The organism is Azospirillaceae bacterium, from assembly GCA_028283825.1.
GTDB lineage: Bacteria > Pseudomonadota > Alphaproteobacteria > Azospirillales > Azospirillaceae > Nitrospirillum.
This window is the reverse complement of sequence record JAPWJW010000003.1, coordinates 1191265-1247604: the sequence shown is the minus strand read 5'-3', so window position 1 is coordinate 1247604 and position 56340 is coordinate 1191265. Positions and strand designations below refer to the sequence as shown.

Genomic DNA, 56340 nt, shown 5'->3' with positions numbered 1-56340 from the left:
GGCCGACAAGCTGCACGCGGTGGGGCGGTTCGACGTGGTGACGGGCGCCCAGGCCAAGGCCAAGGCGAACGCGCCGACATACACCCGCGTCTTCGCCGACAGCCTGATCAAGGAGGCCAAGGCCGACGACAAGGTGGTGGCGATCACGGCGGCGATGCCGTCGGGCACGGGTCTGGACCTGTTCGGCCAGGCGTTCCCGACGCGGACCTTCGACACGGGCATCGCGGAGCAGCACGCGGTGACGTTCGCGGCGGGCATGGCGACGGAAGGCTACAAGCCGTTCGTGGCGATCTATTCGACCTTCCTGCAACGCGGCTACGACCAGCTGGTGCACGACGTGGCCTTGCAGAACCTGCCGGTCCGCTTCGCCATGGACCGTGCCGGCCTGGTGGGGGCGGACGGCGCCACGCATGCCGGCGCCTTCGACCTGGCCTATCTCTGCTGCCTGCCCAACATGGTGGTGATGGCGGCGGCGGATGAGGCGGAACTGGTGCACATGGTGGCGACGTCGGTCGCCCATGACAGCGGCCCCATCGCGCTGCGCTACCCGCGTGGCGAGGGCGTGGGCATCGAAATGCCGGAGAAGGGCGAGGTCCTGCCCATCGGCAAGGGCCGCATCGTCCGCCAAGGCACCACGGTGGCGCTGCTGAGCCTGGGCACGCGCCTGGGTGAGGCCTTGAAGGCGGCGGAAGAGCTGGGGTCGCGCGGCCTGTCGACGACGGTGGCGGACGCGCGCTTCGCCAAGCCGATCGACCGGGAACTGGTTCGCCAGTTGGCGGTTGAGCATGATGTGCTGGTGACGATCGAGGAAGGGTCCGTGGGTGGCTTCGGCGCCCAGGTGATGCAGTACCTGGCGGAAGAGGGCCTGTTCGACGCCGGCCTGAAGTTCCGCCCCCTGGTCCTGCCCGACCGCTATCAGGAGCACGACAGCCCCGCCAAGCAGTATGACGAGGCCGGCCTGAACGCCAACGGCATCGTCGATACCGTGCTGAAGGCCTTGGGCACGAAGGCGGCGCTGCTGGCGCCCAAAGCCTGATGTCGGACGAATCCCCCAAAGCCAAGGCGGCCAAGCCAGGCAAGGTCCGTGTGGACCAGGCCTTGGTGGAACGCGGTCTGGTGGAAAGCCGGGCCCGCGCCCAGGCGCTGGTGCTGGCCGGCTTGGTCTATGCCGACACCCTGCGCATCGACAAGCCCGGCCAGACCATCCCCGCCGACAAGACCCTGAGCCTGAAGGGCCAGGACCATCCCTGGGTGTCGCGCGGCGGGTTGAAGCTGGTGCACGGCCTGGATCATTTCGGATTCGATCCGACGGGCGTGACCGCCATCGACGTGGGCGCCAGCACCGGCGGCTTCACCGACGTGCTGCTGACGCGCGGTGCCGCCAAGGTCTACGCGGTGGATGTGGGCCACGGCCAGTTCGCCTGGAAGCTGCGCACCGACCCGCGCGTGGTGGTGATGGAAAAGACCAACGCCCGCCACCTGACGGCCGAGATCATCCCCGACCCCATCGGCATGGTGGTGTGCGACGCCAGCTTCATCGGCCTGGCCACCGTGCTGCCGGCGGCATTGGACTTGGTTCAGCCCGGCGGCAAGCTGGTCGCCCTGATCAAGCCGCAGTTCGAGGTGGGCAAGGGCCGCGTCGGCAAGGGCGGCGTGGTGCGTGAGCCGGAACTGCACCAGGAAGTCTGCGACGCCACCGTCGCCTGGCTGTCGGCCCGCCCCGGGTGGATCGTCCGGGGCGTCGACCCCAGCCCCATCCTGGGGCCGGAGGGCAACCGCGAGTTCCTGATCGGCGCCGAGTTCAATCCGGCCTGAGTTGCGCCAGCGCCTCGGCCGTGGTGACCGTGGCCAGCACCGCGCCCTGGGCGTCCGTTATGGTCACCACCCCGCCGGGTGTGTCGCGCAGCCGTTGCAGCAGAGTGGCTGCGTCTGCCGTCGGTGCTGTGCGCTTGCGCCGGCCGATCTGGTTGGCGGCCTCGATCAGGATGGAGAAGCCGATGGCGGCGTAGAGATAGCCCTTGGGGATGTGCAGGCCCAGGCCTTCCGTCACCAGGCTGAAGCCCACCATCAGCAGGAAGCCCAGGCCCAGGATGATGACCGTGGGGTGGCGGGAGATGAAGGCCATCAAGGGCTTGGACGCCGCCAGCATCACGGCCATGGCGATGCAGACGGCGGCCACCATCACCGGCAGCTCATCCACCATTCCGACCGCCGTGATGACGCTGTCCAGCGAGAACACGGCATCCAGCACCACGATCTGCGCCACCGCGCGCCAGAAGATGTCGGCCCCCTTACCGCTGCCCTCGTGGCCCTTGTGCTGCCCGCCCTCCAGCCGTTCATGCAGTTCCATCGTGCCCTTGGCGATCAGGAAACCGCCGCCCAGGATCAGGATGAGGTCGCGGCCCGAGATGGAATAACCCGCCACGCTGAACAGCGGCTGGGTCAGCGCCATGATCCAGGAGATGGAGAACAGCAGGCCCAGGCGCATGAACAGCGCCAGCGAAAGACCCACCACCCGGGCCCGGTTGCGCTGTTCCGGCGGCAGCTTGTCCGCCACGATGGCCAGGAAGATCAAATTGTCGATACCGAGGACGATCTCAAGCGCGACGAGGGTCAGCAGCCCAAGCCAGATGCTCGGGTCGGCAAGGAAATCCATGGCAAGGGGGCCTGTGAGTGGTGGGTTCTTCTTAAGTTAGCGCATCAGATGGTGACAAATCGCCGCATATGCCAGGGTGCGCGCCCTTTTCGCGCAAAAGAAAACCCCCGGCCAGGGAAACCCTGGCCGGGGGTGGTGTTCCGGTTTGGATCGGATGCGCCTTAGTAGGCGGCGCTGTTGACGCTGAGATCCGGCATCATCAGCACCTGATCCTGCCGGCGGGCGGCGCGGACCACGGGTTGCAATACGTTCAGCAGCGGGCCGTAGTCGGCCATCACCTTGTCCGCCCCCCGCGCCTCGGCAGCGCTGGCCATCTGGACGGCGGCTTTGCCGTTCAGCAGGTCCAGCACCATCTCATAGGTGTTCTTGGGCTTGGGGAACTGCACGATGGTCAGGCTGGCCCCGGCCGGGATGTTGGCCACCTGCCGCACCTGTTGCAAGGCCACGTCATAGCCGCCGATGGCGTCCACCAGGCCCAGATCCTTGGCCTGGCGGCCGGTGTAGACGCGGCCCTTGGCGATGTCCTGCACCTTGGCGATATCCAGCTTGCGCCCCTTGGCGACACCGTTGGTGAACTGGGTGTAGATCGCGTCCAGCATGGCTTCCTGGCGCGCGTTCTCGCTGTCGGTATAGGGGCTGGCCGGGCTCCAGATCGTGGCGTTGGCGCCGCGGGTCACCTGGTCGATGCCCACGCCCAGCTTGTCGGCCAGGCCCTTGGCCACGAACTTGCCGCCCAGCACGCCGATGGACCCGGTCAGGGTGGCGGGCAGGGCCACGATGCGGTCGGCATCCATCGCCACCCAATAGCCGCCGGACCCCGCCACGTCGCCCATGGAGATGACCACCGGCTTGCCGGCGGCCCGCGCCCTGTCTACGGCATGGCGCACCACCTCCGACCCCACGGGGCTGCCGCCGGGGCTGTTCACCCGGAACAGGATGGCCTTGACGCTCGCCTGCTGGATGGCGGTGTCGAAGGCGTCGGCGACGCGGTTGGCGGCGAAGGCGGCCTGGTTGCCGAAGCCGCTGTCGTCCTTGCCGCCCCGCTCGATCTCACCCTCGCCCACGATCAGGGCGATGGTGGGGCCGGACTGGAAGGCGGAACCGGCGATCTTGCCATAGCTCAGCAGGCCCACCGTGTCGGCGTCGGCGGCCTTGCCGCCCGCCCGGTCCAGGGCCGCCTTTTCCACCTCATCGAAATAACCCAGCTTGTCCACCAGCTTGCCGGCCAGCGCCTCGCTGTCCAGCAGGGGGGCGTGGTCGATGGCGGTCTTCACCGCGTCGGGGCCCAAATGGCGCCCTTCCGCGATGCCCAGCACCATCTGGTCATAGATGTCGCCGGCCAGGCTTTCCGTCATTTCGCGGTTGGCGGGCGTCGCCTTCTTTTCCGCATACATCTCCGCCGCCGTCTTGTAATCGGCGCGTTTGCTGATCTCCGGCTGCACGCCGATGGTGTCCAAGGCACCCCGGAAGAAGGTCTGGGTGACGGCGATGCCGGTGATGCCCACCGTGCCCACCGGCTGCAGCCACACCTGGTCGAAGCCGCTGGCCAGGTAATAGGGGCCCATGCCGCTGCCGGCGTCGCCGAAGCTTTCGGCGTGGATGTAGGCGAAGCGGCCGGTGGCGCGGAAGCGGGCGATGGCGTCGCGCAGTTCCTGGGTGGTGGCGATGCCCTGGCTGGCGTTGCCCACCTTGGCGACGAAGCCCTTCACCCGTGGGTCGCGGCCGGCCTGTTCCAGGGCGTCCACCACCTCGCGCACGCTGCCGTGGCGGCTGGAGAAGACACCGGCCCATCCGTCCTCACCCGGCGCTTCCGCCAGGGGGCGTTCGAAGTCGAATTCCAGGACGATGGACTGGGGCAGGGTGGGCTGTTTGTCCTTGGTCTTGATCGCCAGCAGGATCAGGCCGGCGACAAGCAGAACGCCGAACAGGCCGATCAAGGCGAACAAGCGTACGATGAAACGCATCGAGGCGGTTTCCTGGGAGCCGTAAATTCCGACCGCCATACCACCACAGCGCGTGACCCTTGCCAAGGCGGCCGGGTGGCGGGGCATGCCTTACCTTCGGCTGGCGCCATTCGTAAGACACCCATTTCATAAGACACAAGGTTGCCGACCTTCGTCTGGCGGGGCCCCGGTCGACGGGGTAAGGTCCGCCCACCATGACGCGCCCCGCATCCATCACGGCAGTGCCGCTGTCCATCACCGATCCCGTGGCGCTGTACGCCCGGCTGGCGCACCTGTCGCGTCCCTTCCTGCTGGATGGCGCTGCCGCCGATCTGACCCGCGCCCGCTACAGCTACATCGGCGCCGATCCCCATGCCTGGGTGGAATGCGCCGGTGCCGCCGTCACGGTGAACGGCCAGGTGGTGGCGGGTGACGCGCTGACGGTGGTGGGCGACCTGCTGGCGGCTGGGCGGGTGCTGGTGGGCGATGGCCCCACGGCACCGGACCTGCCGCCTTTCCGCGGTGGAGCGGTGGGATTCCTGGGGTATGAGCTGGGCGGCCAACTGGAGGCGCTGCCGGCACCGCATGCCGCCGACCTGCCGCTGCCCGACATGGCGGTGGGCTTTTATAACCGCATCGTCGCCATCGACCATGCGACGGGGCGGGCCTGGATCCTGTCCGCCGGCCGGCCGGATGCCGACGCCCGCGCCCGGGAATGGCAGGCGCTGCTGGATGCCCCTGCCGGTGCGACGCCGGCAGGGCAGGGCCCCTTGCTGGACGGGGCCGGCTGGCGCGCCGCCTGGTCCAGGGACGATCATGAGGCGGCGGTGGCGCGCACGGTGGACTACATCGCCGCCGGCGACATCTACCAGGCCAACATCACCCAGCGTTTCCTGGCCCGCCTGGCGCCGGGCGCGACGCCGCTGGACCTGTACGCCCGGCTGCGGCCCCGCGCGGCGGCGCCGTTTTCGGCCTTGCTTGACTTGGGCCAGGGCCGCGCGGTGGTGTCGGTGTCGCCGGAACGCTTCCTGGCGCTGGACACCGCCGGCCGGGTGCAGACCCGGCCCATCAAGGGCACGCGGCCACGCGACCCCGACCCCGTTCGTGACCGGGCCCTGGCGGCCGACCTGTTGGCCTCGCCCAAGGATAGGGCGGAAAACCTGATGATCGTGGATCTGATGCGCAACGACCTGTCGCGGGTGGCGGAGGTGGGCAGTGTGGCGGTGCCCACCCTGTGCGGGCTGGAAAGCTATCGCACCGTGCATCACCTGGTCAGCGTGGTGGAGGCGACCCTCAAGCGCGGCCTGGGGCCGGTGGATCTGCTGCGCGCCACCTTCCCCGGCGGGTCCATCACCGGGGCGCCCAAGATCCGCGCCATGCAGATCATCCATGAGCTGGAGGGCGCCCGGCGTGGGCCCTATTGCGGGTCGGTGCTGTGGCTGGGCTGGGACGGGGCCATGGACAGTTCCATCATCATCCGCACCCTGGCGGTGGCCGAGGGCCGGGTGATGGTCCAGGCCGGCGGCGGCATCGTGGCCGACAGCGACCCGGCGGCGGAATATGAGGAAAGCCTGGTCAAGGCCAAGGCGCTGCTGACGGCGTTGGACCCCGACATGGCCTGGCCGCCGGTGGTGGCGGACAGTGGGCGATCCGGAAGCGAGGCGGCATGAACCTGGTCTGGCTGAACGGTACCTTGCGACCGGCGGCATCCGCCGGCATCGCGTTCAATGACCGGGGCTTCCTGCTGGGCGACGGCCTGTTTGAGACGCTGTGCTGGCGGGACGGCGCCGTTGTCCGCCTGGACGCCCATCTGGCGCGCCTGCGGGATGGGGCGGCGGTGCTGGGCCTGCCCCTGCCGCCCATGGCTGAATTGGCGGCGGCGCTGGCCGATACGGCGGCGGCCAACGATCTGGCGGATGGTGCCCTGCGCCTGACGGTCAGTGCCGGCCTCGGCCCCCGGGGCCTGCCGCGTCCGAACCCGCCCACACCCACCATCCTGGTGACGGCGGCCCCCGCCGGCGCGGTGTTGCCGCCGGCCCGGGTGGTGGTGGCGACGGTCACCCGCCGTAACGAGCATTCGCCCCTGTCGCGGGTGAAAAGCCTGAACTACCTGGACCAGATCCTCGCGCGGCGCCAGGCGGCGGCGGAGGGGGCGGACGACGCCGTGCTGCTGAACACCGCCGGCCGGGTGGCGGGCGCCACCGCCGCCACGCTGTTCGCGGTGCTGGACGGCGCCCTGGTGACCCCGCCGCTGGCGGACGGCGTGCTGCCCGGAACCCGGCGGGCGGCCGTAATGGATCAACTGGGCGGTGTGGAGCGATCCCTGCTGCCGGCCGACCTGGTCCGCGCCACGGAACTGTTCCTCACCTCCAGCCTCATGGTACGGCCGGTGGTGGCCATGGATGGCCGGCCGGTGGGCGATGGCCGGCCAGGTGCCCTGATGCTCGAGGCGCGGCGCCGAACCTGATTTTTGCACATCGCATGGGTTTGTTGCGAAATGCAGTTACGCCCTATCCCGAGGGCGTGATGCGTGATGCATTGGTTTTTCTAGTTCCAAGGATATATGCCGATCGGGTGGGGTGGGTTGAAGACGGGCCGCGTTCCTATCTGACTGATATCGCTAATATTTTCAGAGAATGCTCGCGGTGCGGCGAAAGTTGGCATGCCGGATGCTTAAGAACAGGCATGAACCAACCTGGGCAGCAAGCCCACCCGAACCGATAGGAATTCACGTCATGATCCGCCGCATCGCTGCCGCCGCCACTGCCGCCGTTGTCTTCGCCGCTTTCGCCGCCGCCCCGTCCTTCGCCGCCACCACCGGCACCTCGGGTACCGTGCAGCTGAACAGCACCGTGGCGCTGACCTGCACCGTGGCCGTCACCGACAGCAACGCCACGCTGAACATCCTGGCCGGCTCCAGCAACGTGCAGGTCGGTTCGGTGGTTGAGAACTGCAACGACGGTGCGGGCTACACCATCACCGTCGCCTCCGCCAACAACGGTTCGCTGAAGTCCTCGGCCACCGGCGCCCAGGCCATCAACTACACCACCACCTACGACGGCACCAACGGCTCCGGCTCCAGCTTCACGGTCACCCGGTCGGGCGCGCAGTTCGCCAAGACCGCCGCCATGTACGTGACGGTTCCGGCCAGCGCCCAGGCCATCGCCGGCAGCTACGCCGACACCCTGACGGTCACCATCGCCGGCAAGTAAGCCGCCGCATCGGTTCGGTTAAGTTCGCGAAGGGGCGGTCCCAGCCGGGGCCGCCCCTTTGTGCTGTTCGGACCATGGCTGAATGCATCTTGTAATGCATTGATTTCATTGAGCTTGTCATTTCGGCACTGTTGCGTATCGCCATGGCGGTGGACGCCTGTGCCGTGACGGCAAAGTCCATCTTACAGATAAGTGATGATTTTCAATCAGTTACAAAAATGGCCCGCTATGCCACCGAACCTGGCATCCGAATTGCTTATATCGGAAGCATTAAACAGCCGGGCAACAAGCCCACCGAACCGATAGGAATTTCGCCATGATCCGCCGCATCGCCGCCGCCGCCGTTTTCGCCGCCGCCCTGGTCGCCGCCCCCGCCTTCGCCGCCACCTCCGGCACCGTGCAGTTGAACGGCACCGTCGCCCAGACCTGCACCATCGCGGTCACCGACGCCGGCGCGCAGCTGAACATCCTGACGGGTTCGACCAACGTCACCGTCGGCACGGCGGTGGAGACCTGCAACGACGGCGCGGGCTACACCATCTCGGTCTCCTCGGCCAACGGCGCCAACCTGAAGTCCTCGGCCAATGGCGCCCAGCCCATCAGCTACACCCCCATTTACGACGGCCAGTCCAGCGGCAGCAGCGTCAACGTCAGCCGCTCCTCCGCCCAGTTCGCCAAGCAGGCCACCATCGCCGTGACCGTGCCCGCCAACGCCCAGGCCGTCGCTGGCAGCTACACCGACACCCTGACCATCACCATCCAGGGCCGCTGATCGGCCCTATCGGTTCGGCCAAAAGCAAAACGGCCCCGCCTGGTGATCAGGCGGGGCCGTTGCCGTTTCCAAGTCATAAGCGAAATCAACGGCGTTCACGCCGTTGTAGGCCACGACCGTGGCCGCCGGAGTTTTGCGGGGAACGGACTGGACTGCAAAACGAGGAAGCCAAGCCGGCGGATGCCGGCGCCCGGCGTCTGAGGGAATCTTATCTATAAGCCCTCAGCCGCAGCCAATGGTCGGCCAGTACGCAGGCCATCATGGCCTCGCCCACCGGCACGGCACGGATGCCGACGCAGGGGTCGTGACGACCCTTGGTCAGGATGTCCGTCTCTTGCCCGTGGATGTCCAGGGTGCGGCGGGGGGTCAGGATGCTGCTGGTGGGCTTCACGGCGAAGCGCACCACCACATCCTGGCCGGTGGACAGGCCGCCCAGGATGCCGCCGGCGTGGTTGCTGGTGAAGAGGGGCTTGCCGTCGGGGCCGGCCCGCATCTCGTCGGCGTTTTCCTCGCCGGTCAGTTCGGCGGCGGCGAAACCGGCGCCGATCTCCACGCCCTTGACGGCGTTGATGGTCATCATGGCGCGGGCGAGATCCCCGTCCAGCTTGTCGTAGATGGGCTCACCCAGGCCGGCGGGCACGCCCGACGCCACCACCTCGACCACGGCACCGACGGAGGAGCCGTTCTTGCGGATGCCGTCCAGATAGTGCGCCCATTCCTCGGCCATCACCGGGTCGGGGCAGAACAGCGGGTTCTGGTCCACCTGGTCCCAGTCCCAGCGCGACCGGTCCACCTTGTGCGGGCCCACCTGCACCAATGCTGCGCGGATGGTGACGCCACCCGGCACCGCCTCCAGCACCCGGCGCGCCACGGCACCGGCGGCCACGCGCGACGCGGTTTCCCGCGCCGACGACCGGCCGCCGCCGCGATAGTCGCGGATGCCGTAGCGTTCCCAATAGGTGTAATCGGCGTGGCCCGGCCTGAACTTGTCCTTGATGTCGCCGTAGTCCTTGGACCGCTGGTCCTCGTTCTCGATCATCAGGCAGACGGGCGTGCCGGTGGTCTTGCCCTCGAACACGCCGGACAGGATGCGCACCGTGTCCGGTTCGCGCCGCTGGGTGGTGAAGCGCGACTGGCCGGGCTTGCGCCGGTCCAGGAAACCCTGGACCCACGCCTCGTCCAGCTCCATCAACGGCGGCACGCCGTCGACCACGCAGCCCAGCGCCACCCCGTGGCTTTCGCCGAAGGTGGTGAAACGGAACTGGGTCCCGATGCCGTTCCCGGCCATGTCAGCTTACCCTTCCGACTTGACCAGGCTTTGCAGCAGGGCCGCGGTTTCCGCAGCACTGTCCACCGCCAGCATGCCGACGGTGTGATAGCCGCTGTCGACGTGGTGGACTTCGCCCGTGACGCCGCTGCCCAGGTCGCTCAGCAGGTACAGGGCGGAATTGCCGACCTCACCCGTGGTGACGTTGCGCTTCAGCGGGGCGTTCAGTTCATTCCACTTCAGGATGGCGCGGAAGTCGCCGATGCCGCTGGCGGCCAGGGTCTTGATCGGGCCGGCGGAAATGGCGTTGACGCGGATGTTCTGCCCGCCCAGGTCGGCCGCCAGGTAACGCACGCTGGCCTCCAGCGCGGCCTTGGCGACACCCATGACATTGTAGTGCGGCATCACCCGCTCGGCGCCATAATAGCTGAGGGTCAGCAGGCTGCCGCCGTTCGTCATCATCGGCACCGCCCGCTGGGCCACCGCCGTGAAGGAATAGCAGGAAACATCCATGGTCATCAGGAAGTTGGACCGTGAGGTGTTGAGATACAGCCCGTCCAACTCGTTCTTGTCGGAAAAGCCGATCGCATGCACCACGAAGTCAATGGTCCCCCACTTTTCCTTCAGGGTCGCGAACACCGCGTCGATGCTGGCCTCGTCATTGACGTCGCAGGGCAGCACCAGCGGCACGCCCAGCTGTTCGGCCAGCGGCTTCACCCGCTTGGCCAGCGCGTCGCCCAGATAGGTGAAGGCCAGTTCGGCACCCTGGGCCGCGACCGCCTTGGCGATGCCCCAGGCGATGGACCGATCGTTGGCGACACCCATGATCAGGCCGCGCTTGCCGGCCATCAGGGTGCCGGTCACGGGGCCCCCCGTCACGGGGGTGCCAGTCGAAGTGCTCATCGGTCTCTCTCCGGAAAATTAGGCGCGCATCCTACACGAACCGGTTTTACGGTCAAAGGCTGGGCACCCGACATAAGCGCACGGCTAGAATTCACAGGCGGCAGCCTTCGATCGGCAGGTTCTCATGACTGATACGTCAGCCCCCGTCCCTTACTGGCACCGCCTGATCGCGAACCTGCCGGATGCGGCCCGGCACGCCCTGCTGGCGGTGGTGGGTGTGGCCAGCTACGCCGTGCGCCGCTTCTACCGCGACAACTGCCTGCAGGCGGTGGGCTCGCTGACCTACACCAGTTTGCTGGCGGTGGTGCCGCTTTTCACCGTCGGTTTCGCCATTTTCCAGGCATTTCCTGCATTCCAAAAGCTGCGGGCTGATGCGGAAATGCTGTTATTGCAGAATCTGGTGCCCCAGGTGGGCGAGAACCTGAACGACCGCCTGCATGAGTTCGTCAGCAACGCCGGCACCATGACCGGCGTCGGCGTGATGGGCCTGGCCATCACCTCCATCCTGCTCTTCTTCTCCATCGAGGGGGCGTACAACGCCATCTGGCGCAGCCGGGAACGGCACTCCGTCCTGGTGCGCCTGCTGTCGTTCTGGGCGGTGCTGACCATGGCGCCCCTGCTGCTGGGGGTCAGCCTGTCGCTGTCCACGGTGGCGGTGGAGTACCTGGGCGGCCAGGGCTCGGTGGTGATCGCCCTGGTGCGCCGGGTGCTGCCCGGCCTGCTGGAGACGCTGTTCTTCGGGCTGACGTATCTCGCCATCCCCACCCGGCCGGTGCGCTGGCAGGACGCCATGGTGGGCGGGGTGGTGGCCGGTGCCGCCATGGAGGCCGCCAAGGTGGCCTTCGCGCTCTACATCGGCCAGGTCCACACCTACACCACCATCTACGGCGCCCTGTCGGTGCTGCCCACCGTGCTGCTGTGGCTGTACCTGGTGTGGTGCCTGATCCTGTTCGGGGCGGAGGTGACGGCGGCCCTGCCGGAATGGCGGGCGGGCCGCATCACCGAACTGGGGCCCGACGGCCTGTCGCCGGCCCAGCGCCTGGTCGTGGCGCTGGGCATCCTGCGCGAGCTGATGCTGGCGTCGCGCGACGGCCACGCCCTGAAGCGGGCGGATATCATCACCCGCGTGCCGGTGGGGGCGGTGGCCGTCGACGGCATGCTGGAACAGTTGCACGCGGCCAACTGGACCGTGCGCACCGCCGACGGCGCCTGGGTCGCCACCCGCGATCCGCACGACGCCAGCCTGAGCGATCTCTATTGGGCGCTGGACTTCGGCATGTGGGGCGACCTGCTGTCGGTCGGGCATCTGCAGGCCGACTGGCAGCGCAACGTCAAGACCATCTTCGACCAGGTGCGGCGCGACGCCGGCTCCCTCATGGGCATGCCCCTGTCGAAACTGCTGGCGCCGGAAACCCCGCTTATCCAACCCGCGACCGAAGATCGCACGGCGGTGGGCAGATAGGCGCCGGCCCTGTAACCAGGGGTGACAAACCGTTCACTCACTATTCGTTAGGATCATAATAATGGCCGAGAAGATCACCCTGCGGTCCGCGATCGACGGGTTCGAATTCACCGCCTTGCACGCCGCCGCCGAAGGTGCGCGCAAGGGCGGCGTCATCGTCATCCAGGAAATCTTCGGCCTGGATGACTACGTGCAGGCCGACGTCGCCCGCTGGTCCGCCCTGGGGTTCGAGGTCATCGCCCCCTCCATGTTCGACCGGCAGGAGAGGGGCTTCCTGGCCAAGCACGACCCCGCCGGCGTGGAAAAGGGCGTGGGCTACATGCAGGCCAACGGCATGGACAACCCGGTGGCCGACATCCAGGCCTGCGTCGACGCCCTGAAGGACAAGGGCCCCGTCTTCCTGGTGGGCTATTGCTACGGCGGCACCGTCGCCTGGCGCGCCGCGTCCAAGGCCACCGGCCTGGCGGCGGTGTCCGCCTATTACGGTGGCGGCATCCCCGGCATGGTGGACCTGCCCCTGAACTGCCCGGTGGTCTGCCATTTGGGCCGCAAGGACGCGCACATCCCGGCCGACACCGTCTCGGCCGCCATCACGGCGGCGCACCCCGAGGTGCCGGTGCACATCTATGAGAACTCCGGCCACGGCTTCAACAACGACGGCCGCCCGGATGCCGACCTGGATGATGCGAAGCTGGCGCGCCGGCGCACGCTGGAGCTGTTCGAAACTCACGGAGCGTAATACGGCCCCCTTCGAGTAAGCGCCGTCATAGCGGCGGGCGTTCCAGCGGCCTCTGATCGTCCCCCGGTCAGAGGCCGTCTGTTTTCCGGAAATGAAAGGGCAAGGACATGCTGACGCGACGCAAATTGGGCCGGCAGGGCCTGGAGGTCTCCTCGCTGGGCCTGGGCTGCATGGGCATGACCCATGCCTACGGCAGCCCGGATGACGCCGAATCCATCGCCACCCTGCACCGCGCCATCGAACTGGGCTGCACCTTCCTGGACACGGCAGAGGTCTACGGGCCCTACACCAATGAGGATCTGCTGGGCCGGGCGCTGGAAGGCCGGCGCGACCAGGTGCAGTTGGCCACCAAGTTCGGCTTCGTCATCGGCCAGGGTGGTGCCATGAGCGGCACCGACAGCCGGCCGGACCACATCCGCGAGGTGGTTGAGGCCTCGCTGAAGCGCCTGCGCACCGACCGCATCGACCTGCTGTACCAGCACCGCGTCGATCCGGCCGTGCCCATCGAGGACGTGGCCGGCACCGTCCGCGACCTGATCAAGGAGGGTAAGGTCCTCTATTTCGGCCTGTCGGAGGCCGGGTGCGACACCATCCGCCGGGCGCACGCGGTGCAGCCTGTGACGGCGGTGCAGAGCGAATATTCCCTGTGGGAACGCAACCTGGATCGCGATGTCCTGCCCCTGCTGGCGGAACTCGGTATCGGCCTGGTGCCGTTCAGCCCCTTGGGCCGCGGCTTCCTGACCGGCATCGCCAAGCGGGCGGAGGAGTATCCGGCGGGCGACTACCGCGCCACCAACGACCCGCGCCTGCAGGGCGCCAACTTCGACGCCAACCAGCGCATCGCCGACTTCGTGCGCGACATCGCCCAGGGTTACGGGGCCACGGCGGGGCAGGTGGCGCTGGCCTGGCTGCTGCAGAAGCGGCCGGACATCGTGCCCATCCCCGGCACCAAGCGCCGCAAGTACCTGGAGGAGAACCTGGGCGCTGACGCCCTGCGCCTGTCGGCGGCGGATGTCGCCCGGCTGGACGGCGCGCTGGAAACCTTCCAGGTGTCGGGCGACCGTTATGGCGCCGCCGCCCAGGCCATGGTGGATCGTTAACAGTGCCAGCCGCATGAGCCAAGGCTCATGCGGCTGTAGGCTGCGACCGCAGCCGCCGGAGGTTTTTGGGGAGCGTCAGCGGACTGAAAACCGAGGACAAGCCCAGCGGCCGGATGGCCGCGCCCGGCGTTTGAGGGACTAACTAAATGAGCCCCGCCTTGCGGCGGACGTCGTAGTCGTGGGTCTTGCCCCACTTCTCGATGAAGGTGGTCAGCTCCGCGTCCGGCCGGTCGGGCAGGACGACGGTCAGCTTCACGTACTGGTCGCCCTGGGTGCCGCGGTCGGCGTTGGCGACGCCCTTGCCCTTCAGGCGCAGGGTGGTGCCGGAATTGGCGGCCTTGGGCACCTTCACCTGCACGGCACCATCCAGGGTCGGCACCTTGATGGTGGCGCCCAGCAGGGCTTCTTGCAGGGTCACGGGCACATCCAGGTGGATGTCGTCCTCGCGCCGCACGAAATAGGGGTGGGGGGTGACGTGCACCTCCACGATGGCGTCGCCGGCACCCGCACCACCCAGGCCCGGCAGCCCCTGGCCCTTCAGGCGCAACTTCTGCTGGTCCTGCGTGCCGGGCGGCAGGGCGACATCGATGCTTTTGCCGGTGGACAGGTTCAGGCGCCGCTTGGTGCCCAGGCAGGCTTCCACGAAGGTCACGGTGACGGAATAGGCGACATCGCTGCCCCGCGCCTTCACCCCGTGGCCGCCCCGCTTGCGCGCGGCGCCGAAGATGTCGGCGAAGGGATCGTCGTCGAAGTCGAAATCGCCCGACCGGCCGGCGCCGGCATAGGCGCGGCGGAAGGAACGGTCCGGCCGCTCCGCCCCGGTGGCGTCGATCTCCCCCCGGTCGAAACGGGCGCGCTTGTCCGGATCCGCCAACAGGCTGTGGGCGCTGTTGGCTTCCTTGAACTTCTGCTCGATATCGGCCCGGCCCGGGTTCAGGTCGGGGTGGTACTGCTTGGCCAGGCGGCGATACGCCTGCTTGATGTCATCGGCGGTCGCGGTGCGGCTGATGCCAAGGATTTGGTAGGGATCGCGCATGGTCGCACTATCTATTGCCGGAATGCCCCACCATATGCGCAACCCGCGCATGGCTTCAAGCACGGCCCCCTGCAGGGCTGCAGACAATATGGGGCTGGCCGGTGTCCGGATAAAGCGAACCCCCGGCGCGCCGATGCGGGCCGGGGGTGGCATCAAGGTCACAAGGCCCGGGCGGCCGTCAGTCGTTGACGATCTTCCAGCTGCCGTCCGGCTGGCGGCAGGCGGTGCCGTAGCCCTGCTGCTTCTCCCCGGCGACGACGATGGTCTGCTGGAATTCGCGGCAGTATGAGCCGTCGTTGCGGGTGCCGTCGCGCACCGGCGTCACGACGACCTGGTGGTCGTTGTTGGGGTTGTTCCACACGATGGGCTGGCCCACCGGGGCGGTGTAGGCCATCTGCGTATTGCGTTCCATGGCGGCGCGATCGGCCTCGTCCATGCGCTTGCCGATGGAGCTGCCCGCCAGGCCGCCCAGCAGCACGCCCAGGCCGGTCATTGCCAGCTTGCCGCCGCCATGGCCGAACTGCGAACCGATCAGGCCGCCGGCGGCGGCACCGCCCAGCATGCCCACGGTCTGGTTCTTGCCGCCGGTGGTGTCGCACGCGCTCAACAGGACGCTCGACGCCATCAACGCGAGGATGACTTTCTTCATGATTGTTGGTCCTCTTCCCTCTCCTGGTGCCGCCGCCGAGCGTGCGGACTGGGTGAAACGCCTTACCTAATTACACGAGCCAGCCTCGGCCAACCTTCCGACAAATGATCTGGGCCAATTATTGGCGTCGGGATCATACGGCGGCGTGCGGGTCGACCATGCGGCATCCTTCGTGGACAAGGATGTAGTGTCGCGTATGGTTGGCGGCAATTCCGGCATATCTATGACACGGATTACCACCATGGATTTTGTTGTCGCACCCGACCCCTTCGCCCTTTTACCGCACCTGGCTGGAGGAGGCGTCGCGCACCGAACCCAACGATCCCAACGCCATGTCCCTGGCCACCATCGGTGACGACGGCATCCCCACGGCGCGCATCGTGCTGCTGAAGGGCCTGGATGACACCGGCTTCGTTTTCTACACCAACACATTGAGCCGCAAGGGCCGCGAACTGGTGGCCCATCCGGTGGCGGGCCTGTGCTTCCACTGGAAGACCCTGCGCCGCCAGGTGCGGGTGGACGGCCATGTCACGCCCGTCACCGCGGCCGAAGCGGATGAGTACTACGCCGTGCGCCCGCGCGGCAGCCAGATCGGCGCCTGGGCATCAAAGCAGTCGCAGCAACTCGACAGCCGCGCCACCCTGGAACGCCGCGTGGCGGAGGAGACGGCGCGTTTCGGCGAGGGCGACATCCCCCGCCCGCCGCACTGGTCGGGCTATCGCGTCACGCCCGTGCGCATGGAGTTCTGGCAGGATCGGGAGTTCCGCTTGCACGACCGCCTGGCGTATACTCGAGCAGCCGCCGATGGTGCTGCCTGGACGACGGAGCGCCTCTACCCGTAAAGAACGCCTGCGCATGATGACCTCGGGGACGACGAAGACAGAAGCGCCGCCCCCCGAGGACGGCGCCGACAAGGACGGGCGCTGGCGGCGCGGGGCGACCTACGCCAGCGTGACCGTGGCGCTTATCCTGATCGCCGCCAAGTTCACCGCCTACCTCGCCACCAATTCCGTCAGCATCCTGTCGTCCCTGATCGACAGCAGCGTGGACGCGCTGGCCTCCGTCATCACGCTGGTCAGCGTGGCGCGCGCGCTGAAGCCGCCGGACTTCGCCTTCCGCTTCGGCCATGGCAAGGCGGAACCGCTGGCGGCCCTGATCCAGTCGGCCTTCATCGTCGGCTCCGCCATGTTCCTCGGCTATGAGTCGCTGGGCCGGCTGTTCGAACCCCGGCCCGTGGGCGACATCGGCCTGGGCCTGTGGGTCATGGGGGGTGCCGTCATCCTCACCTTCTTCCTGGTGATGTTCCAGCGCTGGGTCATCCGCCGCACCCAGTCGCTGGCCATTGGCGCCGACAGCCTGCACTACAGCGGCGACCTGCTGCTGAACATCGCGGTCGCCATTTCCCTGCTGCTGGGCCGCTGGACGGGGCAGGGGTTCTGGGACCCGCTGTTCGGCCTGGGCATCGCCGTCTTCCTGGTGTGGGGTGCCATCGGCATCTCGCGCACCGCACTGGACGTGCTGATGGATCGGGAACTGCCGGACGAGGATCGCGCCCGCATCGTCGATCTGGTGAACGCCCACCCTGCCGCCCGCGGCCTGCACGATCTGCGCACCCGGTCCACCGGCATGGGCCAGCATGTGGAATTCCACCTGGAACTGGACAGCCACCTCAGCCTGGCTGAGGCGCACGACATCACCGATGAGATCGAATCGGGCCTGCGCGCCGCCTTTCCCAGCGCCGACTTCGCCATCCACCAGGAACCGGCCGGCCTGGATGATGAGCGCCTGGACCATCGCCTGCGGCCCCGCCGATCCTGATTTCCGGCGGTTTCCGGGGATTTCCCGCGAATTTTCAAGTCCCCATCCGCGTGGCGGCCGCTACCCCCTCGGGAGGAGTTGCGTGTTCGCCTGGCGAACATCACTTGACAAGTCCTGTGCACTTGTGCCCAAGCGCCTCGCCTTCCTGTGCGACACGTCACAGACCGTCGCAGGGACGAAGGTTAGCTTGGCCGTGATGGAAATCGGGGCTGCTGTTTATGGGTTTCACCGTTACCTTCTGGGGTGTCCGCGGGACTGTCCCCTGTCCGATGGCCAGTCATCTTGAGTATGGTGGCAACACCAGCTGCATTGAGGTGACGGCGGGTGATCGCACGCTTGTCCTGGATGCCGGCACCGGCCTGCGGTCCCTGGGCAAGAGCCTGCGGGCGCGCGGCGTCAACGACGTCACCCTGCTGCTGACCCACACCCATATCGACCACATCAACGGCTTCCCCTTTTTCGAGCCGTGCTACGCCCCCGACTTTTCCATGCGCGTGATGGCGGGTCACTGCCAGGGTGCCCACTGCATCCAGTCCGTCATGGAAAAACCCATGGATTCCTGCCTGTTCCCGGTGCCGCTGCAAAAGCTGCGCGCAGCCCTGGTGTTTGAGGATTTCCGGCCCGGCGCCACGCTGGACCTGGGCGACGGCATCACCGTGCGCACCGCCCCGTTGAACCATCCGGGCGGCGGCACCGGCTATCGCATCGAGTATGAGGGGCGCAGCTTCTGCTACGTCACCGATACCGAGCATGACCCCGACCGCATGGACGCCAACGTCCTGGGCCTGATCCAGGGCGCGGACCTGGTGGCCTACGACAGTTCCTACACGGATGAGGAATTCGCCGGCCGCCGGGGCTGGGGCCATTCCACCTGGCGTGAGGGTGTGCGCCTGGCGCGCGCCGCCGGGGTGGGGCGCCTGTGCCTGTTCCACCATGACCCCGACCATGACGACGTGCGCATGCACGCCATCGAGGGCGAGGCGCAACGCGAATGGCCGGCCAGCTTCGCCGCCCGTGAAGGCATGCAGGTGGACATGCTGGCCCAGGGCGCGTCCGGTAAAGAGGCCGCGGCCTAATCCCCCTGTCGCCGGCTGCATTGCGCCCGGTTCAGCATGTCATGCACGATCAGCGGCGTCGCGGCGACCGCGCCCGCCTGTAGGCCGTTCCCCGCTGTGCCCAGCGCCGCCCGGACGTCCTGGGCCGTCAGGCTGAACGGCTGCTGGCATGTGGCACCGCCCCCTGTGGCGATCATGACCCCGACAGTTTCGCCGACGCCGGCAAGGTAGGCCGTCAGCACTTGCCGCGCGATGCCGTTGGTCGGCGCCTGATCCAGCATCTGATTGACCTGCGCGACCGAGATCGCGCCGCCGGGCGTCGTGGGCTCTGCGCTGGCGGCGCCCGGCCCCATCGCGACAGCCACAAGCATTGACGCGTTGAACAGCCTTCCGGGAATGGGCATGGGGAGCCTCGTGGTTGCTGGATCAATACCAGCGGCACAAGATTTCGACTCGTGCCGCTGTAGGCTGCGACCGCAGCCGCCGGAGTTTTGCGGGGAATGAAGTGGACTGCAAAACGAGGAAGCCCAAGCCAGCGGATGCTGGCGCCCGGCGCCTGAGGGGGCATTTGATCGGCCAAGATCAAATGTCATGCGTATAAGATCGTAGCGTAGATATAAATTATTGTAAAACGATAATTAATGTGTTAGATCTTCCTGCAGCCAGGAGGAGACATGACCCAATCGTTGATCGTCGAACCGTCCTTTGCCGACCCTGACCGGTCCGCGCGCCAAATCCGCATATGCCGGGTCAGCAGATGGATGGCATGGGCCTGCGTCGCCGCCGCACCGCCGCTAGTCGTCGCCATGCTGGTCTACTGGTGGTGGACGCCGCCCGAGACCCTGTTCCATCACGCCGGGCTCATGACGGTACCGCCGGCCGGCATCGGGATGCCGGTCCGTCTGGGGCGGTTTCGCCTTGTCGATGGTGCCGTTGGGGGCCTTGATCTATGGCCTTCTGCGTGCCCGCCGCTCTTTTGAGATGTTCGCCCGGGGCCAGGCGTTTTCATCCGAAGCGATCCGTGGGCTGAGGTCTTTCGCGCTGGCCGTCGCGGCGTCGTCCTTGCTGAAGCCGGTCGTCGGCGCCGCCCTGGGCCTGCTGCTGGGCGCCACGAGCCCCGGCCATGTCCGCAGCCTTGTCGTGAATTTCGGGTCCGACACGCTGCTGGCGCTTCTGTTTGCCGCGATGGTCGCGGTCATCGCCTGGGTGTTGCTCGAAGCGGCCGACATCGCCGCTGAGAATCGTCAGTTCGTGTGAGGGCAGGTCGATGCCGATCCGGGTAAGGCTGGGCGTCATGCTCGCCGAGCGTAACGTCAAGTCCAAGGAACTGGCCGAGTTCGTCGGGATCACCGAGGCCAACCTGTCGCTGCTGAAACAAGGCAAGGTCAAGGGCATGCGGTTTGAGACGCTTGAGCGGATTTGCCGATATCTCGACTGCCAACCGGGGGACCTGCTGCGTTACGAGGCGTCGCCGACATCGGAAAGCGTGCCGGAATGACAAGGGCGCGCGTGGGGATCGGGTGCTTGCTGCTGGCCGGGGCCGTTGTGATCGGCCTCGGCGCCTGTTCCCCCCGGCAGCTTTATGCGACGGGTCAGGCCTGGCGGAAAAGCACCTGCCGCGATTACCCGCCGGCGGAACGGTCGCGGTGCGAGGCGGAGGCGGACAGGCCGTACGCCGACTATCGGCGCGAGACGGTGGAGGGGCGGGGGCAGTAGGGGGTGCCGCGGCGATTCCTCCTTGCTGAGCGGCCCTGCGCACGGTAGCGCTGGCGGCCATGACCGTGCTGATCCTCATCACCTTCGCCATCGTCTACCTGGGCATGGCCGTGGGCCAGTTGCCGCCGCTGAAGGTGGACCGCACCGGCATCGCCATGCTGGGCGCCATCGTCCTGATGGTGGCGGGGGCGATGACGGAGGGGGCGGCCGTCAAGGCCATCGATTTCCCCACCCTGTTCATCCTGCTGGGCCTGATGATCCTGTCGGCCCAGTTCGCCATGTCCGGCTTTTACGACTGGTGCGCCTGGCGGCTGGCCAACGTGCCCCTGAGGCCGGAGGTGCTGCTGGCGGCGGTGGTCGGCGTGGGCGGGGGGCTGTCGGCCCTGCTGGCCAACGACGTGGTGGTGTTCGCCATGACGCCGCTGCTGTGCGCCGGCCTGCGGGCGCGGGGGCTGGACGCCCGGCCCTACCTGATCGCGCTGGCGGGTGCCGCCAACGCCGGATCGGCCGCCACCGTCATCGGCAACCCGCAGAACATCCTGATCGGCCAGATCGGACACCTGGATTTCTGGCGCTTCCTGCTGGCCTGCGGCGTGCCGGCGCTGCTGTCCATGGGTGTGGTCTACCTGGTGGTGGCGCGGGTGTGGCGGGGACGCCTGACCAATGGATCGGCGCAGGCGCCCCAGGTGCCGCCGGAATCGCCCCGGGCCTGGCAATTGTCCAAGGGCCTGATCGGTACCGTGGCGCTGCTGGTGATCTTCACCACGCCCTTTCCCCGCGACGTGGCGGTGCTGGGGGTGGCCGGCTGCATGCTGGTCAGCCGCCGCTTCGCCAGCCGCGACATGCTGGGCCTGGTGGATTGGCACCTGCTGGCCCTGTTCGCCGGCCTGTTCATCCTGACCGGCGCCCTGGCCGCCACCGGCCTGCCGGCACAGCTGGTGGACCAATTGACGGCCGCCGGCCTGCCGCTGGACCGGCTGCCCTTCCTGGCCGGCTTCAGCGTGCTGGCCAGCAACACCATCGGCAACGTGCCGGCCGTGGTGCTGCTGATGAAGGTGTGGGCCCACCCGCCGGAGGGGGCGCTGTACGCGTTGGCCCTGTTCTCCACCCTGGCCGGCAACTTGGCTCTGCCCGGCAGCCTGGCCAACATCATCACGGTGGAGCGGGCGGCGGCATCCGGCGTCACCCTGGGGTTTCGCGAACACGCCCGCTGCGGCATCCCCATGACGCTGGTCTCGCTGGCCGTGGCCGCCTTGTGGCTGCTGGCTTTTGGCTACATCGGGGCGTTGTAGGCCCCGACCGGGGCCGCCGCAGCATTTCGGGGGGCATGAGCGGACTGAAATGCGAGGAAGCCCAAGCCAGCGGATGCTGGCGCCCGGCGTTTGAGGGGCGGCATTTGGGCGGTTACGCTCAAATGCCGCACGCATAAACAAACACCCTTCCCAAATGCGAATTGCCATCCGTTTGGCCGCCGCATAAAGTGCCGCCGCTGCCGACATGATGTCCGGTGCAGCCGTAAGCGTTTACGTCAATCAACGCGCAATCAGCCGACCCGACCCCCAACCCGGGGTGTGGTCGCCATTGCGTGGATGACGGAATGCCCAATTTTCTCAAACCTTTGTTGATGCCTGACCGCCGCCCGGCCCTGCTGGGCCTGGTGCTGTTCTTCTGCGCCAGCGTGGCGGAGGGGGCCATGGTGCCCTTCTTCCCCCTGTGGGCGCAGAATGAGGCCGGCATCGCCGTCGGCTATATCGGCCTGCTGTTCGGCTGTTACGCCGGCGGCGAACTGATCGCCACGCCCATCCTGGGCGGCATCGCCGACCGCGTGGGCCGCCGCCCGGTCCTGATCGTTTCCCTTATCGGCGTCGGCTGCGGTTTCCTGGGCCTGTTCTTCGCCCATGGCGTTGTCGCCGCCGCCGTGATCCTGGTCCTGACCGGCCTGTTCGAATGCGTGCTGCACCCGACCGTCTTCACGGTCATCGCCGACACGACACCGGAGGCGGAGCACCGGCGCGTGTTCAGCCTGGTGCGGGTCGGCGCCGGTGCCGGCCGCGTGGTGGGGCCGGCGCTGGGCGCCCTGCTGGCCCTGGTCTCGCTGCGCGCCGTCTTCCTGGCGGGGGCCGTCGTGCTGCTGCTGGGCGGCTTGCTGGTCCTGGTCCATTTGCCGGAAACACGGCCCCAGGATCAGCCGGGTGGGGATGATGAGGAGGAGGAAGAGGAAAGCCTGGCCGCCCTGCTGCCGGTGTTCCGCGACGGCCGGCTGGCCACCCTGTTGCTGTGGTTCATGCTGCTGGAGGTGTCGGGCAGCTGGGTGGAGGCAGTGATCCCCCTCTACGCCCGCGACGCCGGGACGCTGTCCCCCTCCGGCGTGGGCCTGCTGTTCACCTATGCCGCCGCCCTGGTGGTGGCGGCACAGATGGCGATCAGCCGCCTGGCCGCCCGCTGGTCGGCCCTGACCCTGGCGGTGGTGGCCGGGTGCGCGCTGGTGCTGGGTTTCGCGGTCTTGATGACCTCGGCCGCCGCCGGCGCGCTGGTGGGTGCTGTCAGCCTGGTGTCGCTGGCGCAGATGCTGACCGGCCCCCTGGTGCCCACCGCCATCAACCAGCTGGCCCCGCCCGGCCGCCGCGCCACCTATATGGCGGCGGCGTCGGTCGCCAACGATCTGCGTGATTCGCTGGGCCCGGCCAGCGGCACCGCCCTGTACGCCCTGGCGGCGCGCCTGCCCTGGGGCCTGGGCATCCCGCTGGCGTTGGTGGCGGCCGTGGGACTGGGCCTCACGCTGCGCCGGCACCAGCGGCCGGTGGGGGCGGCGGCTTGAATGTCACCGCCGCAGGCTGCGACGGGCCCTATTTTTGCCATTCAGGATCGATATCCCCTGCGGTGCCGGAAGGCGGCACCGCAGGGGGATTGGCCGAGGATGGGATACATGCGTTGGAGACGACTGGGTGTCGTCGCCCTTTGCCTGCCGCTGGCGGGGTGTTTCTACACGGGGGAACGGCAGTGGACTTATGGCGGTCCGGTGTCCCACGGCGTCGCCCGGATCCAGGCGGTTGCCGATGGCCAAGCAATGTTTCCCCAGCTTCTGCGGGCCTGCGTCGCCGCGAACGACCCCGGCCGCTTGGCCGATCTGGACGCCGGCAAGGAGTATCCGACGTCGGGCTGGTTCATCGACAATGATCGGCACGACGCGGTGTTGCGGTGCATGAGGGCGCAACGGTGGGATTTGCGGCCCACCACCCTGCTGATGCCTTGAGGGTTAGTCCTGTGGCCCCAGCGCCAGATTGTCGATCAGGCGGGTGCGGCCCAGGAAGGCGGCGACCAGGGCGCGGGCTGGGCGGTCCACCCGTTCCAGCGGCGCCAGGGTGTCGGCGTCCACCACGGCGACATAGTCGATGCGGGTGAAGCCGGCGGCGGTCAGCGCCTCGGTGGCTTGGGTGATGGCCGGGGCCACCGGCTGGCCGCCGTCGCCCAGCGTGTCGCGCAACTGCTTCAGGACGCGGCTGATGGTGACGGCCTGCTGCCGTTCCTCCGCCGACAGGTAACGGTTGCGGGACGACAGGGCCAGGCCGTCGGCCTCGCGCACCGTGGGCACGCCCTCGATGCGGACGGGGATGTCCAGGTCGGTGGCCAAGCGGCGGATGACGGCCAACTGCTGGTAATCCTTCTGCCCGAAACAGGCGACGTCGGGCAGGGCCTGCAGCAGCAGCTTGGTGACGACGGTGGCCACGCCCTGGAAGTGGCCGGGGCGGAAGTGGCCTTCCAGCGGCACCGCCACCGGGCCCACGTCCACGGACGTGCTGTGGCCCGGCGGGTAGATCGCCTCCACCGTCGGGGCGTACAGCAGGTCGCAGCCGGCGCCGGCCAGCAGGCGGGCGTCGCCCGCCTCGTCGCGCGGGTAGCGGCCGAAATCCTCATTGGGACCGAACTGGGTGGGGTTCACGAAGACGCTGGCGACCACCCGGTCGGCCAATTCCCGCGCCCGGGTCACCAGGCTCAGGTGCCCCTCATGCAGGGCGCCCATGGTGGGGACCAGACCCACCCGCAGCCCTTCCTTGCGCCAGGCGGCGACGCGGGCGCGCAGGTCGGCGGGGGTGCGGACGACGGGAAGGGGGGTGTCCGCGACGGCGGACGGGGGCGTATCGGTCGGGGCCATGGCGGCGGTCTCCGTGCTCATGGGCCGGCATTTAGCGGCGGGCACGGGTACCGGGCAAGGGCTTTTATCCCTACCCTTAATCCTTCCTGTCCCCCTCCGGCGCCGGCAGAACGGTGTCGCTGCCGGGGCCCGCCACCAGGGTGCCGCCGGGGGGCGTGCCCTCCAGCGCATAGGCGACGTCGTGTCCCCGGGCGCGGAAGGCCATCTTCAGCCAATGGCCGGACTCGTCGTACCAGAAGTCCAGATGGCTGGTGGCCGGCGGCGGGTTGGTGGTGAAGGTCAGGGTATAGCGGGTGGCGGACAGCTTGACGTCGCCGGCCTTGATCACCTCCGGCTCCTTGCGGTCCACCCGCGTGTCCATCACCACGCCGCGCACGGTGTCCAGCAGGCGGGGCGCGGTCAGCGTGGCGGGGTTCCAATAGCTGGTGGGGACGATGTCGGCCGGTGCGGTGACCTTGCCGCGGGAGCTTTCCACCGCGAAGCCGTCGGGCGTGGCATGGCCGCGCACCCAGTCGGTGTCGCCATTGTCGTTGGTGCTGGTCTCCAGCGCCAGCAGGCGGCCGCCGCGCCAGATCTCATGATCCACGTGGTGATAACGATAGGCCGTCAGCATCAGCACCTTGGCCTCGAAGCTGATGTCCACGTCCACCACGGTGTCGCCGTTGGCGGCCCGGGCCACCGTCACCTTGTGGTGGCCCAGCGGCGTGTCGTGGCCGTAATGGGCGAAGAAGTCCAGCGACTGCTCCACCGCCGTGTCGGGCGTGGTGGGCATCGGCGACGGGCCGGCGGTCAGGTCGGCATGGGCCGGGGTGGCCCCGGCATTGGGATGCGCCAGGTCCGGTGGGGTGGCGGCGGGGGCGGTGCCTCCCCATATCAGGGCCGTGGCCAGGATCATGGCGGGCAGGCGCATCCGGACAAGCCCGCTTCCCGGCGGATTTTTCGCGTCACGTGGCATTACGCATCCTTTATCCCTGGACGTTGGTGCCCCCCGGCACGGGATCCGTTCCGCATCCTGACCCCGGATGCTGACATATTGTAAAGATAGATCAACGGATGGCGTGGCATAGGACACAATGCCTTCCGTGGTATAGTTTGCCGCAACGGCAGTTCGCGAAAGGCTTGGAAACCATGTCGGTTGCCACCCAGACATCCCCCGATCAGGGTCACCCCCATGGGCACGCCCATACCCCTGCGCCGGGGCGCAGCCACGACCACAAGGCTTGCGTCGGCGACGCGCTCAGCCGCGCCCATGGCCTGTGTGAGGCGCGGGGCGCCCGCCTGACCACATTGCGGGAGCGCGTGCTGGAACTGGTGTGGTCCAGCCACAAGCCGCGCGGCGCTTACGCCATCCTGGAAGAGATGGCGGTGGACGGCAAACGCGTGGCGCCGCTGACCGTCTATCGCGCCCTGGACTTCCTGGTGGAACAGGGCCTGGTCCACCGCATCGAATCACTGAACGCCTATGTCGGCTGTCCGGAACCCGGGCAGAGCCATTCCGGCCAGTTCCTGGTGTGCGAACGCTGCGGCGACGCCACCGAACTGAACGACCCCGCCGTTTCCCACGCCATCACCGCCGGCGCCGCGGCCCAGGGTTTCCGTGCCCAGCGCCAGACGGTGGAGGTGCTGGGCCTGTGCGCCGCCTGCCAGAAGGCGGAAGGCGCCAGCGCCGCCTGAAGGGCCGCGCCATCCCCCATTCCCCGTATGCCTTGTCTTGAGGATCAGAGCCCGTGACCGCCGTATCCGCCGCCCGCCTGCCCATTTCCGTGCTGACCGGTTTCCTGGGCAGCGGCAAGACCACGCTGCTGTCCCGCATCATCCGCGACCCGCGCATGGCCCGCACCGCCGTCATCATCAATGAGTTCGGCGAGGTCGGGTTGGACCACCTGCTGGTGTCCAAGGCGGATGAGAACACGGTGCTGATGGATTCGGGCTGCATCTGCTGCACCATCCGCAGCGACCTGGCCGACACCCTGCGCGACCTCTACATGCGCCGCCTGCGCGATGAGGTGCCGGAGTTCGACCGCGTGGTGATCGAGACCACGGGCCTGGCCGATCCCGCCCCCATCCTGCACACCCTGATGACCGACCCGCTGGTGGCGGCCCGCTTCCGCCTGGATGGCGTGGTCACCACGGTGGACGCCGTCCACGGCATGGGCCAGCTGGACGGGCAGGAGGAAAGCCTGAAGCAGGCGGCGGTGGCCGACCGGCTGGTGCTGACCAAGACCGACATCGCGACGCCGGAGGCGGTGGACTACCTGAAGCACCGCCTGAATGAGCTGAACCCCGGCGCCATCATCGTCGACGCCCAGGGGCAAGAGGCGCTGCCCGTCCTGCTGTTCGACGCCGGCCTGTACAATCCGGAGACCAAGAGCCTGGACGTGCAGCGCTGGCTGCGGGCGGAGGCGTACGAGGAACCCCACGGGCACCATCATCATGATCACGACCACCACGATCATGACCATGCCGATTGCGACCACGACCACGGCCATTGCGAGCATGAAGGCCATGATCACGACCACGACCCCAACCGCCACGACCAGGCCATCGGCGCCTTCTGCCTGACCTTCGAACAGCCGCTGGTGTGGGACGAACTGGTGGGCTTCCTGGAAACGCTGGCCCGCATGCGGGGGCCCGACGTGCTGCGGGTGAAGGGCGTGCTGAACGTCCAGGAAAGCGACCTGCCCATCGTCATCCACGGCGTGCAACACCTGTTCCACCCGCCGGTGCAACTGGACGCCTGGCCCAGCGACGACCGCCGCAGCCGCATCGTCTTCATCACCCGCGACATCAGCCGCCAGGTGGTGGAAACGCTGTACGCCAGCTGCACGGGGAAAAGTGTGGGGTGAGGGCGGGGCGCCCCGGCACCGGTGATGAAAAAGCGACAGCGGCGGAAGGCATCCGCCGCTGTCGTCGTTTTGGGGTGTCGCGGGATCAGGCGGCCAGCGCCATGTCCGGGGCGCGGCGGTAGCTTTGCAGGAAGCCCCAGGACCAGGCGGCGAAGTAGCCGACGCTGAAGCCCGACACGCCGATGTCCAGGGCGATGGCGACGTCGTGCAGGTCGGGGCGCACGGCGGCCAGCACGTTCAGGATGTAGTGGGACAGCAGCAGGAACAGGTTGCGCACCAGCGGCAGCCAGCTGCCGGGCTGGCGCACCAGGCCGCGTTCGCGGTCCACCTCCACCCGGATGGCCATGCGGCTGGCCAGCACCAGGCCCACGGCGGCGCCAATGGCCCATTCCGCCAGGACGGGGCCCAGCGGGCCGGGCCGCGTCACCAGGCCGTACAGGCCCCAGATGATGAACACCCCCGGGATCAGCCAGACGCGGCCCGTCTGTTGCGTGTTGGTGCGCAGGCGCCGCACCCCCATGACGACCAGGAAGGCGAACAGGGCGAAGAACCAGAGGGGGGTGTGGCTGATGATTTCCATGATATAGGCTCCGGTGGGTCGGCGGCTGGCGGACCCCAAGTGGTTGATGGGCCTAGCCTTCGCCGATGGGGTGGGGGCCCGGCAACGCCGCCTTCGCGGGTTGCTTGACGGATTTCGTGAGCGGCTGGTAAAGGCGGTTCACGAAGCGTGAACGGATGAGGCGGCCCGTGACGGCGCAACGCGGAGGGGAACGGGGATCGGACGGGCGGCGGCCGGGGGGCGGCCTTGCCGGCATCGCCACCCTCACCATGCCTGCGTGGGCGCGCAGCTGGGGCGCCATCGTGGCCCTGGCCCTGGTGCTGACCATGTTCGGGCCCTACGGCACCTTCCTGTCCATGGATGGCGCCGCCCGCACTGTGTTCTGGTGCACCTCCGCCCTGGGCGTGGCGGCGATGTCCCGCCTGATCCATATGCTGTTGCGCCGCTGGCCGGTGGCCGCCGCCTGGCCCGCCTGGCGACGGCGCGGGGTGTCGTCCCTGATCGCCTCGCTGCCCGCCACGGTGATGATCGCCCAGCTGTTCGGGCTGCTGAGCAACGTCCCCGTCGGCCGGCTGGGCTTCTGGCACACCTGGCCGCAAGTGGCGGTCGCCAGCCTGGTGTTCGCCGTGATCCTGGGGCGCCGGGATGTGCCCGAGCCGCAGGCGCCGGTTCCCGCCACGCCCCCTTCAGTCCCCGTCAGCGATGCGGCACCCGACGCGGTCGTGGCCTTCCTGTCCCGCGCCTGCCCGCGTCTTGCCGGTGCGCGGCTGCTGGCGCTGGCGGCGGAGGACCATTATCTGCGCATCCACACCGACCAGGGGGATGAGCTGGTGCTGAAACGCCTGCGCGACGCCATCGCCGAGTTGGGCGAGGACCGGGGCGCGCAGGTCCATCGCTCCTTCTGGGTGGCGCGCGACGCCGTGGCGGCGGTGACGGTGCGGGGGCAGACGGCGCAGCTGCGCCTGGTGAATGATGAGATCGTGCCCGTCAGCCGCACGGCGTTGCCGCGCCTGCGGGCGGCCGGTTGGCTGACCGACGCATAATGACTCAAGGGAAGGAAACGGGAATGACCATGCGCATACTGGTCCTGGGCGCCGGCGCCACGGGCGGCTTCTACGGCGGCCACCTGATGCAGGCGGGCGAGAACGTCACCTTCCTGGTGCGGCCCAAGCGGCACGGGCAGTTGACGGAAAACGGCCTGGTGGTGATCAGCCCGGTGGGCAACATCATCACGCCGGTCCAGGCCGTCACCCGGTTCAACCGCCCGGCCGACCTGATCCTGCTGTCGTGCAAGGCCTACGACCTGGATGCGGCCATCGAGACCATCCGCCCGGCGGTGGGGCCGCAGACGCGCATCCTGCCGCTGCTGAACGGCCTCTGCCACCTGGACCGGCTGGACGCCGCCTTCGGGGTGGAGCGGGTGATGGGCGGCCTCTGCCACCTGACCATCACCATGGACGGCGACGGCACCATCCGCCATCTCTACCCCTTCAACCGCCTGACCTTCGGCGCCCGCCACCCGGACCAGGCCCCGGTGGCCGAGGCGCTGGCCGCCGCCTATGCCAAGACGCCGGCCACGGTGGGCAACAGCGCCGACATTCTGCAGGACATGTGGGGGAAGTTCTATTTCCTGGCGACGCTGGCGGGGGCCACCACCCTGATGCGGGCCCCCATCGGCACCATCGTGGGAACGCCGGACGGCCGGGCCTTCATCACCGGCCTGCTGGATGAATGCACCAGCATCGCCACGGCGGCCGGCCATCCCCCCAGCGCCGAGCGCGACGCCGAATCCCGCCACCTGCTGACCATGGAGGACTCCGCCCTGTCGGCCTCGATGATGCGCGACATCGAAAAGGGTGGCGCCACGGAAGGGGAGCATATCGTCGGCGACCTGCTGCGCCGCGGCCGCGAACTGGGCCTCACCCTGCCGCTGCTGACCGTGTGCGCCACCCACCTGCGCGCCTACGAGGCGCGGCGGAAGCCTTCGTAACCTTTCAGCCCCGGTGCACCCGGAGTGTAGCGCCAAGGACGCGACCGCGTCCGCCGCAGCATTCCGGGTAGCGTGAGCGGACTGGAATGCGAGGATAGCCAAGTCCCCGGATGGGGACGCCGGCGCTTGAGGGACAAGAAGGAAAAAAGGAAGCGTAGCGACAAGGACGCGACGGCGTCCGCCGCAGCATTCCGGGTAGCGTGAGCGGACTGGAATGCGAGGATAGCCAAGTCCCCGGATGGGGACGCCGGCGCTTGAGGGACAAGAAGGAAAAGGAAGCGTAGCGACAAGGACGCGACGGCGTCCGCCGCAGCATTCCGGGTAGCGTGAGCGGACTGGAATGCGAGGATAGCCAAGTCCCCGGATGGGGACGCCGGCGCTTGAGGAATTCAGGACCAAGGCAGTAAAAAGGGCCCCCAATCGGGGCCCTTTTTACTGCAGCATCGGCGTGCCGGTCTCGATTTCCACCAGGGCCGCCAGCATCGGGACCGCGATGTCCTTGCGCTGGGTGTCGCCGGTGGTGCTGCGCTCGGCCGCCGACAGGCCGGCGAGATAGGTGTTGCGCCAGCGTTGATCCTTGAACAGCAGTTTGTCGGCGCGGGCGCGCTGGGCCAGGATCAGGGGCTTGGGGTCGGTGCCGGCCGACAGCAGCTTGTCGATGCGGCCGGACAGCGCCTCCGCCTGCTTGCGGTCGCCGGTCTTCAGCGCGTCGGCCAGCAACTGCACGAAGGTCTCGGCCTTGATGTCGCTGTCCTGCACCTGCTCGGCATAGGTCGTGGCCAGCTGCATCTCGCCCCGGGCGCCCAGGCGGCCCAGCACGGCCGGGATGGTCCAGGGGCTTTCCTGCTGCACGGTGCGCAGCAGGCCCAGCGCCAGGTTGGGGTCGCCCAGGTCGCCGGCGGCCACGGCTAGTTCCGGGGCGCAGCAATTGCCTTTGCGGTCCTTGAAGCGCGAGAACTGCTCCTCCACCGTGTTCAGGAACATGGTGTGGGCGCGCGCTTCGTTGCCGGTCTTGTAGAAACCCTCGGCCACCAGGCCCAGTTCCCAGGCGCAGTTGTTGGCCTGGGCGTATTCCGCCGCCTCATCCACCAGCTTGCCGGCCTGGGCCTTGTCGCCCTTCCACATCAAGGCCTGGCTGATGTCGGTCAGGTTGTAGATGCGGGTGGAGCAATCGTTGATGCGCCGGGTGATGTCCAGCGCCATGTCCACCTCGCCCGTCAGCGACAGGGCGCGGCCCAGGAACAGGTCGCGGCCGGTGTCGGTCACCGGCGGGGCACGGCGGAAGGCGGCGATGAAGGGCGCGATGATCTGCTTGGTGCGGTCCTTGTCACCCAGGTGGTAATGGGCGACGGCCAGCGACAGCCAATCCCAGCGCGGGGCGGTGATGGGATAATCGACCGGCTGGATCAGCCCCTCGATGCGATAGAGGAAGCAGCCGGTGGACTGCGCCTCGTTGCAGGCCAGGCTGCGGATGCGCGACTTGAAGTCGTTGTAGTCGAAATCGCCCACGAACTGGTTGGTGGACAGCTGCACCGCCAGCGGGCTTTCCGGGCTTTGCACCAGGATGTTGGACAGCAGCTTGTCGGCCTGCTGCAACAGGCGGGTCTGTTCCGCCAGGTCATAGCTCTGGTCCGCCTTGCGGATGGCGTCCATGGCCTGCACGAACTGGCGGTTGGCCATGGCCTGGGCGTCGGGCAGCGTCTGGTTGCCGGCCAGGCCCGGAATGGGCTGTCCGGCCGCCGACGCCATCGGCGACGTCAGCAGCAGCAGGGCGATGACGGGCAGGACCAGGAAAGAAGAACGCACGGCAACACGCTCAACGACGGACATAATTCACAACCTGGCGGACGCGGGGCAATTCACGGGCATGCTGCAGCACGGCTTCCAGTTCCACCCCGCTGCGGGCGACGCCCATGATGTAGACCACCTGATTGACGGTTTCGATGCTGTAGTTGGTGGACCGGATGCTGCCATCCAGCAGCAGGGCGGCCCACAACTTGGTGCTGATCCAGGTGTCGGTGGCGCTGTCGGACAGGCTGCTCTCGTCCGCGATCTTGATTTCATTGATAACTTTGCGAACGCCATCCGCCTGCCAGGCCAGCCGCACCGCATCCACCCGCATATCAGGGTCGCGGGCGTTGCCGGTCAGCAGCACCTCGCCCCGGTTCACGGTGATGTTCAGCCGGCTGTTCAGTTCCGGGCTCTTATCCTTCCAAAGGCCATGGATTTGCTCATCAATCTGGCCATCGGGCACCGCCGGCACCTCGGCCGCCGCCTCGGCGCGCTGACGGGCCAGTTCCGGCGACTCCGGCCCCGGCGAGGCGCAGCCGGCCAGCGCCAGGCCCATCACCATCAGGCCCGCCGGCACCAGACCGGCCAGCAACAGGGACGCGCGGTCGGTGCGGCGATGCGGGCGGTTGGTGGCGACGGTCATGGGCTGAGCCTTGGTCCCTGTTTTTAAAAAGCGGGGCTTGGAACGGTGGTTGGTCAGGCGAAGGTGGGCGAGGCCAGCAGGGCCGCCAGTTCGCGCGCCAGGATGCCGGCGATGCGCTTGCGCTGGGCCGGGTCGCGCAGCAGCGCCTCGTCCTGGCGGTTGGACAGGAACCCCGTCTCCACCAGCACCGACGGGATGTCCGGCGCCTTCAGCACGACGAAGTTGGCGGAACGCATGGGGTTTTCCAGCAGGTGCAGATCGCGCCCCGCACCCCGCACCAGGCTCTGGCGCGCTTGCAGCGAAGCGGTCTTGGTGCGGCGGGTGGCCAGGTCCATCAGGATGTCGGCCACCGCCGGCTTGGTATGCTTCAGGTCCAGGCCCAGGCGGTCGGCATAGTTTTCCTTGTCCGCCAGCGCCTGGGAGAAGGCGTCCGACGCCTTTTCCGACAGGGTATACGCGGACAGGCCGCGGGCGCCGGCGTTGGGGGCGCTGTCGGCGTGGATGGACAGGAACAGGTCGGCCTGGGCCTGGCGGGCCACGTCCACCCGTTCGCCCAGTTCCAGGAAGTGGTCGTCCTCACGCGTCAGCGCGGCGTTCAGGCCCTGGGTCCGGCGCAGTTGCAGGGCCAATTCCTTGGCCAGGTCCAGGGTCACGTCCTTCTCATACGTGCCGTTGGCCGCACCGATGGCGCCGGGGTCCTTGCCGCCATGGCCGGGGTCCAGCATGACCAGGCGCGGCGGACGGGCCGCACCGGTGCGCGCGGCCGCCGGCTGCAACAGGGTTTCCGCCTGGCCCGGACGTACCAGGCCGTTCACGCCCAGGAAGGGTATCCCCACGGCAAGCCGGAGTATGGCCCTGCGATCCATGTATGAAGTCCGCCCGATGAACCCGCGATAAACGCCCCGGGGTGGCCCGAAGGCCCGACCTTTCCGGATGCGGTATGTTTGACCCGCTACACCCCGTATCGCAACAAAATCTTGGGGGGTGCGACCCAGAAACAACGCAGGTGTTGCGCGGTTATGACGCCGCCGCGAACCGCGCGCGCCCTCACGCATCTGGGCCGCGCCCCCAAGCCGGGGATGCACGCGCCATCGCGCGCATGCTAGAACCGGGCGTCCGGCGCCGTTTCCACGGTGCCTTGTCCACATGCTTTATTCCAACATTCGGGGAGCCTGAAAGCCATGCCGTCCTTCGACATCGTTTCCAAGACCGACAAGGCCGAGGTCGACAACGCCATCGCCGGCGTGGTGCGGGAACTGGGCCAGCGTTTCGACTTCAAGGGTGCCAAGTGCACGATCGAACACAAGGACAACGTCATCACCATCGTGGCCGATGACGCGCCCAAGCTGTCGCAGATGCAGGAGATGCTGAAGGTCCACCTGACCCGCCGCAAGCTGGAGGTGGGCTGCCTGGACTGGGGTACGGATGAGCGCGCCGCCGGCGACGCCCGCCGTCAGACCGTGACGGTGCGCCAGGGCATCGACAAGGAATTGGCCAAGACCATCGTCAAGGCCATCAAGGACAGCAAGATGAAGGTCCAGGCCGCCATCCAGGGCGAGGAGCTGCGGGTGACCGGCAAGAAGATCGACGACCTTCAGGACGCCATCCGCATGGTGAAGGGCCTCAAGATCGAGCAGCCGCTGCAATACGAGAACTTCCGGGACTGATCTCCGGGCTGCGTGCCGCCGGGGCGCCCTCCCCGGCGGTGCCGTTCTGCAATGCCTCCATCACCAGGCGCTGCAGGCGCGGCGGGGCGATGGGCTTGTGCACCACGATGATGCCGGCGGCCTTGGCCTGCTCCATCAGCTGTGGGTCGGTATCGCCGGTCACCAGCATGCCGCCGACATCCTGGCCGTAGCGCTTGCGGATCTCGGCGATGATGTCCATGCCGCGCCGGTTGCCGGGCAGGCGGTTGTCGGAAATCACCAGGCGGGGAACCGCGTCCGTGCCGTCCAGGCCGGCGAATAGCTCTTCCGGCGTGGGGGCGGCCAGTGGAATGCAGCCCCAATCCTCCACCATCGCCTCCAGCGCCGCCAGTTGCAGCGGGTCATCCTCCAGCAGGGCCACCAGCACGCCGGCGGCGGGTTCGCTGTCGGGCACGGCCGCCGCCACCGGCACCGGGGTGGGCGCCGGACGCGCTTCGGTCACCAGCACGGGCTTGGGCGCGGGTGCCCGCACCGGTTCGGCCAGCGGCAGGGTGATGATGAAACCCGACCCCCGGTTGGGGGTGGAGGTGGCGGTGACCGTCAGGCCTAGCAGGGTGGCTGTCTTCTTGACGATGGCCAGACCCAGGCCCAGGCCGTGCCCGGCACCCTGGGCGTCGCGCTTGTTCGGCGTCTTGGCTGCGGGCGGTTGGCTGGTGGCCACGGCCTCACCGCGATAGAACTCATCGAAAATGAAGGGCAACTGGTCGGCCGGGATGCCGCAGCCGGTGTCCCATACCTGCAACTGCACCGTGCCGCCCCGGCGGCGGCAGCCGATCAGGATGCTGCCCTGGCGGGTGTGGCGGACGGCGTTGACGATCAGGTTGCGCACCATGCGGTCGATCAGCACGGGGTCGCTGTCCACCTGCGCCTGGGTGGGCACATGGCGCAGCGTCACGCCGTTGGCGGCGGCCACCGGGCGGAATTCCCCCGCCAGCCGTTCCAGTAGCGACGACAGGGCGAAACGGGTAGGGGCGGGCGTGACGGTCGCGGATTCCAGTGCCGAGATCTGCACCAGGGTGTTCAGCAGCTCCTCAGTCGCGTCCAGCGATTCCGTCAGCTTGGTGGCCAGGTCGCGCTGCCCGTCATCGGTCAGCCGCACCTCCAGCAGGTGCAGGAACAGGCGCATGGCCTGGAAGGGCTGGCGCAGATCATGGCTGGCGGCGGCCAGGAAGCGGGACTTGGCGCGGTTGGCGCGTTCCGCCTCCGCCTTCACCGCCTGGGCCTCGGCCAGCGCCACGGCGCCGCGGCGCGCCGCCTCCACCGTGATGTCCAGGCCCAGGCCGACGATGCCGACAATGGCGCCGGCGGCGTCGCGGTTGGGTTCCAGCACCAGGTCGAACAGCCGGCTTTCCACCTCGCCCGGGATTTCCAGGCGGAACATGTGCCGTTCACCGCGACCCGTTTCCAGGATGCGGCCCTTGATGGCGTGCAGGGTGGTGAAGCCTTCCGCACTCTTGCCCCGGCCGTTGCGGATGTCCAGGTCGGTCAGGCCCAGCACGCCGGGACCGAAGGCGGCGACGGGCCCCTTGGCCCAGGTGTAGCGCAGGTCGGTGTCCTGCACGAAGGCCAGCAGGGGCGCGGGTGCGGCCAGGCGGTTCAGCAGCACGTTCTCCGCCTTCAGCGCGGCGTTTTCGGCCCGCAGACGGGCCAATTCCCCGCGCTGTTCAACCTGCTCGCGACCCAGGATACGATTCAGCATGGCCCCAACCGGACGTTTATCTTCAAGCCCATGAGTTAATCCCCTTTTAGGCCAAAAGCGAAGAGAGCCCTTGGGCGTAGGCCCCAGGGGGGAGGCGTTTCGGCCGAGGGGACGCCCAGCGGCCTAAAGGGGAGGGGCCTGTGGTATAAGCCCTTGGATTAGGACGCCCATCATCCCCATAAGGCGGGCGGGGGCGGGAAGGCCGTGGTGCCTTCGTATCGCAGGCCAGGCGCCCGGTCGCGGTCCAGCAGCAGGGGTCCGTCCAGATCGACGAAGGCGGCCCCCTGGGCCAGCAGGTGGGCGGGCGCCATGGACAGGGATGTCGCCACCATGCAGCCGACCATGACCTTCATGCCCGCCGCCGCGCACGCGGCCTTCAGGGCCAGGGCCTCGGTCAGGCCGCCGGTCTTGTCCAGCTTGATGTTCGCCACCTGGTAGCGGCCGGCCAGCATTTCCAAGCTGTCCAGCCCGTGCACCGATTCATCGGCGCCCAGCGGGATGGGGCAGGCATAGCCCGCCAGTGCCGCGTCCTGGCCGGCCGGCAGCGGCTGTTCCAGCAATTCCACGCCCAGGGCCGCCAGCGTCGGGGCGTAGCGGTCCAGCTGATCCAGCGTCCAGCCCTCGTTGGCATCGACGATCAGGCGGGCCCGGGGGGCGTTCTCCCGCACCGCCGCTACCCGCTCCAGGTCGCCCTCGCCGGTCAGCTTCAGTTTCAGCAGCGGGCAATGCGCGGCGGCAAGGGCGGCCCGGCCCATGTTCTCGGCCGTGTCCACCGACAGGGTGAAGCAGGTGTCCACCGGCCCCGGCGGTGTCACCAGGCCGGCCAGGCGCCAGGCGGGCACGCCGGTCCGCTTGGCCTCCAGATCCCACAGCGCGCAATCCAGCGCGTTGCGGGCGGCACCCGGCGGCAGGCGGGTTTGCAGGCTGGTGCGGTCCAGATCCACGACGGGTCCCAGCGCCCTCAGCGCCGCCACCACGCCGGCCACCGTCTCGCCATAGCGGGCGTAGGGCACGCATTCGCCCCGCCCCACCAGGCCGTCGTCCGTCCGCACCTCGGCCACCACCACCACGGCCTCGGTCTTGGCGCCGCGGGAAATGCGGAAGGTGCCGCGAATGGGGAAGGTTTCCGTCAGGACGGTCAGGGTGGCGGGCATGCGGTTTCCGGCGGAACAGGGATTAGCGCTTTGGGGGCGCGGCAACATAACGCTTAGCACCGGCGTGCGCGATCCGGCATTGTCGCCCTTGTGTGGGCCGGTGGGGCGGTCACGCGGGGACGGAGTCGAGGTACAGTGGTCATGGAGGATGTGCGGCGCAAGCCGATGATTTGGCACGAAGCCGTGGCCGCGTTCCGCGAGGTGCTGTCCGATCCCGGGCGGACCATGCGTTTCGCCGGCATGCCAGCGCTGGTCATGCTGACGCTTTACGTCATCATCGCCCTGACCCACCCCCGGCCGGTGGACCCGGCGCAGGAACAGGCGTGGGAGGACGATGTCCTGCCCTTCTACCTGCTGCCCCTGATCTTCCATTACTGGTTCTATGCCCGCATGCAGATCTGGTGGGCGCGCTGGGTGCTGCTGGCGGACGACGGCGTCGCCTTCCTCAGCCCCAGCCTGGGGGGGCGTGAACTGGCCTATCTCGGCTGGTCGCTGGCGGCGGCCGTCACCACCCTGCCGGTGCTGGCCCTGCTGTTCCCGTCGCTGGCGGCGCTCAACAGCGCCTTGGTGGCCTTAGGGATGGAGATGCCGGAATCCGTGGTGGACGGCCTGGCCGCCGTCGCCGCCCTGCCACCCTTGCTGATCATGGCCGGTGTCTACAGCCGGCTGATGGTGGGGGTGGTGCCGGTGGCGACGGGCGGCATCGCGTCCTTCCGCCAGGGCTGGATCGCCACCCGGGGCATGTCGGTGCGCCTGACGGCGCTCAGTCTGCTGACGGTGCTGCCGCTGCTGATCACCCTGGTGTTCAGCCGCCTGACCGACCCCATCGAGATCGCCGCCAGCTACGCCGTCAGCGTCGGCCTCTACGCCGTCGGCTGGGGCGCCAACGCCGTCATGCTGGCCCGCTTCTATGGCCTGACCCTGGGCCGCACCCGTCGTCAGGTGCTCACCCCGGGTTGATCACCACTTCAGCGGTGTCAAATCTCTGGGGGGCGGGCGATGCCATAGGCATGCGCCCTGGTAAACAAAGCAAAACGGGGAGATAGTTTGGGCCGCCCCTGTTCTTGCGCACCAATACGAAAGGGCGCCTTGGAATGACCCCGGCAGCCCTTAGCCCTTAGGCGAGCGTTCGATGTCATAATGGGTAAGATCTAGGGCGCGCTGCGTGCGAGCACGCGTTTCCCTGATCAGCTGTGCATCGGCTGGCCCAACGGTGAAGGAAAAATTGGTCATGATCCTGGTGGGCCCGGCCGTATATTCTGCGGACGGTCCATCCCGCCCTTCCCGAAGGGCAGCGGCAGCCAGTAAACGAAGGGAGTCAGACATCCTCACATTTCCTTACGGTTCAAGCGCCGGCGCCAAAGTCAGGCTATATGTCGCGAGCTTCTTTATAGCATCGACTTCGGCGAAGAGTTGATCAAGAGGCTGGACGCTGTCAATGGACACGACGCCAAGAGGTGGCGGTCGATTGTCTGGCACCGGATCTTCCCACGCGACGCCGTCGGCAAATATGGGCAAGCAAATCGCGGTTACAAGATTACCTCTTACCAAGGCATATTCGTACTTTGTCATATTCGGTGGGATCGAACTAGCGGAGAAGGTGGGCAAATCGAGAAGGGTAGGTGCGCGGCCGTGAAATGCTACAGGCGCTCCCTCCGATAGCCGGCTGAAAATCAACCGATCATCAGGGTCCTGATCCATATTGTAGGAAGCCTCAACACGGAACGAATTTGTTCCTGGAATAGGTCTGACAAGGGCAATTCTTATTTTACTGATCCCATTGAGTTTTGGGTTATTTCGTATCAATCCAATTGCGTTGTCATGAAAGGCTTTGAGTAGGGCAGTCCTATTGGCTGGAAAAAGTCGCACATTCCGGACGACGCTACGGGCGGCGTCGGTGTAGGCGTCCTGGTAGCCTTCCAGCGCTCGCTTGGTCGAAAAGCCGAATTCCGTCACGCGCAGGCGGATCGCCATCTGTACTGGCTGCAGGTCTGCGGCAAAGAGCCGGGCGACGGTCTGGCCGCCGAAGACGGCCGTGCGGATTGTCGAAACCCAATATGCGAAGCTGTTTTGGTTGAGTGGCGCAACCGTATCTTCTTCATCGTCGCGAAGCGAGAAGGCGAGGGTGGGCACTTTCCCGCATGGCAATGCCGACCTTTCGTAATTCAGCTTTTCCTCCGCGAACACCCAAATGGGCAGATTTGATACCAGGCCACCATCCGCATACAGCGCGTCAGGTCCATGCCGATACGATGGAATGCGGGCGGGCTTGAATACCCCGGGGATTGCTATCGAGGCCGCCACCGCTTCAGCTACCTCGACATCGCCGTGCTGGCGCATGTCCCCGAATACGATCATCCGCCGATTTGTGACATCGGTGACGATCACTTTCAGTGAACAGCATTCCGGAGCGACCGTGGGATCGATGTCGCGAAAGCGAACACGCTCCGGAACGACGATGTCCCGCCCGGCATTCGCGTGATGCATGCGCAGTTTTGTGTGCAGGAACTCATTGAGTGCGTGACGTACAGGTTCGGTATCGAAGAAACCGCCTGTCGATGCGATTTCCCTGGCGACTTTCACAGTGCCGGGACTTTTCAGCCACGCTGCCGCCATTCCACCCCGCATCGCCCATTTCGCTACAGTGGCAGCTTTGCGTTGAGACGTCTCGAACATGGCCCATTTCTCTGGCCCGCCCAATAGCGAGAGCGGACTGATGCTGTGCCGGTTCAGTAGATTGGTGCTGGGCGATTCCGGGTCGAAGATTTGATCGGCCTTGTAACCGACGGCAATTAAGGCTGCAATAAGGGCGCCGGCGGACGCGCCCGCCACACCGATGAATTCGAGATCGCTTCTTTCGGCGGCCTTAACACCGGCTATGTGGGCAATGCCTTTTGCTCCACCACCTTCGAAAATGCCATATACAGCTGTGACCATCGCAGCCGCCCAATCCCAAAGAGGTTGCTGTTGATGCGAGATTATGGTCCAGAATATCTCGTTTTTGGACTAATAATTTGTTATAATTCAACTAAAGTGCGTTGAAATGAATGCCGCCCGTGGGGCAAGGCGCTGGTCTCCTCCCCGTCATCAAGTGGGATGAGGCAAGCCTTTCGGCATTTAGCTTGAGGGTGTGCCTAACAGGATGCCTGATTCCCCTGGCTGGGGTGGTGCACCACCATCAGGCGGCAGAGGTCGGGCTGTTCCATCTTCAGGGTGGCGCCGTCGGGCCAGGTGATCTCCAGCAGGTCCACCACCGTCAATTCGCCCAGCCCGAAATGGGCCACCGGTTCGCGCTGATACGGGCCGCCGGAGCCGCTGGTGATGCTGCGCAGCTGGCGGCGCCCGCCCGCGGTCAGGCAGACGGTGGCGCCGCGCGCCGGCGCGCCGCCGGCGGTCAGGGGCAGGACGCGCAGCCAGTTGTTGCCGGTGGGCGACGCCAGGAACAGCGACAGCGGCTGGCCGGTGTCGCCGCCATGGCCGATCAGCAGTTCCAACTGGCCGTCGCCGTCGATGTCGGCCACCACGGCGGCGGTGCCCAGGCCGTCCGGTTCGGCGGCATCGCCCACGTCGATGGACACCCAGCGGTCCTCGCGCCAGGCGAACAGGCGGTTGGGCTGGCCATGCAGGTTGAAGAACAGTTCCTCATAACCGTCATTTGTCGAAATCGGCGGCGATGACGGCGCGCACGTCGCCGGCTTGCGCCATTTCCGGCGGCGCCACATCGACGAAGCCGCCGCCGGCGCGATGCTGGAACAGGCGGTGCGGGCCCTCCGCATTGCCCAGCAGCAGGTCGACCAGGCCGTCGCCGTCGGCGTCCAGGATGGTGGCCGCCCCCGCGTTGGTGAAGGGATCGTCCAGCCCGACCTCGTCCGCCACCTCCTCATACTGGCCGCCGCCCAGATTGCGGAACAGCAGGTTGGGGCCGTTGGCGCAGCCGACGAACAGGTCGGGCAGGGACCCGGTCAGGCAGGATCCCAGCAACAGGCGGGCGTCGGCCTCGATGTCCAGGCCGGCCTCCTCCGCCACCTCATGCAGGCGGCCGCGCCGGTCCAGTTCGAACAGTTGCAGGGGCACGCCCTCGCCGCCCACGACGATGCCGTAGCGGCCGGTGCCGTGGCGGTCGATACAGGCCAGGGCGGTGCCGGCGGCGCGGTTGGCGGCGGGGAAATTCTCCGGCAGGGCGGCCAGGTCGATCCAGCGGTTGCCGAAGCAGGCGAACAGCCGGTCGGGCGTGGGCACTGTTCCGGCGACGGGCTCATTCAATATGTAGAGTTCCTCGCGCCCGTCGCCGTCCATGTCGGCGAACAGGGCGGCGCGGGCGCAGGCCCGGCCATCGGCCAGCGGACCCGCCGGATGCTCCACCAGGGCACCGCCATCCCAACTCAGCACCCGGTTGGGGGCGTCGGCGCAGGTGATCACGAAGTCGAAGCGTCCATCACCATCTATGTCCCCCACCGCGATACCGGCACAACATGTAGGGGGGTTGGGGACGATAAGGTTAGAGCACGCGATGAACATCAGGCTGCCTCCAGGCTGTCGGGCGGCCCCCTTTCGGACAGGTCGGGCCGTCATTAACCATGGTCGGACCCCACCATACCGCAATCCATGCCGCAGGTTGCCTGGGCTTTTCGGGTCAATGGGAAAATAGCCGTCCGAGACGAAAAAATTCCGTCCGCGCGTTGTCATGATTTGGTAGGATCAGCGCTCGTTGCCGCAAGATGTGGTGTCCGGCCCTCGGTTATCCACAGCGCAATTCATACACAGCCTGGGGATAAGTCATGCGGGACGGAGACGTTTTCGGTCGGATTCAAGTCGCTAACCGTCCGGCGGTCGTTGTGGATCATTCTCGCGATGATCTGCTGACGGCGTTCGGCAAGGCCACCTTGACCGACCGCTACCTGATGCCCGGCGAAAGCTTCCAGGATCTGTTCGCCCGCGTGGCCAGCTACTACGCTGACGATTCCGCCCATGCCCAGCGGCTGTACGACTATATCTCGCGCCTGTGGTTCATGCCGGCGACGCCGGTGCTGTCCAACGGCGGCACCTCGCGCGGGCTGCCCATCAGCTGCTTCCTGAATGAGTGCAACGATAGCCTGAAGGGCATCGTCGACCTCTGGAACGAGAACGTCTGGCTGGCCTCGCGCGGCGGCGGCATCGGCAGCTATTGGGGCAACCTGCGCTCCATCGGCGAGAAGGTGGGCGGCAACGGCAAGACTTCCGGCGTCGTGCCCTTCATCCGCGTCATGGACAGCCTGACGCTGGCCATCAGCCAGGGCAGCTTGCGCCGTGGCTCCGCCGCCACGTACCTGCCGGTCTACCATCCCGAGATCGAGGAATTCATCGAGATGCGCCGCCCCACCGGTGGCGATCCGAACCGCAAGGCCTTGAACCTGCACCACGGCGTGGTCATCCCCGACGCCTTCATGCGCGCGGTGGAGAAGGATGAGGAATGGGCGCTGACCAGCCCCAAGGATGGCGCCGTCATCCGCCGCATCTCCGCCCGGTCCTTGTGGATCCGCATCCTGACCGCCCGCGTCGAGACGGGGGAGCCCTACCTGCTGTTCGTCGATCACGTGAACCGCGCCCTGCCGGAACACCAGAAGATGGCCGGCCTGTCGGTGAAGATGTCCAACCTGTGCAGCGAGATCACGCTGCCGACGGGCAAGGACCATCTGGGTGGCGACCGCACGGCCGTCTGCTGCCTGTCGTCGCTGAACCTGGAATATTTCCCCGAGTGGCAGGACCACCCGACCTTCATCGAGGACACGCTGCGTTTCCTCGACAACGTCATGAGCGACTTCATCGAAAAGGCGCCGGATGATATGGCGCGCGCCAAGTACTCCGCCGAACGTGAGCGTTCGGTGGGCCTGGGCGTCATGGGTTTCCACAGCTTCCTGCAAAGCCAGGGCCTGCCGCTGGAAGGCGTGATGGCCAAGGTGTGGAACAAGCGCATGTTCGCCCACATCAAGCGCCAGGCCGACGAGGCCTCGCTGAAGCTGGGGCGTGAGCGCGGCGCCTGCCCGGACGCCGCCGACTATGGCTCGGAGGAGCGTTTCTCCAACAAGATCGCCATCGCGCCGACGGCCAGCATCTCCATCATCTGCGGCGGCGCCTCGCCCGGCATCGAGCCGGCGGCGGCCAACGCCTTCAACCACAAGACTTTGTCGGGCTCGTTCTCGGTGCGTAACAAGTACCTGGAGCAGGTGCTGGCGACTTACGGTCGCAATGATGAGGACACTTGGTCGTCCATCACCCTGAACGGCGGTTCGGTCCAGCACCTGGACTTCCTGTCGGATATCGAGCGCGACGTGTTCAAGACCGCGTTCGAACTGGACCAGCGCTGGCTGATCGAGCATGCGGCCGACCGCACGCCCTTCATCTGCCAGTCGCAGAGCCTGAACATCTTCCTGCCGGCCGATGTGCATAAGCGCGACCTGCACCAGATCCACTTCCAGGCCTGGAAGAAGGGCGTGAAGAGCCTCTATTATCTCCGCTCCATGTCCATCCAGCGGGCCGAGGCCGACATCGGCGCCGTCGTGGCCAAAAAGGCCGAGGCGAAAGGCGCAGTTGCGCCAGCCGTGGAAGTGACTAATTACGAGGAATGCCTGGCCTGCCAGTGACCCCTTAAATCAGGGTCCGGGGTTGGGGCCTCGGACTTCTGGTCCATCCACGGCTGGCGGGGAAAAGCATGCGGGTTGTTAGGGGACTGGCCGGCACGGCCTTGGCGTTGTCCATGGCCCTTGGGCTTGCCGGTTGCGGCCATGGCCCGCCCGTGAATCCCTTCCTGCGGCTGGTGCCGGTCAGCCCCTCGGGCCAGATCCTGGGGCCGCCCGGCGACAGCGAGTTGCAGTACAAGACGGCGATGATGCTGTGGTTCAACGGTACGGACGCCAACCATGACGGCGTCCTGACCCGGGACGAGGTGCTGGCCGACACCGACCGCAGCTTCGACCTGTTCGACCGGGACCATGACGGCAGCGTCACCTCGGCCGAACTGGAAAAGTACCGCCTGGGCCAGCCTTTCCAGGCGCCGCCGCATGAGGCCACCACCCTGCTGGGCGCCCATGATCGTCCGGTGATGCCGGATTCGGTGGAGCCGGTGCCGGCGGAGCAGCAGTACCAGATGCGGTCCCGCGTGCGCCTGCAGGTGGGACTGGATCCGGTGATGTCGGCCGATACCGACAGCGACTTCCGGGTGACGCGGGCTGAGTTGCGCGCCCAGTCGATGCGCAAGTTCGACAGCTGGGACGCCGACCATGACGGCCGCGTGACCCGGGATGAATTCCTCAAGGCCATGATGGCGCCGTTGGAGGCGCTGAAACGGTCTTGATCCTTTTGATGTCTTGAGAAGAGAACGGATTTTCGACCGTGGCCAGCCAGCTTCTGACCCCCAATCCCGTCTACAAGCCCTTCCGTTATCCCTGGGCCTATGAGGCCTGGCTGACGCAGCAGCGCCTGCACTGGATGCCGGAAGAGGTGCCGTTGGCCGACGACGTGAAGGATTGGCGCCAGAAGCTGTCGGACGGCGAGCGCAACCTGCTGACCCAGATCTTCCGGTTCTTCACCCAGGCCGATGTCGAGGTGAACAACTGCTACATGAAGAAGTACGCGGCGGTGTTCCAGCCGACCGAGGTGCAGATGATGCTCTCGGCCTTCTCCAACATCGAGACCATCCACATCGCAGCCTACAGCCACCTGCTGGATACGATCGGCATGCCGGAGCTGGAGTACTCCGCCTTCCTCCACTACAAGGAGATGAAGGACAAGTACGACTACATGCAGGAATTCACGGTCGACAACCCGACCAACATCGCCAAGACGCTGGCGGTGTTCGGCGCCTTCACCGAAGGCCTGCAGCTGTTCGCCAGCTTCGCCATCCTCATGAACTTCCCGCGCTTCAACAAGATGAAGGGCATGGGGCAGATCGTGACCTGGTCGGTGCGGGACGAGACGCTGCACACCCAGTCGGCCATCCGCCTGTTCCGCACCTTCATCGCCGAAAACCCGGAGATCTGGAACGAGGATTTCCAGAAGGATCTCTACGTCGCCTGCTCCACCATCGTGGCGCATGAGGACGCCTTCATCGACCTGGCGTTCGAGATGGGCGGCGTGCAGGGCCTGACGGCCGAGGACGTGAAGCAGTACATCCGCTGGATCGCCGACCGCCGCCTGGTGCAGCTGGAACTGCAGCCCATCTACCGCGTGGAAAAGAACCCGCTGCCGTGGATGGACGTGATGCTGAACGGCGTGGAGCACGCCAACTTCTTCGAGAACCGCGCCACCGAGTACAGCAAGGCCGCCACCGGCGGCAGCTGGGACGAGGCGTTTGACTGATTGCTGTTCCTCAGGCGCCGGCATGGCTATCCGGCCATTTGGCTGTCCTCGCGTTTCAGTCCGCTGACGCTTCCCGAAACGCCGCGGCGGCCCCGGTCGGGGCCTACCCGCTGCGCTCGGTTGGCGCCTGGGCGGTGTGATTGGCCGGATGGCACATCAGGTGTTTTCAGACGGGGCGTCGATGGGTCACCATCGGCGCCTCGGCCGTTTTGGGCCGGTGCCATCTTTGGGGGCGGGGCGTGACGGAGCAGGACGGGGGGGAAAGCGGGACCGGGGCTGAAACGGCCCCCCTGGATGCCGTCGCCCTGTCCGACCTGGGCGTGGCGCTGATCCAGCAAGGCCGTCTGGAAGAGGCGGTGGCGACCCTGCGCCAGGCGCTGGCGGCGCAGGCGGATTCCATACCGGCGCTGGTCAATCTGGGCGTGGCCCTGCGCCGCCTGGGCCAGCTGGCGCCGGCGGCCGCGACCTACGCCCAGGCCCTGGCGCTGGCCCCCGGCAATGCCGTGCTGTACGTGAACCTGGGCAATGTCCTGGCCGACCTGGGCCAGGAGGAGGACGCGGCGGCGACCTTCCGCCGGGCGCTGGGCTTGCAGCCGGGGCTGCCGGCGGCGGAAGAAGGTCTGCGCCGGCTGGCCGAGGCGCGGCTGGCACGGGCGGCGGCGCTGAACGGCGAGGGCAACGCCCATTTCGCCGCCGGCCGCTGGGCCGAGGCCGCCGATTGTTACCGCCGGGCGCTGGACCAGGCGTCCGGCTATGCCGACGCCCATGCCAACCTGGGCAACGCGCTGCGCGGCCTGGGGCGGCTGGTGGAGGCCATGGCGGCCTATCGCCGGGCCATCGACCTCAGCCCCGGCAACGGTGGCTATTGGTGCAACCTGGGCATGGCCCACCAGGCGGATGGACAGCCGGCCGACGCCGTGGCGGCGCTGCGCCACGCGGTGACGCTGGATCCCACCCTGGCGGTGGCGGAGGCCAACCTGGCCATGGCGCTCCGCGCGGTGGGGGAGGAGGACGCGGCGCTGGACGCGGGCCGCCGCGCGCTGGCGCTGGACCCCGACATGGTCGATGTCTACACGGCGCTGATGGGGCCTTTGATCGACCGGGGGGAGGTGGAGGAGGCCGACGATCTGGCCCAGGCCATCATCGACCGGCGGCCGGATTCGGCGGACGCCCATGTCTGCCTCGCCAATGTGCGGCAGGCGCAACGGCGCCACGCGGCGGCGGTCACCATCTGCCGCGCGGCCCTGGCGCTGAAGCCCGATTGCGTGCCGGCGCGGCTGTGCCTGGCGGTGGCGCTGAAGGATTTGGCCCGGCTGGCGGAGGCGCTGGAAGCCTGCGACCGGGTGCTGGCGGTGGAGCCCCAGAGCACGGACGCCCGCAACCTGCGCGCCGCCGTCCACATCATCGCCGGCGATCTGCCGGCGGCGGTGGCCGCGGCGCAGGACGCGCTGGCGCTGAAGCCGGACATGGTGGACGCCCATGTCAACCTGGGCATCGCCCACCTGCTGGCCGGCCGCCTGACACCGGGCTGGCATCATTTCGACTGGCGGCTGCATGCCGGGCACAAGCCCAAGCCCTGGGACGTGTTTCCGGCGCCGCCGTGGCGGGGCGAGGATCTGGGCGGCCGCACCCTGATGGTGCATGCCGAGCAGGGCATGGGCGACCTGATCCAGTTCTGCCGCTATGTCGACCGGCGCCACTGGCCGGCGGGCCGGGCCCCGGCCCGCATCGTCATGACCGTGCCCCCGCCGCTGGCCCGGCTGTTCGCCGGCCTGGAGGGCCTGGACCGCATGATCGTGGGCGACGACCGGTTTGAGGCGGCGGACGCCCATGCCGCCCTGCTCAGCCTGCCCGGCCTGCTGGGCACGACGCTGGAGAACGTGCCGGCCGCCATCCCCTATCTGGCGCCGCCGCCGGACGCCCTGGCGGGCTGGTCGGCCCTGTTCGCGGACGCGCCGCCGGGCCCCCGGGTGGGCATCGTCTGGGCCGGCAACCCGGAACACAAGGGCGACAATTTCCGCTCGCTGGGCGGCATCGACACGCTGGCGCCGCTGTGGCGGGTGCCGGGGGTGCGCTGGTACAGCCTGCAGGTGGGGAAACGGGCCGGTGACGCGCACTATGTGCGCAACGGGCCGCCGGGCGGCATCAGCAACCTGTCCGGCCGCCTGGGGGATTATGCGGAGACGGCGGGGGCCATCGCCCAGCTGGACCTGGTCATCACCGTCGACACCTCCGTCGCCCACCTGGCCGGCGCCATGGGCAAGCCGGTCTGGATCCTGGTGTCGGCCACGCCCGACTGGCGCTGGATGCTGGGCCGCGCCGACAGCCCCTGGTACCCGACGGCGCGGCTGTTCCGGCAAAGCCGGCTGGGCGACTGGCGCGATCCGGTGGATGAGGTGGCCCAGGCGCTGGCGGCCCTGGTGAACAGCGAACCGGCGCCATCAAGTGCCTCATGACACCGTAGGCGCGCCGGCCCTTCAGGGGATCAAGAATAGGCCGCGCGTCTCGTCTGATCGGGTGTGTGACGGTCGGGTGGCGTGTCGTCGGCTATCCAGGCGCGGGTCTGATTAAGCAATTCGCCCGACAGGGCCGGATCATCGATCGCGCGGGCCAGCACCAGCGCGCCCACCATCGCGGAAAAGCTTCCGATCGCGGCGCGGCGGCGCTCGTCCGGCGTGTTGCCGGGCATGCCGGCGGCGAACCTGTCGATCTGTCCACCCAACTTCCGCGCCAGCGCCGCGCGCGCCTCCGGTGCTTGGTCACGCATGAGGCCCGCAAAGGCCGCGGTTGGGCAGCCGGCATCGGCACGGTCGCGATGGGCGGTCGAAAGATACTGATCGATGAAGGCACAAAGATCATCGACCTTGGACTCACCATAGCCCGAGGCGTTGGCGATGACCTGCGCGATAAGATCATCCTTGGACCTGAAATGGCCATAGAAGCCGCCGTGCGTCAGCCCTGCGGCCTTCATGACCTCGGCGACGCTTACCGCTGCGAAGCCCCGTTCCCGGAACAACCGCCCCGCCTCATCGAGGATGCGGGCGCGGTTGCGAGCCATCTGCTCCTTGGTGACCTTCATCTCAAACCGCTCCGGATGCCATTGACATTTTCATGATGATCATCATATGTGTTTTTATTGATGATAGATGTCATGAATATATGTTGAATCCATCGAAAGGGCAATGCCATGGGGTCAAAGCCAAGTGTTCTCGTCACCGGCGCCTCCACAGGCATCGGCGCGGGTTATGCGGAACGTTTCGCCCGGCGCGGGCATGACCTTCTGCTGGTCGCGCGTAACGTCGCGCGTCTTGAAGCTCTGGCCGCGCAGCTACGCAAGGAAGCGGGCGTTGCGGTCGAAATCGTTCCTGCCGACCTTGCTGATGCCGGGCAGCGGCTGGCGGTGGAGGCGCGGCTACGCGAGGACGAACGGATCGGCATCCTGGTCAACAATGCGGGCGCCAGCCTCGGCGGCGGCTTCATCGAGCAGGCGACGGACGATATCGATCGCCTTGTGACGCTCAACACGACAGCGCTCGTGCGACTGGCCAACGCGATCGCGCCGCGTTTGGCCAAGGCGGGTGAAGGCGCGATCGTTAATATCGGCTCAGTGGTCGGGCTGGCACCGGAGTTCGGCATGCCGGTCTATGGCGCGACCAAAGCCTTCGTCCTGCACTTGTCGCAGGCGCTGAGCCTCCAGCTCGGGCCGCTTGGCGTCTATGTGCAGGCAGTGCTGCCCGCCGCGACACGCACCGAGATCTGGGGGCATGCCGGGATCGACGTGAACGCTATGGAAGGCGTCATGGAGGTCACTGACCTCGTTGATGCGGCGCTCGTCGGTTTCGACCGGCGTGAGGGCGTGACCATCCCACCGCTTCAGGACGAGGCGCAATGGGCGGCATTCGAGGCGGCGCGTCAGGCGATGATCCCCGGATTCCGCCAGTCCCACCCTGCCCAACGCTATCTGGCGAAGGACTGACCTCGGTCAGCACCGTCCTTTTGATCCGACAGACAGGAACATCGATTCATGAGCGACACGACACTTTTCGACACCTATGAACTGGGCGGCATCACGCTCTCCAACCGCATCGTCATGGCGCCGCTGACCCGCAACCGCGCGGGCGCGGGTCTCGTCCCGGGCGAATTCGCGGCGGAATATTATTCGCAGCGCGCCAGCGCCGGCCTCATCATCACGGAGGCGACGCAGATCTCCAAGGATGCGCAGGGGTATCAGGACACGCCCGGCCTCTACACGTCCGGGCAGATCGCCGGCTGGCGCAGGGTGACCGACGCGGTCCATGCCAAAGGTGGGCGCATCTTCGTCCAACTCTGGCATGTCGGCCGCATCAGCCATGTCGATCTGCGAGACGGACAGGCCCCGGTCGCGCCGTCGGCGATCCGGGCGAAGACCAAGACCTTCGTCAACAACGGCTTCGCCGACGTGTCCGAGCCCCGCGCGCTGACGCTGGATGAGATCGCCGGCATCGTCGAGGATTTCCGCAAGGCGGCCGCCAATGCAATCGAGGCCGGCTTCGACGGCGTCGAGGTACATGGCGCGAACGGCTATCTGCTCGACCAATTCCTGCGCGAATCGTCGAACGTGCGCACCGACGCCTATGGCGGCTCGATCGAAAACCGGGCGCGCCTGCTGGTCGAGGTGGCGTCGGCCGTCGCCGGGCAGATTGGCGCGGACCGTACCGGCGTGCGCCTTTCGCCGGTCTCGCCCGCCAGCGGCACCGTGATCTCGGCTGATGAACAGCCGCTGTTCAATCATGTCGTCGAAAAGCTCGACGCCCTCGGCATCGCCTATATCCATGTCGTCGAAGGTGCGACCGGCGGACCGCGCGACGTGGCGCCGTTCGACTATGCCGCGCTGCGCCAACGCTTCAGCCGGACCTTCATCGCCAATAACGGCTTCGATCTGACGCTCGCGCAAGGGCAATTGGCGGCGGGTAAGGCCGATCTGTTCGCCTTCGGGCGCCGGTTCATCGCCAATCCGGATCTGGTCGAGCGGCTGAAAACCGGCGTTGCGCTGAACCCGCTCGATCCGACCACTCTCTATGGCGGTGGCGCCAAGGGCTACACCGACTATCCGACGCTGGCGGGCTGACATCACGCCATGGGGCGGGCCGGCGATGTCAGCCCGCTCCAACAGCCTCGACTGGCCATTTCGCTCGCGCTGATCGTTCGTCAGCCATGAGCCTGTTTCCAGACGCGCGGCGAGGACAGTCCAATCGAAGAAAGAAAATTATGAAGGCCTATGTCCTCGACCGCTACGGCAAGACGCAGATACTGCGCCTGGGTGGTCGGTCCGAACCCGTAATCGGCCCCGATGACGTGCTGGTCGATATTAAGGCCGCCGGCCTCAACTTGCTCGACGCGAAGCTCCGCAACGGTGAGTTCAAGCTGATCCTGCCCTACAAGCTCCCGCTGGTGTTGGGTCACGATCTGGCCGGCACCGTCGTCCAGGTCGGCGCAAACGTCCGACAGTTCAAACCAGGCGACGCTGTCTATGGGCGACCACGGGACGGGCAAATCGGCGCATTCGCGGAACGCGTCGCGGTCAAGGCCGCCGATCTGGCGTTCGCGCCCGCGAACCTTTCGTCCGCCGAGGCGGCGTCGGTGCCACTCGTCGCGCTCACCGCCTGGCAGGTGCTGGTTGAGGTTGCCGGGGTAAAGATCGGGCAGAAAGTGCTGATCCACGCCGGCTCGGGCGGTGTCGGCACGATTGCGATCCAACTCGCCAAACATCTCGGCGCGCACGTCGCCACCACGGCGAGCGCCGCCAATGCCGATCTCGTCCGTTCGCTCGGCGCGGATGTCGTGATCGACTACCGGACACAGGATTTTTCGTCGCTGCTGTCGGGCTACGACATCGTCCTGAACAGCCTCGACGCCACGACGCTGGAAAGGTCGCTCAAGGTGCTTAAGCCCGGCGGCAAGCTGATCTCGATCTCTGGGCCGCCCGACCCGGCTTTCGCAAAGGCGCGGGGGCTGAACCGGATGCTCCGCCTCGTCCTGCGGCTGCTGAGCGCCGGCATTCGGCGCAAGGCGAAGCGTGCCGGCGTCGATTACAGCTTTCTCTTTATGCATGCCGACGGCGCGCAACTCACCCGGATAGCCAGACTCATCGAAGACGGTACGATCCGCCCCGTCGTAGATCGGACCTATCCGTTCGAGCAACTCAACGAAGCGTTCGCTTACATCGAAACCGGCCGTGCCAAGGGCAAGGTGGTCGTTACGCTTGCGTGACGTTGCCGGGGGCATTTGAGCGGTCACGTTCAAATGCCCCGCGTATTAGATAGAACAAGATGGGATCATGAGTGATCCCATCTTGTTCTTAACCTGTTGATGATAGAGCGGAACGCGATCAGGTGATTCCACCTGATCGCGTTCCGCTCTAAAAACTCTGCGCGATCAGCACACCGTTCAGCACCAGGATGATGCCGGCCACGCCCCAGGCGGGGACCAGCAGCCAGCGGGGTGCAGCCAGCGGCCCCATCACCCGGCGGTCGCCGCAGAAGGCGACCAGGGGCACGACGGCGAAGGGCAACTGCAGGCTCAGCACCACCTGGGTGAAGATCAGCAGGCTGTTGGCCGCCCCCTCGCCGGCGATGGCCAGCACCGCCAGGGTGGGCACCAGGGCCAGCAGGCGGGTGATCAGCCGGCGCCACACCGGCCGCAGGCGCCATTTCAGGAAACCCTCCATCACCACCTGGCCCGCCAGCGTGGCGGTGACGGTGGAGTTCTGGCCCGCCGCCAGCAGGGCGATGGCGAACAGGATGCTGGCCAGCGGCGCGCCCAGGATGGGCGCCAGCAGGCGGTAGGCCTCCTCGATATCCTCCACCACCGCCTGGCCGTGGAAGGCGGACGCCGCCAGGATCAGGATGGCGGCGTTGATGAAGAAGGCGACGAACAGGGCCACGGTGCTGTCCACCGTGGCGAAGCGGATGGCCTCGCGCTGGCCCGCCTCATCGCGCACGAAGGCGCGGGTGCGCACGACCGAGGAATGGAGGTACAGGTTGTGGGGCATGACCGTGGCGCCCAGGATGCCCACGGCCACGTAGAGGCGCCCCGGGTCGGTCAGCAGGTCGCTGGTGGGGATGAAACCCGCCAACACCGCCACCACGCCCGGCCGGCTGAACGCCACCTCCGCCAGGAAGCAAAGGCCGATCAGGATGATCAGGCCCAGGATGAACGCCTCCAGCCGGCGCACGCCCCGGTTCTGCAAGGCCAGGATCAGCAGGCTGTCGAAGGCGGTGATCAGCGCGCCCACGATCAGCGGTATATGGAACAGCAGCTTCAGCGCGATGGCGGAGCCGATGACCTCCGCGATGTCGCAGGCGACGATGGCGACCTCGCACAGCGCCCATAGCGCCAGGGCGGTGCGGCGGCCGTAGCGGTCGCGGCACAGTTGCGCCAGGTCGCGGCCGCTGGCGATGCCCAGGCGCACCGACAGCGCCTGCAACAGCATGGCCATCAGGCTGGACAGCAGCACGACCGACAGCAGCGCGTAGCCGTAGCGGGAACCGCCGGCGATGTCCGTCGCCCAGTTGCCAGGGTCCATGTAACCCACGGCCACCAGATATCCCGGGCCGGAGAAGGCCAGCAGCTTGCGCCAGAATCCGCCGGAAACGGGCACGCTGGGCGGGTGGTCCACCGCCGGCGATCGCCATCTGCCCTTGCTCGCTTCCACTGCCGACTGCATGCACCGTCCTTGAAGGTCCCGTGCCGGCGGCAGGGACATGATCCGAAGGGCAAAAATGTTAACATACCGAAGTTTATTGGGAACGACGAGCGGCGCGCGGGCCCGTTGCGCGTTGCGCATCGGCCGCCCTTTCCAATCGGCATCCCTTGGCAATGCCAGCGGCTCGAGAGCCCGACTCGTGCCGCTGTAGGACGCGACCGCGTCCGCCGGAGGGAGCACCGCAGGGCGCAGCGAGGAAGCCCCAAGCCGACGGATGTCGGCGCCCGGCAATTGAGGGGGCCTTTGACCGGTCACGATCAAAGGCCACTGGTATAAAACCGCCGGATTGGTGTAGGGATCTGCGCCCTAGCCTTCCCCCTCGATAAAGGGATGAACCCAGGGATGAGCGCGACCACCGCCGCCAAACGCCTCAGTGTTCCGGATATCGCCGCCCGCAAGGGGGCCACGCCGGTCGTCTGCCTGACCGCCTACACCGCCCCCATGGCGCGGCTGCTCGACCCGCACTGCGACGTGCTGCTGGTGGGTGACAGCCTGGGCATGGTGCTGTACGGCCTGCCCAGCACCCTGGGCGTCACCGTCGACATGATGGTGGCCCACGGTGCGGCCGTGGTGCGCGGGTCGTCCCACGCGGCCGTGGTGGTGGACCTGCCCTTCGGCAGCTACCAGGAAAGCCCGGAACAGGCCTTCCGCGTCGCCGCCCGCATCCTGGCGGAAACCGGTGCCACCGCCGTGAAGCTGGAAGGGGGGGAGGAGATGGCCCCCACCATCGACTTCCTGGTGCGCCGGGGCATTCCCGTCATGGGCCATGTCGGTCTGACGCCGCAGGCCGTCAACGTCCTGGGCGGCTATCGCGCCCGTGGGCGGGGCGAGGCGGAGCAGGCCAAGATCCTGGGCGATGCCCGCGCCGTGGCCGAGGCCGGCGCCTTCTCCCTGGTGATCGAGGGCGTGGTGGAACCGTTGGCCCGCCAGGTGACGGAGCTGGTGCCCGTGGTCACCATCGGCATCGGCGCCAGTGCCGCCTGCGACGGCCAGGTGCTGGTGTCGGACGACATGCTGGGCCTATTCGCCGACTTCACGCCCAAGTTCGTCAAGCGCTACGCCGACCTGGCGGCCCAGGTGGACAGCGCCGTCCAGGCCTATGCCGACGACGTCCGCGCCCGCCGCTTCCCCGGGCCGGAACACACCTTCGCGGAAAAGCGGCCCAAGGCTTGAGCGGTTCCTTCATTCCGCTGCGGATGGTGGATTGACGGCCGTTTTCGTTCCTGCCTATATTTGTTCCCATATTGTTCTTGATCGGGCGGGGACGGAATGGCACGGACTTCCAAATCGCGCGGCCCCAAGGCTACGGCCGTGGTGGAACCGCGAAACCAGATGGATCTGTTCGGCGCGCCCGCCGTGTCCGCGCCCGCCGTGCTGGCTCCCACCCCCTTGCGTCCCCGTGAACCCGCACCGGCCGACCTGGATGATGCGGGCCTGCTGGCCCGGCTGCCGGATGCGCCCCTGCGCGCCGCGTGTGCGCTGATGGCGGAGGCGGGGCAACGCCGGCTGGCGGCGGCGGTGCCGCTGCTGGGGGCCCGGCTGCGGCGCCTGGCGGGCTATGGCCTCGCGGGCCGCGAACCGGTGGCGGTGCTGGACGCGCTGGCCGCCATCGGCGGGCCGCAGGCCAACGCCCTGGTGTTGAGCGTGCTGGCGGACAAGGCCCTGTCCGGCCCGGTGCTGACGGCGGCGCTGGCCGCCGCCGTGCGGCTGGAGGTGGCGCTGGACCGCAAGGTGCTGCTGCGCCTGCTGGGCAGCAGCGACGCCGCCGCGCGGGCGGCGGCCTGCGGCTGTGTGCGGCAGGCGGAATTCCCGGTGATCGACACGTTGGAAAAGCTGCGCGCCGATCCGGACCGGGCGGTGGCGGCGGGCGCCGTCATCGCCCTGGGGCGGCTGGGCCGGCCCACGGTACGGGGGGATCTGGCGCAACTGGTGACGGCGGCGCCGACGCGCGAGACGGTGGCGGCGCTGGCCTCCGTCATGGACCATGTCGGCGTCGACGGCGACGGCCTGGTGGCCCTGCGCCGCGCCGCCCGCCACGCGGGCCTGCGCGACCTGGTGCTGGAGGCGCTGGACGGTTTCGACGATGCCCAGGCCACGGCGATGGCCGCCAAGCTGCGCCAGCAGGCGGTGCAGGCGGACGCCGCCTGAAACGACGAAGGCCGGCCCCGATAGGACCGGCCCTTGCCTAAAGGACTGAAAACCAGCGGCACGAGCTTTTGCCTCGTGCCGCTATAGGACGCGACCGCGTCCGCCGGAGCTTCCTGGGGAGCCGTAGGCGGACTGGGAAGCGAGGATCGCCAAGCCAGCGGATGCTGGCGCCCGGCGACTGAGGGAACGCCTGAACTAAGCGCTCGCGACCTTGGCCGGCGCCGCTCCGGATCGGGGCGTGCCCTTGGCCGGCGCCGGCAGTTCCACGTTGACCTCCAGCATGGAACAGCCGCTGGCCCGGTCCAGCTTCACCGCCACCTTGTCGTCGTCGATCGAGACGTACTTCTTGATGACGTCCAGCAGCTCTTTCTGCAGCTGGGGCAGGAAGTCCGGGCTGTCGCGGCCGGCCCGCTCATGGGCCAGCACGATTTGCAGGCGTTCCTTGGCCTGGTCGGCCCCGGACGCCTTCTTGGGCGCGCGGAATAGGCTGAAAATGCTCATGCGGTCCTCCGCAGTAGCCGGTCGAAGAAGCCCTTCTTCTCCACCTTGACGAAGCGCTGCTCGATCTTCTCGCCCAGGAAGCGGCCGACGGCGTCGGCGTAGGCCTGGCCGGCGTTGGACTTGTCGTCCAGCACCACGGGCATGCCGACGTTGCTGGCGCGCAGCACGGCGGGGCTTTCCGGGATGATGCCCAGCAGCGGGATGGCCAGGATGTCCAGCACGTCCTCGACCTTCAGCATCTCGCCCTTTTCCACCCGCTCCGCATCATAGCGGGTGACCAGCAGGTGCTCCTGCACCGGGTCCTCGCCCTTCTCGGCGCGGCGCGACTTGGCCTGGATGACACCCAGGATGCGGTCGCTGTCGCGGACGGAGGAGACCTCCGGGTTGGTGACGATGATGGCGTGGTCGGCGAAGTACAGCGCCATCAGGGCGCCGCGCTCGATGCCGGCCGGGCTGTCGCAGATGATGTAGTCGAACTCTTTCTTGAGTTCGTTCAGGATCTTCTCGACGCCTTCCGGCGTCAGGGCGTCCTTGTCGCGGGTCTGCGAGGTGGGGAGGATGTACAGGTTCTCCACCCGCTTGTCCTTGATCAACGCCTGGTTCAGACGGGCTTCGCCGTTGATGACGTTGATGAAGTCGAACACGACGCGGCGTTCGCACCCCATGATCAGGTCCAGGTTGCGCAGGCCCACGTCGAAATCGATGATGCAGGTCTTGAAACCCCGCAAGGCCAGGCCGGTGCCG

Annotated in this window: 56 protein-coding genes (2 of these 56 cut by a window edge); 34 read left to right on the top strand and 22 right to left on the bottom strand. The window is 67.6% G+C overall.

Annotated features, from left to right (window positions below):
- Both dxs and PW843_17625 read left to right on the top strand, forming a co-directional pair.
- Positions 1–1036, top strand: partial view of a 1-deoxy-D-xylulose-5-phosphate synthase gene (gene dxs, locus PW843_17630; protein ID MDE1148411.1) — the 3' portion only. Its footprint begins 881 nt before the window's first position; only the last 1036 of its 1917 coding nucleotides appear in the window; its start codon lies off the left edge, out of view; its stop codon occupies positions 1034–1036.
- Positions 1036–1815 (top strand): TlyA family RNA methyltransferase, encoded by a 780-nt coding sequence (locus tag PW843_17625; GenBank protein ID MDE1148410.1) that lies wholly within the window; start codon positions 1036–1038, stop codon positions 1813–1815. Before dxs ends, PW843_17625 begins: the two co-directional genes overlap by 1 nt.
- Here PW843_17625 and PW843_17620 read toward each other — a convergent pair.
- Complete coding sequence (locus PW843_17620) at positions 1802–2656, bottom strand: TerC family protein (GenBank protein ID MDE1148409.1); 855 nt, start codon at positions 2654–2656, stop codon at positions 1802–1804. The genes PW843_17625 and PW843_17620 overlap by 14 nt on opposite strands.
- 161 nt (positions 2657–2817) lie before the next feature.
- Complete coding sequence (gene sppA / locus PW843_17615) at positions 2818–4620, bottom strand: signal peptide peptidase SppA (protein ID MDE1148408.1); 1803 nt, start codon at positions 4618–4620, stop codon at positions 2818–2820.
- Between the two features lie 194 nt (positions 4621–4814).
- Here sppA and pabB point away from each other — a divergent pair, with 194 nt between their 5' ends.
- The 5 genes from pabB to PW843_17590 all read left to right on the top strand — a co-directional run bounded on the left by pabB (position 4815) and on the right by PW843_17590 (position 8583).
- The gene (pabB, locus tag PW843_17610) at positions 4815–6269 is read left to right on the top strand and encodes an aminodeoxychorismate synthase component I (GenBank protein MDE1148407.1); all 1455 of its coding nucleotides are present in this window, start codon (positions 4815–4817) and stop codon (positions 6267–6269) included.
- Positions 6266–7066, top strand: coding sequence for an aminotransferase class IV (locus PW843_17605; GenBank protein MDE1148406.1), 801 nt, complete (start codon positions 6266–6268; stop codon positions 7064–7066). The genes pabB and PW843_17605 overlap by 4 nt, the downstream gene beginning before the upstream one ends.
- 268 nt (positions 7067–7334) lie before the next feature.
- Positions 7335–7811: a hypothetical protein gene (locus PW843_17600; GenBank protein MDE1148405.1), complete on the top strand. Its 477-nt coding sequence runs from the start codon at positions 7335–7337 to the stop codon at positions 7809–7811.
- Between the two features lie 143 nt (positions 7812–7954).
- Positions 7955–8131, top strand: coding sequence for a hypothetical protein (locus tag PW843_17595; GenBank protein MDE1148404.1), 177 nt, complete (start codon positions 7955–7957; stop codon positions 8129–8131).
- A complete protein-coding gene (locus tag PW843_17590; GenBank protein MDE1148403.1) occupies positions 8128–8583 on the top strand; it encodes a hypothetical protein in 456 nt (151 codons plus the stop codon). The genes PW843_17595 and PW843_17590 overlap by 4 nt, the downstream gene beginning before the upstream one ends.
- Positions 8584–8791: 208 nt before the next feature.
- Here PW843_17590 and aroC read toward each other — a convergent pair whose 3' ends face one another.
- Positions 8792–9871 carry a chorismate synthase gene (aroC, locus tag PW843_17585; protein ID MDE1148402.1) on the bottom strand — a complete coding sequence of 360 codons (1080 nt, stop codon included), beginning with the start codon at positions 9869–9871 and terminating at the stop codon, positions 8792–8794.
- A gap of 6 nt (positions 9872–9877) precedes the next feature.
- Positions 9878–10753, bottom strand: a complete 876-nt coding sequence (fabI, locus tag PW843_17580) for an enoyl-ACP reductase FabI (protein MDE1148401.1) — start codon at positions 10751–10753, stop codon at positions 9878–9880.
- 124 nt (positions 10754–10877) lie between these two features.
- On the opposite strand from fabI, the gene PW843_17575 reads away from it, so the two are divergent.
- The 3 genes from PW843_17575 (at position 10878) to PW843_17565 (ending at position 14054) form a co-directional block, all read left to right on the top strand.
- Positions 10878–12215 carry a YihY family inner membrane protein gene (locus PW843_17575; GenBank protein MDE1148400.1) on the top strand — a complete coding sequence of 446 codons (1338 nt, stop codon included), beginning with the start codon at positions 10878–10880 and terminating at the stop codon, positions 12213–12215.
- A 61-nt stretch (positions 12216–12276) separates the two neighbouring features.
- On the top strand, positions 12277–12954 hold the full coding sequence (locus tag PW843_17570; GenBank protein ID MDE1148399.1) for a dienelactone hydrolase family protein: 678 nt from the start codon (positions 12277–12279) through the stop codon (positions 12952–12954).
- Positions 12955–13064: 110 nt separating this feature from the next.
- The gene (locus tag PW843_17565) at positions 13065–14054 is read left to right on the top strand and encodes an aldo/keto reductase (GenBank protein MDE1148398.1); all 990 of its coding nucleotides are present in this window, start codon (positions 13065–13067) and stop codon (positions 14052–14054) included.
- Between the two features lie 142 nt (positions 14055–14196).
- Here the strand turns inward: PW843_17565 and PW843_17560 are convergent, their stop codons facing one another.
- The gene (locus PW843_17560) at positions 14197–15090 is read right to left on the bottom strand and encodes a DnaJ C-terminal domain-containing protein (GenBank protein ID MDE1148397.1); all 894 of its coding nucleotides are present in this window, start codon (positions 15088–15090) and stop codon (positions 14197–14199) included.
- Between the two features lie 178 nt (positions 15091–15268).
- A complete protein-coding gene (locus tag PW843_17555) occupies positions 15269–15739 on the bottom strand; it encodes an RT0821/Lpp0805 family surface protein (protein ID MDE1148396.1) in 471 nt (156 codons plus the stop codon).
- A gap of 251 nt (positions 15740–15990) precedes the next feature.
- Here PW843_17555 and pdxH point away from each other — a divergent pair, with 251 nt between their 5' ends.
- The 3 genes from pdxH to PW843_17540 all read left to right on the top strand — a co-directional run bounded on the left by pdxH (position 15991) and on the right by PW843_17540 (position 18633).
- The gene (pdxH, locus tag PW843_17550) at positions 15991–16581 is read left to right on the top strand and encodes a pyridoxamine 5'-phosphate oxidase (protein MDE1148395.1); all 591 of its coding nucleotides are present in this window, start codon (positions 15991–15993) and stop codon (positions 16579–16581) included.
- 13 nt (positions 16582–16594) lie between these two features.
- A complete protein-coding gene (locus tag PW843_17545; protein ID MDE1148394.1) occupies positions 16595–17557 on the top strand; it encodes a cation diffusion facilitator family transporter in 963 nt (320 codons plus the stop codon).
- Between the two features lie 218 nt (positions 17558–17775).
- Positions 17776–18633: an MBL fold metallo-hydrolase gene (locus PW843_17540; protein MDE1148393.1), complete on the top strand. Its 858-nt coding sequence runs from the start codon at positions 17776–17778 to the stop codon at positions 18631–18633.
- Here the strand turns inward: PW843_17540 and PW843_17535 are convergent.
- Positions 18630–19016, bottom strand: a complete 387-nt coding sequence (locus tag PW843_17535; GenBank protein MDE1148392.1) for a hypothetical protein — start codon at positions 19014–19016, stop codon at positions 18630–18632. The genes PW843_17540 and PW843_17535 overlap by 4 nt on opposite strands.
- A 514-nt stretch (positions 19017–19530) precedes the next feature.
- Between PW843_17535 and PW843_17530 the strand changes: the two genes are divergently transcribed.
- The 6 genes from PW843_17530 (at position 19531) to PW843_17505 (ending at position 23581) form a co-directional block, all read left to right on the top strand.
- A complete protein-coding gene (locus PW843_17530; GenBank protein MDE1148391.1) occupies positions 19531–19869 on the top strand; it encodes a DUF2975 domain-containing protein in 339 nt (112 codons plus the stop codon).
- Positions 19870–19879: 10 nt separating this feature from the next.
- Positions 19880–20110: a helix-turn-helix transcriptional regulator gene (locus PW843_17525; GenBank protein MDE1148390.1), complete on the top strand. Its 231-nt coding sequence runs from the start codon at positions 19880–19882 to the stop codon at positions 20108–20110.
- A gap of 11 nt (positions 20111–20121) precedes the next feature.
- Positions 20122–20328 (top strand): hypothetical protein, encoded by a 207-nt coding sequence (locus PW843_17520; GenBank protein MDE1148389.1) that lies wholly within the window; start codon positions 20122–20124, stop codon positions 20326–20328.
- A gap of 59 nt (positions 20329–20387) precedes the next feature.
- A complete protein-coding gene (locus PW843_17515) occupies positions 20388–21620 on the top strand; it encodes an SLC13 family permease (GenBank protein ID MDE1148388.1) in 1233 nt (410 codons plus the stop codon).
- Positions 21621–21952: 332 nt separating this feature from the next.
- Positions 21953–23146, top strand: a complete 1194-nt coding sequence (locus tag PW843_17510) for an MFS transporter (GenBank protein ID MDE1148387.1) — start codon at positions 21953–21955, stop codon at positions 23144–23146.
- Positions 23147–23254: 108 nt separating this feature from the next.
- Positions 23255–23581, top strand: coding sequence for a hypothetical protein (locus PW843_17505; protein MDE1148386.1), 327 nt, complete (start codon positions 23255–23257; stop codon positions 23579–23581).
- A 3-nt stretch (positions 23582–23584) separates the two neighbouring features.
- On the opposite strand, the gene panC is transcribed toward PW843_17505, so the two are convergent.
- Positions 23585–24502 carry a pantoate--beta-alanine ligase gene (gene panC / locus PW843_17500; protein ID MDE1148385.1) on the bottom strand — a complete coding sequence of 306 codons (918 nt, stop codon included), beginning with the start codon at positions 24500–24502 and terminating at the stop codon, positions 23585–23587.
- Between the two features lie 55 nt (positions 24503–24557).
- Positions 24558–25391, bottom strand: coding sequence for a DUF6134 family protein (locus tag PW843_17495; protein ID MDE1148384.1), 834 nt, complete (start codon positions 25389–25391; stop codon positions 24558–24560).
- 218 nt (positions 25392–25609) lie between these two features.
- Between PW843_17495 and PW843_17490 the strand changes: the two genes are divergently transcribed.
- Both PW843_17490 and PW843_17485 read left to right on the top strand, forming a co-directional pair.
- Positions 25610–26155, top strand: coding sequence for a Fur family transcriptional regulator (locus PW843_17490; protein ID MDE1148383.1), 546 nt, complete (start codon positions 25610–25612; stop codon positions 26153–26155).
- A 53-nt stretch (positions 26156–26208) separates the two neighbouring features.
- Complete coding sequence (locus PW843_17485) at positions 26209–27327, top strand: GTP-binding protein (GenBank protein MDE1148382.1); 1119 nt, start codon at positions 26209–26211, stop codon at positions 27325–27327.
- An 85-nt stretch (positions 27328–27412) separates the two neighbouring features.
- Here the strand turns inward: PW843_17485 and PW843_17480 are convergent, their stop codons facing one another.
- The gene (locus PW843_17480) at positions 27413–27907 is read right to left on the bottom strand and encodes a hypothetical protein (GenBank protein ID MDE1148381.1); all 495 of its coding nucleotides are present in this window, start codon (positions 27905–27907) and stop codon (positions 27413–27415) included.
- Between the two features lie 167 nt (positions 27908–28074).
- Between PW843_17480 and PW843_17475 the strand changes: the two genes are divergently transcribed.
- Together PW843_17475 and panE are read left to right on the top strand one after the other, a co-directional pair.
- Positions 28075–28929 (top strand): LytTR family DNA-binding domain-containing protein, encoded by an 855-nt coding sequence (locus tag PW843_17475; protein ID MDE1148380.1) that lies wholly within the window; start codon positions 28075–28077, stop codon positions 28927–28929.
- Between the two features lie 23 nt (positions 28930–28952).
- Positions 28953–29876, top strand: coding sequence for a 2-dehydropantoate 2-reductase (gene panE, locus PW843_17470; protein ID MDE1148379.1), 924 nt, complete (start codon positions 28953–28955; stop codon positions 29874–29876).
- A 432-nt stretch (positions 29877–30308) separates the two neighbouring features.
- Here panE and PW843_17465 read toward each other — a convergent pair whose 3' ends face one another.
- Genes PW843_17465 through PW843_17455 form a run of 3 tightly spaced genes read right to left on the bottom strand, consistent with a single transcriptional unit; the run spans position 30309 to position 33176 of the window.
- Positions 30309–31706 carry a hypothetical protein gene (locus tag PW843_17465; protein ID MDE1148378.1) on the bottom strand — a complete coding sequence of 466 codons (1398 nt, stop codon included), beginning with the start codon at positions 31704–31706 and terminating at the stop codon, positions 30309–30311.
- The gene (locus PW843_17460) at positions 31693–32310 is read right to left on the bottom strand and encodes a BON domain-containing protein (protein ID MDE1148377.1); all 618 of its coding nucleotides are present in this window, start codon (positions 32308–32310) and stop codon (positions 31693–31695) included. The genes PW843_17465 and PW843_17460 overlap by 14 nt, the downstream gene beginning before the upstream one ends.
- 53 nt (positions 32311–32363) lie before the next feature.
- Positions 32364–33176 (bottom strand): N-acetylmuramoyl-L-alanine amidase, encoded by an 813-nt coding sequence (locus PW843_17455; GenBank protein ID MDE1148376.1) that lies wholly within the window; start codon positions 33174–33176, stop codon positions 32364–32366.
- Positions 33177–33491: 315 nt separating this feature from the next.
- Here PW843_17455 and PW843_17450 point away from each other — a divergent pair, with 315 nt between their 5' ends.
- Complete coding sequence (locus PW843_17450; protein MDE1148375.1) at positions 33492–33977, top strand: YajQ family cyclic di-GMP-binding protein; 486 nt, start codon at positions 33492–33494, stop codon at positions 33975–33977.
- Here PW843_17450 and PW843_17445 read toward each other — a convergent pair.
- Both PW843_17445 and PW843_17440 read right to left on the bottom strand, forming a co-directional pair.
- The gene (locus PW843_17445; protein ID MDE1148374.1) at positions 33934–35715 is read right to left on the bottom strand and encodes a hybrid sensor histidine kinase/response regulator; all 1782 of its coding nucleotides are present in this window, start codon (positions 35713–35715) and stop codon (positions 33934–33936) included. The two genes, PW843_17450 and PW843_17445, sit on opposite strands and share 44 nt — an antisense overlap.
- Before the next feature lie 170 nt (positions 35716–35885).
- Positions 35886–36869 (bottom strand): dipeptide epimerase, encoded by a 984-nt coding sequence (locus tag PW843_17440; protein MDE1148373.1) that lies wholly within the window; start codon positions 36867–36869, stop codon positions 35886–35888.
- 165 nt (positions 36870–37034) lie between these two features.
- Here PW843_17440 and PW843_17435 point away from each other — a divergent pair, with 165 nt between their 5' ends.
- Entirely contained in the window at positions 37035–37829 is a 795-nt protein-coding gene (locus PW843_17435) for a hypothetical protein (GenBank protein MDE1148372.1), read from the top strand.
- A 378-nt stretch (positions 37830–38207) separates the two neighbouring features.
- Here PW843_17435 and PW843_17430 read toward each other — a convergent pair whose 3' ends face one another.
- The 3 genes from PW843_17430 to PW843_17420 form a co-directional block, all read right to left on the bottom strand.
- Complete coding sequence (locus PW843_17430) at positions 38208–39806, bottom strand: patatin-like phospholipase family protein (GenBank protein MDE1148371.1); 1599 nt, start codon at positions 39804–39806, stop codon at positions 38208–38210.
- Between the two features lie 197 nt (positions 39807–40003).
- Positions 40004–40591 carry a CRTAC1 family protein gene (locus PW843_17425; GenBank protein ID MDE1148370.1) on the bottom strand — a complete coding sequence of 196 codons (588 nt, stop codon included), beginning with the start codon at positions 40589–40591 and terminating at the stop codon, positions 40004–40006.
- On the bottom strand, positions 40521–41288 hold the full coding sequence (locus PW843_17420; protein ID MDE1148369.1) for a VCBS repeat-containing protein: 768 nt from the start codon (positions 41286–41288) through the stop codon (positions 40521–40523). The genes PW843_17425 and PW843_17420 overlap by 71 nt, the downstream gene beginning before the upstream one ends.
- A gap of 359 nt (positions 41289–41647) precedes the next feature.
- On the opposite strand from PW843_17420, the gene PW843_17415 reads away from it, so the two are divergent.
- The 4 genes from PW843_17415 (at position 41648) to PW843_17400 (ending at position 47659) form a co-directional block, all read left to right on the top strand.
- The gene (locus PW843_17415; protein MDE1148368.1) at positions 41648–43489 is read left to right on the top strand and encodes a ribonucleoside-diphosphate reductase subunit alpha; all 1842 of its coding nucleotides are present in this window, start codon (positions 41648–41650) and stop codon (positions 43487–43489) included.
- A 68-nt stretch (positions 43490–43557) separates the two neighbouring features.
- Entirely contained in the window at positions 43558–44199 is a 642-nt protein-coding gene (locus PW843_17410; protein ID MDE1148367.1) for a hypothetical protein, read from the top strand.
- Positions 44200–44237: 38 nt separating this feature from the next.
- Positions 44238–45203, top strand: coding sequence for a ribonucleotide-diphosphate reductase subunit beta (locus PW843_17405; protein MDE1148366.1), 966 nt, complete (start codon positions 44238–44240; stop codon positions 45201–45203).
- Between the two features lie 239 nt (positions 45204–45442).
- Positions 45443–47659 (top strand): tetratricopeptide repeat protein, encoded by a 2217-nt coding sequence (locus PW843_17400; protein MDE1148365.1) that lies wholly within the window; start codon positions 45443–45445, stop codon positions 47657–47659.
- 29 nt (positions 47660–47688) lie between these two features.
- Here PW843_17400 and PW843_17395 read toward each other — a convergent pair whose 3' ends face one another.
- The gene (locus PW843_17395) at positions 47689–48282 is read right to left on the bottom strand and encodes a TetR family transcriptional regulator (GenBank protein ID MDE1148364.1); all 594 of its coding nucleotides are present in this window, start codon (positions 48280–48282) and stop codon (positions 47689–47691) included.
- A 108-nt stretch (positions 48283–48390) separates the two neighbouring features.
- Between PW843_17395 and PW843_17390 the strand changes: the two genes are divergently transcribed.
- The 3 genes from PW843_17390 to PW843_17380 all read left to right on the top strand — a co-directional run bounded on the left by PW843_17390 (position 48391) and on the right by PW843_17380 (position 51452).
- Entirely contained in the window at positions 48391–49179 is a 789-nt protein-coding gene (locus PW843_17390; GenBank protein MDE1148363.1) for an SDR family oxidoreductase, read from the top strand.
- Positions 49180–49227: 48 nt separating this feature from the next.
- Positions 49228–50310: an alkene reductase gene (locus PW843_17385; protein ID MDE1148362.1), complete on the top strand. Its 1083-nt coding sequence runs from the start codon at positions 49228–49230 to the stop codon at positions 50308–50310.
- 140 nt (positions 50311–50450) lie between these two features.
- The gene (locus PW843_17380; GenBank protein MDE1148361.1) at positions 50451–51452 is read left to right on the top strand and encodes an NADP-dependent oxidoreductase; all 1002 of its coding nucleotides are present in this window, start codon (positions 50451–50453) and stop codon (positions 51450–51452) included.
- A gap of 148 nt (positions 51453–51600) precedes the next feature.
- On the opposite strand, the gene PW843_17375 is transcribed toward PW843_17380, so the two are convergent.
- Positions 51601–52908 (bottom strand): Nramp family divalent metal transporter, encoded by a 1308-nt coding sequence (locus PW843_17375; protein ID MDE1148360.1) that lies wholly within the window; start codon positions 52906–52908, stop codon positions 51601–51603.
- Between the two features lie 381 nt (positions 52909–53289).
- Here PW843_17375 and panB point away from each other — a divergent pair, with 381 nt between their 5' ends.
- Positions 53290–54120 carry a 3-methyl-2-oxobutanoate hydroxymethyltransferase gene (gene panB / locus PW843_17370; GenBank protein MDE1148359.1) on the top strand — a complete coding sequence of 277 codons (831 nt, stop codon included), beginning with the start codon at positions 53290–53292 and terminating at the stop codon, positions 54118–54120.
- 159 nt (positions 54121–54279) lie between these two features.
- Positions 54280–55095: a hypothetical protein gene (locus PW843_17365; protein MDE1148358.1), complete on the top strand. Its 816-nt coding sequence runs from the start codon at positions 54280–54282 to the stop codon at positions 55093–55095.
- Between the two features lie 195 nt (positions 55096–55290).
- On the opposite strand, the gene minE is transcribed toward PW843_17365, so the two are convergent.
- Both minE and minD read right to left on the bottom strand, forming a co-directional pair.
- Positions 55291–55596, bottom strand: coding sequence for a cell division topological specificity factor MinE (gene minE / locus PW843_17360; GenBank protein ID MDE1148357.1), 306 nt, complete (start codon positions 55594–55596; stop codon positions 55291–55293).
- On the bottom strand, positions 55593–56340 hold the 3' portion of the coding sequence (gene minD, locus PW843_17355; protein ID MDE1148356.1) for a septum site-determining protein MinD. The gene runs 68 nt beyond the window's last position; only the last 748 of its 816 coding nucleotides appear in the window; the start codon falls outside the window, past its right edge — the gene reads right to left on this strand; its stop codon occupies positions 55593–55595. Before minD ends, minE begins: the two co-directional genes overlap by 4 nt.

Excerpts from the sequence above, each read along its gene's own strand:
- PW843_17510 (MDE1148387.1), top strand. The coding sequence starts at position 21,953 with ATGCCTGACCGCCGCCCGGCCCTGCTGGGCCTGGTGCTGTTCTTCTGC.
- PW843_17375 (MDE1148360.1), bottom strand. The coding sequence starts at position 52,908 with ATGCAGTCGGCAGTGGAAGCGAGCAAGGGCAGATGGCGATCGCCGGCG.
- minE (MDE1148357.1), bottom strand. The coding sequence starts at position 55,596 with ATGAGCATTTTCAGCCTATTCCGCGCGCCCAAGAAGGCGTCCGGGGCC.
- PW843_17445 (MDE1148374.1), bottom strand. The coding sequence starts at position 35,715 with ATGCTGAATCGTATCCTGGGTCGCGAGCAGGTTGAACAGCGCGGGGAA.
- PW843_17380 (MDE1148361.1), top strand. The coding sequence starts at position 50,451 with ATGAAGGCCTATGTCCTCGACCGCTACGGCAAGACGCAGATACTGCGC.
- PW843_17495 (MDE1148384.1), bottom strand. The coding sequence starts at position 25,391 with ATGCGCCTGCCCGCCATGATCCTGGCCACGGCCCTGATATGGGGAGGC.
- PW843_17535 (MDE1148392.1), bottom strand. The coding sequence starts at position 19,016 with ATGCCCATTCCCGGAAGGCTGTTCAACGCGTCAATGCTTGTGGCTGTC.
- PW843_17460 (MDE1148377.1), bottom strand. The coding sequence starts at position 32,310 with ATGACCGTCGCCACCAACCGCCCGCATCGCCGCACCGACCGCGCGTCC.
- PW843_17365 (MDE1148358.1), top strand. The coding sequence starts at position 54,280 with ATGGATCTGTTCGGCGCGCCCGCCGTGTCCGCGCCCGCCGTGCTGGCT.
- PW843_17450 (MDE1148375.1), top strand. The coding sequence starts at position 33,492 with ATGCCGTCCTTCGACATCGTTTCCAAGACCGACAAGGCCGAGGTCGAC.
- aroC (MDE1148402.1), bottom strand. The coding sequence starts at position 9,871 with ATGGCCGGGAACGGCATCGGGACCCAGTTCCGTTTCACCACCTTCGGC.
- PW843_17465 (MDE1148378.1), bottom strand. The coding sequence starts at position 31,706 with ATGTCCGTCGTTGAGCGTGTTGCCGTGCGTTCTTCTTTCCTGGTCCTG.
- PW843_17430 (MDE1148371.1), bottom strand. The coding sequence starts at position 39,806 with ATGGTCACAGCTGTATATGGCATTTTCGAAGGTGGTGGAGCAAAAGGC.
- PW843_17435 (MDE1148372.1), top strand. The coding sequence starts at position 37,035 with ATGATTTGGCACGAAGCCGTGGCCGCGTTCCGCGAGGTGCTGTCCGAT.
- panC (MDE1148385.1), bottom strand. The coding sequence starts at position 24,502 with ATGAGCACGGAGACCGCCGCCATGGCCCCGACCGATACGCCCCCGTCC.
- PW843_17620 (MDE1148409.1), bottom strand. The coding sequence starts at position 2,656 with ATGGATTTCCTTGCCGACCCGAGCATCTGGCTTGGGCTGCTGACCCTC.
- fabI (MDE1148401.1), bottom strand. The coding sequence starts at position 10,753 with ATGAGCACTTCGACTGGCACCCCCGTGACGGGGGGCCCCGTGACCGGC.
- PW843_17540 (MDE1148393.1), top strand. The coding sequence starts at position 17,776 with ATGGGTTTCACCGTTACCTTCTGGGGTGTCCGCGGGACTGTCCCCTGT.
- panE (MDE1148379.1), top strand. The coding sequence starts at position 28,953 with ATGACCATGCGCATACTGGTCCTGGGCGCCGGCGCCACGGGCGGCTTC.
- PW843_17425 (MDE1148370.1), bottom strand. The coding sequence starts at position 40,591 with ATGTGGCGCCGCCGGAAATGGCGCAAGCCGGCGACGTGCGCGCCGTCA.
- PW843_17625 (MDE1148410.1), top strand. The coding sequence starts at position 1,036 with ATGTCGGACGAATCCCCCAAAGCCAAGGCGGCCAAGCCAGGCAAGGTC.
- sppA (MDE1148408.1), bottom strand. The coding sequence starts at position 4,620 with ATGCGTTTCATCGTACGCTTGTTCGCCTTGATCGGCCTGTTCGGCGTT.
- PW843_17555 (MDE1148396.1), bottom strand. The coding sequence starts at position 15,739 with ATGAAGAAAGTCATCCTCGCGTTGATGGCGTCGAGCGTCCTGTTGAGC.
- PW843_17415 (MDE1148368.1), top strand. The coding sequence starts at position 41,648 with ATGCGGGACGGAGACGTTTTCGGTCGGATTCAAGTCGCTAACCGTCCG.
- PW843_17490 (MDE1148383.1), top strand. The coding sequence starts at position 25,610 with ATGTCGGTTGCCACCCAGACATCCCCCGATCAGGGTCACCCCCATGGG.
- PW843_17385 (MDE1148362.1), top strand. The coding sequence starts at position 49,228 with ATGAGCGACACGACACTTTTCGACACCTATGAACTGGGCGGCATCACG.
- PW843_17525 (MDE1148390.1), top strand. The coding sequence starts at position 19,880 with ATGCCGATCCGGGTAAGGCTGGGCGTCATGCTCGCCGAGCGTAACGTC.
- PW843_17600 (MDE1148405.1), top strand. The coding sequence starts at position 7,335 with ATGATCCGCCGCATCGCTGCCGCCGCCACTGCCGCCGTTGTCTTCGCC.
- PW843_17515 (MDE1148388.1), top strand. The coding sequence starts at position 20,388 with ATGACCGTGCTGATCCTCATCACCTTCGCCATCGTCTACCTGGGCATG.
- PW843_17590 (MDE1148403.1), top strand. The coding sequence starts at position 8,128 with ATGATCCGCCGCATCGCCGCCGCCGCCGTTTTCGCCGCCGCCCTGGTC.
- PW843_17505 (MDE1148386.1), top strand. The coding sequence starts at position 23,255 with ATGCGTTGGAGACGACTGGGTGTCGTCGCCCTTTGCCTGCCGCTGGCG.
- PW843_17605 (MDE1148406.1), top strand. The coding sequence starts at position 6,266 with ATGAACCTGGTCTGGCTGAACGGTACCTTGCGACCGGCGGCATCCGCC.
- PW843_17390 (MDE1148363.1), top strand. The coding sequence starts at position 48,391 with ATGGGGTCAAAGCCAAGTGTTCTCGTCACCGGCGCCTCCACAGGCATC.
- PW843_17455 (MDE1148376.1), bottom strand. The coding sequence starts at position 33,176 with ATGGATCGCAGGGCCATACTCCGGCTTGCCGTGGGGATACCCTTCCTG.
- PW843_17560 (MDE1148397.1), bottom strand. The coding sequence starts at position 15,090 with ATGCGCGATCCCTACCAAATCCTTGGCATCAGCCGCACCGCGACCGCC.
- PW843_17480 (MDE1148381.1), bottom strand. The coding sequence starts at position 27,907 with ATGGAAATCATCAGCCACACCCCCCTCTGGTTCTTCGCCCTGTTCGCC.
- PW843_17395 (MDE1148364.1), bottom strand. The coding sequence starts at position 48,282 with ATGAAGGTCACCAAGGAGCAGATGGCTCGCAACCGCGCCCGCATCCTC.
- PW843_17575 (MDE1148400.1), top strand. The coding sequence starts at position 10,878 with ATGACTGATACGTCAGCCCCCGTCCCTTACTGGCACCGCCTGATCGCG.
- PW843_17570 (MDE1148399.1), top strand. The coding sequence starts at position 12,277 with ATGGCCGAGAAGATCACCCTGCGGTCCGCGATCGACGGGTTCGAATTC.
- PW843_17440 (MDE1148373.1), bottom strand. The coding sequence starts at position 36,869 with ATGCCCGCCACCCTGACCGTCCTGACGGAAACCTTCCCCATTCGCGGC.
- PW843_17410 (MDE1148367.1), top strand. The coding sequence starts at position 43,558 with ATGCGGGTTGTTAGGGGACTGGCCGGCACGGCCTTGGCGTTGTCCATG.
- panB (MDE1148359.1), top strand. The coding sequence starts at position 53,290 with ATGAGCGCGACCACCGCCGCCAAACGCCTCAGTGTTCCGGATATCGCC.
- PW843_17545 (MDE1148394.1), top strand. The coding sequence starts at position 16,595 with ATGATGACCTCGGGGACGACGAAGACAGAAGCGCCGCCCCCCGAGGAC.
- PW843_17595 (MDE1148404.1), top strand. The coding sequence starts at position 7,955 with ATGGCGGTGGACGCCTGTGCCGTGACGGCAAAGTCCATCTTACAGATA.
- pabB (MDE1148407.1), top strand. The coding sequence starts at position 4,815 with ATGACGCGCCCCGCATCCATCACGGCAGTGCCGCTGTCCATCACCGAT.